Genomic DNA, 43,537 nt, shown 5'->3' on the forward strand with positions numbered 1-43,537 from the left:
AATTAAGGGACACAACCTAGTACTACAGCCGTAATCGTTCCGTAATCATCAGGTTATTCCGCCGACGATAATGACATTGTTGTGCGCGATACTGATGTCGTCGTCGCCAGGTTGACCAAAATAAAACCTGCTTTAGGGTTTCTTCTGTCTTTCTCATCAGTTTTGACAGCAACTTACGCAGTTCCGCAACACTCAGAGCTACCAGTCCCGCTGGCGTTTTTTCTCCTGTATCCGCAAAACAGCCAGCACCGCATGCGCCAATAATGACAACGTAATATGTCGATACCAACTGTGCCACTGCCGGACTTCATCATGATCCAGACCGCACTCGCCCTTCGTTTCCTCAAAACCGCTTTCGATTTCCCAGCGGTGTCCGGCCACCTGAATCAGCGTCTTGAGATCAGCCTGCTCTTTAAGGGCATAGACAACATAATAGGCCAGTTCCTGTTTTTCATCCCGATTACGCCGGAGCAACAGATAATGCCCATAACGCCGTTCGCCTTTGGTGCCCAGCCCAGCTGACTGTTTTTCCCAATCATCAGCGGTCAGACTGGATGCAATAATGTCTGCCCGAGTGTAGTGCGGTTTTCGCCACCAAAGAGGTTCATTTTTGGGGATCGCTAAGACGAACGGTTGATGTTGGGATCCAGCCAGCATCGCAAGCGGCGATCATGCCCATAGACCGCATCAGCAGTGACCCAACGGCAGGGAACACCGGCATCAAGTGCCCGTTCCAGCATGTACTGGGCGAGCTGGGGTTTGGTGGCAAAGTGCACCGGTTCAGGAATACCGGCAGCTTCACAGCGTGGACGATCCTCAGTCCACGATTCTGGCAGGTATAATTCCCGGTCAATAAAGGCATGGCCGCCGTTGCCGGCGTAACACAGGAAAACCCCTATCTGACTGTTTTCTACCCGCCCAGCAGTCCCACTATACTGACGCTGCACGCCGGCAGAATGCGTCCCTTTTTTGATAAAACCCGTTTTATCAATAATCAGGATACCTTGCTCATCCCCCAGATGCTCCATCACATAATTGCGTAAGATATCGCGGGCGGCTTCAGCATCCCACCGGGCACGTTCCAGAAAATATTGAATGTTATCCGGCGAGTGCTCACCCAGCCATTCAGCCAGTTGCCAGCTATTTTTATGTTCAACATCGCTGAGTAACCCACGAAGATACGCCAGACAACGTTGCTGAGAACTTGCAGAGTAAAACAGTGGGATCAGACGGGAATGAGCCAGCAGAAGCGCCTGTTCCCAGAGATTGACAGGTGAGGCCATAGGGCACCCCCCTTAGGATGAGGAAGAAAGAAGATAGCTATCATGACACAATGCGGGCTACGACTGTAGTACTAGTATCATCACTCTGGGCTTTCCTGCGAACTTATACCTAAAACGCCATATAGGGTGCTGATAGTTTCCTCTATAGCATAGATACAGCCCGTTACCGTCCGCTTTCCCTTCGAACCTTTCGCCCGACTTTATCCACGCCCTGATCTCTTTATCTGTGAGCTTAGGCATTGTGCAATCTCCAATGAAAAAAGTAGGGGTGTACCCAAAATGATTTTATAAATGTGCTATGGGTACACCTTTGGGTACACGCTAATCATGCGCTACTGTGATTCGTTCTGCAATGCTCTGATAATAAAAAAGCCAGTTATAACAAAGTATATACTGGCTTGATGATTTGTTGTGAATCGCTAAGAAACCCTATTCAATATTTTGAATCTGTTCCCTCATCTGTTCAATTAACACTTTTAATTCAATCGCAGAATTAGTCACATCCGCATTAATTGATTTTGATGCCAATGTATTCGATTCGCGGTTAAATTCTTGCATCATAAAATCGAGACGGCGGCCGACAGCTTCTTTCTTTTTCAGAATATTACGAGTTTCTTTGACATGTGCATCCAAGCGATCCAGCTCTTCTGCCACATCAATACGTTGAGCCAATAAGATCAACTCTTGCTCAAGACGGTTATTTTCCAACTGGATCTGGGCTTCTTCCAACTTGGTTTGTAGCCGTTCACGTTGCCATTGCAGGATGGCTGGCATCTGTACACGAACCTTGCTGACTTCCTCAGTTACGGCATCCAAACGTTGTTCAATTAGTGCCTTAAGCGCTTGGCCTTCAGTTTCTCGGCTTTGAATAAAGGCATCCAGCGCCATATCGAGTTCTGCAAGCAATTGTGTGCTGATGGCATCCAGATCTTGTTCTTCGGCAGCCATTACACCCGGCCAGCGCAGAATATCTACAGGGTTAATTTCCCCTTCATTGCTCTGTTGTTTAATCCAGCCTGCTGCTTCAACAAGTTGTTTGGCCAGAGTTTCATTAAGAATCAGTGAGCCCTGAGCGCGGATATCCAGCTCAAAACGTAGGTTACATTCCACTTTGCCGCGAGTCAGGCGGGAACGGATACGCTCACGGATGACTGGTTCCAGACTTCTGAATTGCTCTGGCAGACGAATATAAGTTTCCAGGTAACGTTGATTGACAGAGCGCAATTCCCAGGCTGCATTCCCCCAATCTCCCTTGATATCTCGCCGCGCAAAAGCGGTCATGCTACGGATCATAACTCATTCCCAATTTATAAAATGATGAATGATTATAACGCCCCATGCAGATGCAGGATAGGCATTCGCCGCGTTAGGCCGTATAATGCGCCCCCAATAAAGTATTAACAGCGGAGAGAACACTATGAGCCTGGTAGGAATGCGTCCGGCAGGAAGAGCGGCAGGGCAGGTTCGTCCTATTAAAATAACCCGTCATTACACTAAACACGCAGAAGGTTCTGTGTTGGTTGAGTTCGGGGATACCAAAGTGTTATGTAATGCCTCCGTTGAAGAAGGAATTCCACGTTTTTTGAAAGGTCAGGGGCAGGGTTGGATCACGGCAGAATATGGTATGTTGCCACGAGCGACAAATACCCGTAACGCCCGTGAAGCCGCTAAAGGCAAGCAAACTGGCCGTACGATGGAAATTCAGCGTCTGATTGCCCGCTCACTGCGCGCTGCCGTAGATTTGAAAAAACTAGGTGAATATACCATCACGTTAGATTGTGATGTCATTCAGGCAGATGGAGGCACGCGTACCGCCGCTATTTCCGGTGCATGTGTAGCTCTGGTAGATGCGCTGGATAAGCTGGTTGCTAATGGCAAACTGAAAGAAAGCCCATTGAAATCAATGGTAGCCGCAGTTTCTGTTGGTATCGTTGATGGAGAGGGGCGTTGTGATTTAGAGTATGTAGAAGACTCTGCTGCTGAGACTGATATGAATGTCGTCATGATGGATGATGGCCGAATGATTGAAGTTCAGGGCACGGCAGAAGGTGAACCGTTTAGCCATGATGAATTGCTGTCATTACTCTCCCTAGCGAAAGAAGGATTAGCAACTATTTTTGCCGCGCAGCGAGATGCGCTAACGCAATGTTTTCCAAAAGAAGATTCTCTAAAACAAGATGAATTGAAAAAATAAATGGATCAGGCGGCTGAAGAGTCGCCTTTTTTATGTCTGAGATAATGGCGATAAGAATCAAATGATGCACAAGAGGAGAGCCCCATGAAAGCCTATCAGCGCGAATTTATTGAACTGGCACTGGAAAAACAGGTGCTGAAATTTGGCGAATTTACGCTGAAATCCGGTCGCCAGAGTCCGTATTTTTTCAACGCAGGGTTATTTAACACCGGACGTGATTTGGCATTGCTTGGCCGTTTTTATGCTGCGGCATTGCAGGATAGCGGTATTCCATGTGATTTGTTGTTTGGGCCAGCTTATAAAGGTATTCCAATCGCAACTACAACCGCAGTGGCGTTGGCGGAACATCATGATATTGATATGCCTTATTGTTTTAACCGTAAGGAAGTAAAAGATCATGGGGAAGGAGGAACACTGGTTGGCAGCCCATTACAAGGAAGAGTTGTGGTAGTTGATGATGTGATCACAGCAGGAACCGCTATTCGTGAATCCATGGAAATTATCAAACAACATGGTGCAACGTTGTCTGGCGTTATTTTGTGTCTGGATCGTCAGGAGCGTGGACGGGAAACACTTTCGGCTATCCAGGAAGTTGAGCGTGATTATCACTGCAAGGTCTTTTCTATCATTACCTTGAATGATTTGATTACCTATCTGCGTGAAAACCCAGAAATGCAGTCTTATTTAGAGGCGGTGGAAACTTACCGCAGAGAATACGGTATTTGATAGTTCGTTCTGGTTGATTGCTCTGTAGAAATGACAGACTAAAAAAAATCCCTCGCCCAATGGTGGGCGGGGTGAGTAGTAGAAATGACATCCCGCAGATAATGTGGAAGGAATGTCATTACTGAGCGATTGGGTAGTCAACTCAGCTAGCCAAAGCATGTTAACACAAATTCATACAAAAAACGTTAGTGAAAAACGCATGTTATCATTTCCATATTCTATTCTGTTATGAAAAGATCCCCAGAATAAAAAATGTGCGTAACAGGTTTGGGAAATTTATTGTAGTTGGGTCAATATCAAGGGCCAGCGTACTTCAAATTCTTTCGTTGGTCGATAGCGGAACTCAGAGCGAACAAAACGAGAGAGCATGCCTTCACAAAAGGCCAGTAATTGGGATGCTAGTATCGTTTCGTCATAACTGAACCCTTGTCCATCCCGTATTTTTTTCTCTTTTAAGATTTGGCGAAGCTGTACCTCAATACGCTCAAACAGTTGGTTAATACGGTTTTGCAATCTGTCTTGTTCAAACATCAGGGCATGGCCTGTCATGATACGGGTTAAACCGGGATTTTTTTCTGCAAAGCCCAAAATGAGGATCAGGATTAACCGAATTCGAGGAATGGTCTCTTTTTCATCTTGTAAAATCAGGTTGATGCGAGAAATTAAAGAGTCTTCAATAAACTCAATCAGGCTATCAAACATCCGGGTTTTGCTTGGAAAATGACGATAAAGTGCAGCTTCAGAAACTCCAACGTTGGCGGCAAGTTTTGCAGTTGTAATACGCTGACTGCCATCGCTGGATTCAAGCATATGCGCTAGTGCCTGCAAGATTTCTTCACGTCTGTTTTTCTTTTTTGTACATTCTTTTTCTGCCATGTGTGGTAATACCCCTGCTAAGACAGCAAAACAAATCCAGCGATACCCTTTATCTTCCAGGTCTTGACTCGGAATTTATGGGTATACATTTTGCCCATGCTGATGATGGGCAAAAATATAAAAGTTGGTTGACGGTATCAGGCTTTATGGAAAGTTATTGACGACCGGAATGACCAAAACCACCAGCTCCACGTTCTGTGCTCTCAAAATCTTCAACCAAATTAAATTCAGCCTGTACAACGGGCACAAAAACCATTTGAGCAATACGTTCGCCTGGTTCGATGGTGAATGTCTTATCACCGCGGTTCCAAACAGAAATCATCAGTTGCCCTTGATAATCAGAGTCGATGAGCCCTACCAGATTACCAAGCACCACACCATGTTTATGTCCCAAACCAGAGCGGGGAAGAATGACCGCCGCTAATTGTTCATCCGCGATATGGATAGCAATCCCTGTTGGCAGAAGTTCGGTCTGACCAGGTGCCAGTTCCACTGCGTTATCCAGACAAGCACGTAAATCTAAGCCCGCAGAACCAGGGGTAGCGTAGGTCGGTAAAGGAAATTCTTGCCCGATGCGGGAGTCAAGGATTTTAACGTCGATTTTTTTCATCATAGCGTTTGAATATCTCGTCTAATAAGCGGTGGCTGAGTTGTAATTTATCACTGTGCGGTAAATTAATACTGCCATCATGCCAGAACAGATGTAATGCATTAGTATCACTGTTGAAGCCGTGTTCAGCCAGAGATACATTATTCGCGCAAATCAAGTCCAGATTCTTTTGCTTGAGTTTTACGCGGGCGTATTCTTCCACATTCTGGGTTTCGGCTGCAAATCCAACGACAAAGGGACGATGTTTTTCCATTGCTGCAACATTCGCTACGATGTCAGGATTTTTGACTAATGTATAGGTGATTTCATCACCCTGTTTTTTGATTTTTTCATCTGATATCTGCTTGAAACGGTAATCAGAGACGGCAGCACAGCCGATGAAAATATGTTGTGAAGCTGCGATTACCTGCACTTGATCGTGCATTTCCAATGCACTGGTTACGTCAATACGTTTGACATTTTGAGGCGTAGTCAGATTGACAGGGCCAGCAATCAGTGTGACTTTAGCTCCACGTTCTGCGGCTGCCTGTGCGATGGAGAATCCCATTTTACCGGAGCTATGGTTGGTAATAAAACGGACAGGATCTAAGGCTTCACGAGTTGGCCCGGCTGTAATTGTTATTTGCAGGCCCATTAAATCTCGAATAGGGTTCAAATGTTGAGTTGCCAGTTCGACAATCGCCATAGGTTCAATCATTCTTCCTGGCCCTACGTCGCCACAGGCCTGGCTTCCCTCATCAGGCCCCCAAATCAACACATTACGTTCTCTCAGTATATCGAGGTTATGTTGAGTGGCTTGTGCACGGTACATTTGCTGGTTCATCGCAGGAACGACCGCCAGAGGGGCTGCTGAAGCTAAACAGATAGTTGTGACTAGATCGTTTGCCATACCAGTACTTAACCGAGCTAATAGATCTGCCGTCGCAGGAGCGAGAATAATCAAGTCAGCCCATTTTGCCAGCTCAATATGTCCCATCGCCGCTTCTGCTGCCGGGTCTAAAAGATCGTCAGAAACCGGATAACCTGATACAGCCTGTAATGTCAATGGGGTAATAAAAGCCTCTGCTGCCGGAGTCATCACGACGCGTACTTGGGCACCATAATCACGTAAACGCCGTACTAACTCTGCTGTTTTATAAGCGGCGATACCTCCACTGATGCCGAGCACAATATGCTTACCAGAAAGCCCTTTGCCGGAAAGTTCTGCCATTCTGATTGTCCACCTGTAAGTTACAATTACTCAAGATTCTATCATAAGAAAATAGGGTGTTGAGAATATGGCGTTGAGAGTTCTTGTTCTGCCGCTGAGAAATACTAAGTTTGCGAAGCGCTACGCAAACCATACGCACAAGACTGGCGGTGATTTTTTCATCATGGGATATTGATGATGTGGATATCAAAGTAAAGTTATGGGGTGTCATCTTCATGGCTGATTAGCCAGCCAGCAAAAGGTATGTAAGGGAGGAAGTAGAATGGATATCACAATAATGGAAAAAGACGATGAATTGCATTCAGATCTTGCTCCCCGAGAGAAATTGCTGGCGTATGGTGCGGTTGCTCTGACGGATGCTGAGTTGTTGGCCATATTCTTACGCACAGGGACTAGAGGTGTACCTGTTGTAAAAATGGCGGAACATCTGCTGCAATCATTTGGCTCATTATATCACTTGCTTTCTGCTGATTATGCTGATTTTTGTGCGCATAAAGGAATGGGCGTGTGCAAATATGTTCAGTTACAGGCAGTGTCTGAATTAGCAAAGCGTTTTTTCTCCAGCCAATTTATCCATGAAGATGTTATGAGCAGCCCTACCGCGACTCAAAGTTATTTGCAGGATTTATTGTCCTGGCAGGATCGGGAAGTTTTTGTCGTATTGTTTTTGACAAATCAGAATAAAGTGATTTGTCATGATGAGATGTTCAAGGGAACGATAAACAAAGTTGAAGTTCATCCGCGGGAAATTGTAAGGCAGGCGGTTAAGGTTAATGCCGCATCTATTATTCTTGCCCATAATCACCCTTCCGGTAACCCAGAACCTAGTCTGGCAGATAAACTGGTGACAGAAAAAATCATTGATGCGTGTAATTTAGTCGGTGTTAAGGTTTTGGATCATATTGTCATAGGCAAACAATATTGTGTCTCTTTTATGGAAAGAGGTTGGATTTAATCCGGTTTTTTCACGAACCAGTCAGATCTTAGTTGTTCGGGACTTGAGCATCAGCGAATGAGGGCGTATACTACGCCACCTTTGAGGATCTTGGGCTTGGCGAGAAGAGCCTATCTCAGTGAGTTTTTGGCTGAGAAAATGTGATTCTTTTCAGTAACCTTCTTTATCAGTAAAGAAAATTTGCTGAGATGGGCTCCTAAGCCTGACGAGGCGGCCATACCCAATACAAAGCTCGAGCTGATTTGATTTTTGGAGAATAGACATGTCCCGAGTCTGCCAAGTTACTGGCAAGCGTCCTGTGAGTGGTAACAACCGCTCTCACGCATTAAATGCGACCAAGCGTCGTTTTCTGCCTAACCTGCACTCTCACCGTTTCTGGGTTGAGTCTGAGAAGCGTTTTGTAACTCTGCGTGTATCTGCTAAAGGTATGCGTGTGATTGACAAAAAGGGTATCGATACAGTTCTTGCTGAACTGCGTGCCCGCGGTGAGAAATACTAAGGAGCTGAAAAATGGCTAAAGGTATTCGCGATAAAATTAAACTGGTTTCTTCTGCTGGTACTGGTCACTTCTATACCACTACGAAGAACAAGCGTACTATGCCTGAAAAACTGGAAATGAAAAAATTTGATCCAGTTGTTCGTCAGCATGTCATGTACAAAGAAGCTAAAATCAAATAATTTTAGTGGACTTAAAAAAACCCAGCGAAAGCTGGGTTTTTTATACCTGAAATACACCAATCCCTCCTTATCTTAAATCGGGTTATCGGTTACCCGTGAACGTAATATGACGTTCAGTTATACTAACGCTTTTTGATATATGAACTGTCAGGCGTGGCTCATAAAATGACTAGAAAGACCTTGAATATCTTACATACGGAATCGTCGCGTGGTTGGGGAGGGCAAGAGATTCGTATTCTGACGGAATCTCAGGGGATGATGCGTCGTGGGCATCATGTTGTTATCGTTTGTTGCCCAACTTCGACGCTTTACCGTGAAGCTCACCATTATGGTGTTCCTGTCGTTGCGTTGCCAATTGAAAAAAAACGTCTTTCATGCTTTATAGCAATGCGCCGTTGGTTGAAGGCTGAAGGTCATCGATTTGATATCATTAACACTCACAGTTCTACTGATTCTTGGCTGGTAGCTGCGGCATGTTCCACATTAAAGGGGATGCCACCAATAGTTCGAACCCGTCATGTTTCCACTAATGTTTCAACTTCCATAGCGACCCGCTGGCTCTATTTGAAATCCTGCCAGCACATTGTGACAACAGGGGAGAAGTTACGCCAATATCTACATACGAATAATGGCTATCCGCTATCTCATATGACCTCTGTACCGACAGGTATCGACTTGACACGTTTTCAGCCTGAAAACAAACAACAGTGCCGACAGCGTATTGGAATTGCAGATAAACCGACTTTGGGTATTGTGGCGACAATGAGAACCTGGAAAGGGCATCGTTACCTGTTGGATAGCTGGAAAATACTTCATCAACGCTATCCTGATTGGCAGTTATTGTTTGTTGGGGATGGCCCACAACGAAAAAATCTCGAACCCAGGGTTAAACAAGAAGGGTTGACGGATAGTGTCATTTTTCTTGGTAATCGTCAGGATGTTCCAGACTGTTTAAATGCGATGGATATTTTTGCATTGCCTTCGTTTGGAAATGAAGGGGTTCCACAAGGCATCATGCAGGCAATGGCGTGCGGATTACCAGTGGTCTCTACATCAGTGGGCGCTATCTCTGAAGCTGTGATTGACGGTGAAACAGGCTATGTTATTGAACCTAAATGTATTGAGCAGCTAACTGAGAAATTAGATCTGTTAATGAGAAATGCAGATGTCCGTTTGCAGATGGGAAATGCTTCATTTAAACGAGCCACACGTTTGTTCGGTATGGATAATATGTTAGATAAAATGGAGTCTATTTTTGTTGTTAGTGACAATCATTAGTGGGAGATCATATTGTTTTGCTCCCATGTTACCATTTTATCTAATATGGAACTAATATACTATTAAGTGAATATAGAACAAATGAAATAAAATTCTGGTTTGGCTTTTGTATGGAACAATCTATATCAAAATGTCTTAAATAACTTTGATGTATGTTCTCTTGAGTTGGTCTCTGAGTGGATAATTTTATAATTCATTATTATGCAACCTAAAAACATTTTGATTATCAATATTGCACGTTTTGGTGACACGTTACTTGTAACACCGGTAATTCGGGCTTTAAAGTTAAACTGGCCAGAAGCCAATATTGATGTATTGGCGCATAAAAGAACAAAAGAGATCCTTGAGAATATCGATGAAATCAATTCAATAAATGTTTTTTCAAAAGGAAAAGCGAAGTGGGTTAGTTGGTTTTCTCGTCAGAGTTATGATTTGGCATTAGTATATAATCATGATAAACCTTTACTACAATATGCCAGACGAAAAGCAAATCGGGTTGTTTGCTTTTCTGATACATCCCGCAAAACTCCAAATGAATTTTTTGTAAAAAAACCTCAAAAACTTATGCAGGCTCAGCAGGAAAGAGCATTGTTAGCTAATGCGTTAGGGATTGAGATTTATGATTGGCGGTTGCAGTATTGTGTGAGTCAAAATGAAGCAGAATATGCGAGTTCTTTTCTCCGGCATTATGGGTTGCAAAATAAACTAAGGATTGGTTTTCAGCTACAAAGTTTTCCTGCGAAAGCTTACCGTGATTGGCCAGTAGAATCTTTTTACGAGTTAGCTCAGCGTATTTATGCTCGTTATCCTACTGCCCATATTTTACTGTTGGGTAGCCAGGATGGGGCGGCAGCAGCGGAAAGATTATCTGAAATGTTGGGAGTACAGAGATGTACATCTTTGGCGGGTAAAACGACGATGCGCCAAAATGCGGCGATTATGAGCCAACTTAATTTGTATGTTGGTGTTGATACCGGGACGACACATTTGGCAGGAGCATTGGGGATCCCAATGGTTGCTATGTACCATAGTTTTCATCCTGGTCGTTTTCTTGCTCCACAACAGCATGCAAAATTGGCTGTGATTGAACATCCAATAGATTATCAACAGGCAACCCGTCAAGATAACATGTCAGACATATCAGTGGAACAAGTCTGGGATTCAGTAAAAAATATACTAGAAGTTCAATAAAAGGATAATGAAAACGATGAAAATAGGATTTATTGATGTCACCGTTACCATGTCCTATGGTGGTATTCAAACGGCGGTCTGGGAGCTGGCTAAAGTTTTAACAGATGCAGGACATGAGATCCATATTTTCGGCGGAATAGGTGATATCAGACCTGAGTTGAGGAATCGGAATATCCGTGTGCATACTTTCCCATTTATCCCCAGAGAACGAGTAATCAATATTGGCCGTCGTTTTCAACGTATTGTTGAACGCTACTCATTTGCCCGTCATGCCCGTGAAACCGTGATTGCTGAAAATTTCGACTGGGTAATATTAACTAAGCCTTTTGATTTCTTCTGGCCCAGAATGATGCCAACCAATTCCCATACTAAGTTTTGCTATATGAGTGGGGGAACCAGCTTTTTTAAAGGTGACAGAATATTAGGGAAAAAAATATCGGCATGGGTTGCATGCAGCCATTTTAATGCTTGGCAGATCCAGCATCATTTCAAACAATTTCCAAATGTTATCTATAATGGTGTAGATGTTGATAAGTTCAAACCTGCCAATTCTGATGTCCGCAGTCGGCTAGGGATTCATGAAAATACGTTTCTACTGACTTTTGCTGGTAGGTTAGTCGGATGGAAAGGCATGAAAATTGCTGTTGATGCGATGGCCTTGTTACGTGATAAGGATGTGAAACTGTTAATTATTGGAGCAGGTGAAGAACTGAAACGGCTTGAAAAAAAAGCGGCGGAATTAAAGTTAGGACAATCAATTATTTTTCATCCTCCTGTTGGTCATGATCAGTTACCTGAGTTTTATGCTGCCGGGGATGCCGGGATCTTTCCAAGCATTGGTGATGAAGCATTTGGTATTACTATTGCGGAGGCAATGGCATGTGAGCGGCCTGTCATTGCCAGTTATATTGGTGGTATACCTGAAGTGGTAGGAAATGAGAATCAGTCCGGCATTCTGGTGACGCCCGGTGATGCGGAGGCTATTGCCGGAGCTGTTAATCATCTCTTGTCTTTACCAGACAGAGGAAAAGAAATGGGTAAACATGCTCGTCAGAGAATTGAAACGATGTATACCTGGGAGCATTCGGCGGGCCGTTTATTGGATACGATAAAAAAGTCATGAAGATTGCTTATATTGATCCCTATCCTGTACCTGATTTTCGTGTTGCTTCACTGCAAATTTTGCAGAATGTGGATGCTTTTGCCCGTCAGGGTCATCAAGTCAGCCTGATTACACCAGCGGGTCAAAATGGTGTTGAGGAGATCCTGGGTAGAAAGTTACCGCCATCTGTTGCATTGATCGCTTTACGCGACGTGCGCCGTAAGTGGTATTTCCCCATTAATACGCAAAAATTATTTTATTTTCAGGTTTCCCGTTGGTTGCAAGAACATCAGGTCGATGCCATTTTTACTCGTAATATTAAAATGGCAAATTATCTCTTGCATAAGCATCCTGATATTCCACACTTTTTTGAAAGTCATGAAATTTTTTCTCAGTCTTTTAAAGAGTCCCATGACCTGAATAAACGTGCTAATAAGCGCAAATATTTTAGGCTCAGAAAAATTGAACAACAGGTTTATCATCGTGCCCGGACTGTTTTTGTTCTGACTTCATTACTACGTGACGATATTTATACAGAATATGGGGTTAAAACTCCGATTATCGTTGCACCTGACGGTGTTGATTTGTTAGCAGTTGAAGCGACAAAGATGACATCTTTGGGCAAGCAATACCAGAAAGGAGAAACAACGCAGGTATTGTATCTAGGCAGTTTGCATCGCTGGAAAGGCGTACCTACTGCGATGAAGTCTATGTGTCACCTTAATAATGTTGTATTGAACATTGCTGGTGGAAATAGTACGCAGATTGAACAACTCAAATCTGTAGCTCAACAAATTGGTGTAAGTGATCGGGTTAATTTTCTGGGGTTTGTCCATCCTAAAAATCGTTTCCAAGTCATTGCAGATAATGATATTTGCATCCTGCCATTGACAAAAACCAGTATTGGCAGCCGCTATACTTCCCCTCTTAAACTTTTTGAATATATGGCGATGGGTAAACCCGTTGTTATTTCTGATCTTCCTTCCATTCGTGATGTGGTTGATGAAAACGCGGTCAGCTTTGCAGACAGTGAAAATGCGACAAGTTTCGCACAACAGATTCAACTACTGATTGATAACCCGACTGAAATAATAGCTAAAGCAGAACACTCTCAGAGATTAGTCGCGGAGCAATTTAATTGGGATCAACGAGCAAAGTTGATTATGCAAGTGATAGAAAAAAATCTGTTTTGATAAATGAAAGTCAAATAGTGGGACACCAGCCCGTCTCATTTATTGGATATGGGCTGGTGTATCTGAAATTAGTGGTTTTTCTGTGCTATTCCGGTTTTTTTTGGGCGTTATATAGGGCGATCATTAATCCCAATAAGACACCTATTTCATTAATATAAGCATTTTCAAACATCCCCCTGACGATGAAAATACCAATAAAGGCGGCAAGCATAATGACACCCGCTTGTCGGATTATGCCACTATTTCGACGTATGATTTGGCTTCCGGTAAATATTGCTGAGAGTGTCATTAATAGTGTGGTTATTAGACCCAAGACGCCACCGGCAAACCAAAGCGATAAAAATACATTATGTGGTCCAATCGAAGTTCTGTATGTCCATTCCGGATAATCGGCAACACGACTATTATAGACTTGGTGATATACCTTGTTACCGAAACCATAACCTTTGACAGGGTTTTCCATAATCAATTGCCACGCAGAGCCTTGGGTTCCATTACTATAGCGGTGGCTGCTATCAGTTTGGGTAAGCTTAAAAAGCAGTAATTTTGTGGCAGGATTTGATGCTGCCGACCAATGAGTGATCCCGGCCAATAATGCCAGACATATTGCAGCAGCAATGGTGATTTTCCATTCTCTATTAATCACAATAATAAATACTGTGGCTGCCACGATGGCAACCCAAGCACCACGAGAAAGTGTTCCAAGTAATAAGAATAGGCTGATGGCTGAAGCGATAAGCAACAATAACCAACTCAGTAAAGAATGTTTTTTCCATAATGCCCAAGTACATAACAACACAGGAAAATAGAAAATAAATCCGTATGAAAACTCCCGATGATTATAGTTAGTAAATGGTATTTCACCTGTTGAATCGTAATCGATAATGTATTTCGCGAGATCGGTCAGTGAAATAGCTAACATACCAATAATAAAAGCAATCAGGATCATTTTTGCAATGTGTTGCTTACTTTCCTGATAGAGCACAATCGGAAGTGTGAAACTAAACAGCAGCAGGCCATTTAAGATAGGCTTATTCATCTCTTTGAAACTCAATGCGGAATCAATAGAAATTCCAATAGAGTAGAACATTGCCAGTATAAATAGCAAAATGGAGAAAAAGAGAGAATTTCTCAGTGAGTTTACTACCTGACGAAAATCCGTTACCAGATAACACAGTGCTGTTATACAGATAAGGATCATGACAAGATTTTTATATCTTGTTATATCTGGCAGATAAACAAGGCTAATATATAGTCCAATAATAGATAAGTTCCACAGGGACTTTTTATTTTCGATTATGTTTAGCCTATTTCTGATATCAAGAAGCATGGTGTGGCCTATTCTTTCAACGATTTTGACTGGATTTAGCTATAAATAATACATGAAAACGGTATCGTAATCTGCTAAATAGGATGCTGTAGATAGTTTATTCAAGGAGTCAGTATGCCGGAATTACCAGAGGTTGAAACCAGTCGCAGAGGAATTGAGCCACATTTAGCTGGCAATGTGATTCAATATGTTGAGGTAAGGAATTCACGTTTGCGCTGGCCTGTTTCTGAACAGATCATGAAATTATCAGATCAAGCAGTGCTCAGTGTGCAACGTAGAGCAAAGTATTTATTGCTCGAATTGTCTGATGGATGGATTATTGTCCATCTTGGGATGTCCGGTAGCTTACGTATCTTATTGCATGAGTTTCCTCCTGCAAAACATGATCATATCGACCTGGTGATGACAGACGGTAAAATTCTCCGCTATACGGATCCACGGCGTTTCGGAGCCTGGCTATGGAGCGATGATCTTGAGAAATGTTCTGTACTGGCTCATTTGGGCCCTGAGCCCCTGTCTGATGTATTTGATGGCTCATACCTTTACACTCTTTCGCGTAATAAGAAAACGGCTATTAAACCCTGGTTGATGGATAACAAAGTGGTTGTTGGTGTTGGCAATATTTATGCCAATGAAGCTTTATATGTGGCCCATATCTTACCTGAGCGCCCTGCTCATTCTCTGACACAGGAAGAGGCTTATCTATTAGCAGATACGATAAAGCAGATTTTACGTCGTTCTATTGAACAAGGGGGGACTACGCTGAAAGATTTTCTGCAATCTGATGGGAAACCGGGGTATTTTGCGCAGGAATTATTTGTTTATGGCAAAAAAGGCGAGCTTTGCCCAATGTGCGGAGAAAAAATAGAGAGTATAAAATTAGGGCAGCGCAGTGCGTTTTTTTGTCGGCAGTGCCAGCATTAATTGTATCTTTGGGGGCTGAATTGCCCCCGACGACTATGATTTATTTACCTAATATTTATTTGCCTAATTTTTTTAACATAGCCAGAGCAACAGGCTCCGGTAGGAATGATGAAACATCACCGTCATGACGAGCAACGTCTTTGATTAAGGATGATGAGACAAAGGACAGACTTTGAGAGGGCAACAGGAAGACACTTTCCAACTCAGACATAAAATGTCGATTCATATTGGCGAGTTGCCATTCATATTCAAAATCAGAAACTGAACGTACCCCACGAATTAAGATCGTCGCCTGTTGTTTTTTAGCAAAATTAGCCATCAACTCGCTGAATCCTGCAACCTCAACATTATCCAAATGGGCAGTGACTTCTTTTGCTAATGTGACACGTTCTTCAAGGTTGAACATAGGGTTTTTTCTGTCACTACTGGCGATGGCAAGTAAAACATGATCAAACATATTTGCAGCACGGGTCACTATATCGAGATGACCATAGGTAATAGGATCAAAAGTACCGGGATAAATTGCTTTTTTTTTCATTATCTTTGACTCTCTGCTTGGGTCAGCTCCCAGAGTGCTGCATATTTATTGAATGTGTATTGAGCATTGACAATCGCTAACATTAGCCCTTGTTTACCATCAAGGAAACCCGCTCTTAACAGCCACGTTTTGAAAAATGCGCCCAGTGTATGGCTGATAATGGAAGAATAACGAGTTGTTTTACCCTGCTTGTAGCGATATTTGGCCCAATCTTTCGCGTAATTCAATTGCTTTTGCTGGAATTCCATCAGATTGCGGCAAGTTAAATGACGCAAATCACCTTTTAATGTCACGATACGGGCACCTTGGGTATCCAGTGATTCATGAACCTGATTATCGTTATATTGATAACGTTCACGGCAATAGAGACGAACGACCTTATCAGGATACCAGCCGCTGTGCTTCATAAACCGGTGCATGAATAAATTAAGGCGCGCGCAGGCATAGACTTTATTGTCGTCGGGACTTTCCAGAACTTGTTCAATTGAAGCTTTTAACTCAGGAGTGACTCGCTCATCTGTATCAATCATGAAAATGTAATCACCGCTGGCATAGGACTGTGCGAGTTGCCGTTGAAGACCAAAACCAGGCCATTGAGTATTGGTGTAAACTTTGGCGCCCATTTCTTTGGCTATTTGACAGGTTGCATCAGTACTACCAGAATCCAGAACGATAATTTCATCTGCCCAGTCTACAGACAGCAGGCAATCACCAATTAAGTCGGCGGCATTTTTGGCAATCATGACGACGGACAGACGTTTTCTCGTACTCATCAATGGCTCCGTGGTGGGAGATAAGGTTCCAGCAATTTTAACAATCGTTGCAGTGCGCCTTGATTCTCGTGTAAGACTTCCGCGGCATGTCGACCGTAATAAAGGCGATAATCTTCATCCGTCAGCAGGCTATTGACAGCGGTACTCAAAGATTGGCTATCTGTCACAGTAATAAGCCCATCAGCTTTATCCAGTTTGGCACAGATATCCTTAAAATTGAATGTGTGTGGCCCCATAATGACCGGGATCGCATGAGCCGCAGCTTCCAGTGGATTATGACCGCCACGTTCGATTAAGCTGCCTCCGACAAAGGCTAGATCTGCAATACCGTACAGTAGCATCAGTTCACCCATAGTATCACCAATAACAACCTGGACATTGGCATCGGGTATGGTAGCAGAGCTCCTTAATACCGAGCTTAGCCCTGCTTTTTGAGTTAATTCTTCCGCTTTAGCAAAACGTTCAGGATGGCGGGGAACCAAAATCAGCAATAAATTGGGGTGTTGTTTCAATAAATTTCGATGCGCATCCAGTATGATCGTTTCTTCACCATCATGGGTACTGGTTGCAATCCATACAGGCCGATGTGCAGCCCATTGACGACGCAGAGTCACCGCCTTAGCGGCCAATTCAGGTGTAACAGAAATATCGAATTTGAGACTGCCTGTGACAGCCAGTTGGGCGCGTTTCAACCCTAATTCAATAAAACGTTCGCCATCTTCCTGGTTTTGTGCAGCGATCAACGTTATTTTGTTTAAAATAGCTTTAATAAAACTGTTAATTTTCTGATACCCGGCAGCGGAACGGGCTGAAAGCCTTGCATTGGCAATAACCAGCGGTATACCACGTTGGTGTAATTGGGCTATCAAATTAGGCCATAGCTCAGTTTCCATAATAATCATTAACTTGGGATTGACGTTATCAAGGAAACGGCTCATAGAGCCAGGCAAATCATACGGTAGGTAAACGTGGTTAACATCATCTCCTAGTGCGGAAAGTACCCTTTCGGAGCCAGTTGGCGTCATGGTTGTTACAGTAATTGGCAGAAAAGGATAGTGATGCCGTAAAATCCTGACGAGAGGAATGGCAGCTAATGTCTCTCCAACTGAAACCGAATGGAGTAATATCCCTCCTGGCGTAACTTTTTGGGCACAAAAACCATAGCGTTCACTCCAGCGTTTACGGTACGCCGGGGATTTACGGCTGCGCAGTAATAAGCGCAACCAGATAATAGGTTGGATAAGGTAGAGAAGTACCTGATATAAGCGAAGCAACATTCTATCAAATTCACTAAAATAGATTGCGGTTATAGTATCACATTGGCTTGAAGAAAGTGTGCAAAATGCGGATAGGTTGTTCGTATTCCCTTAAAAAGAGTATGCCTACTTTTATGATAAGTATTGGAAATCGAAGGCACGATCTGGTCATTAATTTAGCCTATAAAATGCCTTTTAGCATCCATGACAAGACAATAGGGAAGTGATCTGGGCAGAAAATTACGGTAAATTACCGGACCCTGATAAAATTGATACTAAAACAGATAATCGCTATTTAAGTTTGATCCCGACAGATGTTGTGATTGAAACTGCTCGGAGATATTCATATGAAACCTGTTCGTCTTGCCATAGTTCGGCAAAAATATCGCCCTGATGGTGGTGCTGAACGTTTCATTTCCAGAGCCTTAGAAGCATTGGGTAATGAAAATCTACAATTAAATGTTATTACCCGCTCTTGGCAGGGAAGCATAAATCCAAACTGGCATGTGCACTTGGCCAATCCGTTGAAATGGGGACGCATTAGTCGTGAGAAGGGATTTGCTGATGCATCCAGAGCGCTTTGGCAAAAGGAACAATTCGATATCGTCCAAAGTCATGAACGAATAGCGGGATGTGATATTTATCGGGCTGGTGATGGCGTACATCAGCGGTGGTTGCAGCAAAGGTCAAGAATCCTGCCTGCTTGGAAAAGTAAACTGCTTTTTGCCAGCCGTTACCATCGTTATGTCATGGATGCGGAGAAAAGAATGTATTTGTCTCCAGAGTTGAAGAAAGTTATCTGTAACTCTGAGATGGTCAAACAGGAAGTTATGGAAGATTTTGAGCTACCAGAAGAGAAAATTTCTGTGATTTATAATGCTATTGACCAGTCACAGTTTTTTCCTGCCGGAGAAAGAGAACGAGTTGTCTTGCGACAGCAATATGCCATCCCGGCACGAGCTAAATGTCTCGTATATGTTGGGTCGGGTTTTGAAAGAAAAGGGCTGAAAGCCGCAATTGAAGCAATTAGTAAGACGGAAGCGTATTTATTAGTGATTGGGCAGGACAAGGAAGAAAATAAATATAAACAACTTGCTCATTCTCTTGGTTGCTATACTCGCATTCGGTTTCTGGGCGTACAAAAAAAGACACTGCCATTTTATCAAATGGCTGATGGATTATTACTCCCGACATTATATGATCCTTTCCCGAATGTCATTCTGGAAGCAATGGCATGTGGCTTACCGATTATAACCAGTAAAACCTGTGGCGGAGCTGAGTTCATTGACTCAGGAGTAAATGGCTTTGTCTGTGACGCCTTGGATATAAAGGGATTATCTGAGAGGATTTCTTTAATACCTTCAGATCATTTGACCAATAAGATCGCTATGTCAGCAAAAGAAAAGATAACGGATTATACTCCGGCTTATTTATCTCAGCAGCTTACTGAGCTGTATAGCAAGGTGCTTTCTTTATGAAAGGGCATATCCTGTTTATTATTGATGGATTGCCAGGTGGTGGTGCTGAAAATGTTGTAATACGCCTGTGCCGTGGATTGCAACAGAAAGGCTTTGATATCACATTATTATCATTGTCTGATAAATGCGAATATTCGATTCCTGAACATATTGACTTGGTTATTAATGCTGATAAATATTCAGGCCCTTTTAGAAGACAGACTGAAATTTTTCGCAGAGCAAAATCAATGGATAAGGTTTTGGAAAAAATCTTGCGGCAAAAAGGAATTCCTGCGCTGGTAATATCCAATTTACACAAAACCGATCGTATAGTTGCAAAGTCTAAAGTATTAGAAAATTTGAATGTATGGTTTTGTATTCATGGTGTATTTTCTAAATCTTACCTCGAAAATAAAACAGGTCTGGCTCGTTGGCTTAAGAAGCATAAAATTCAGCGTGTTTATCAGGATCGTAATTTGATTTGTGTTTCTGATGCAGTTGGCTTGGATTTACAGGAAAATCTATCTGTTGCTGCCAGAAGAATGGTCACTATTTACAACCCATTCAACATAACTGAAATTAAATGGAATTCCTTAGAAAACAATCCATATTCAGGTCAAGATTATATTCTCCATCTTGGACGATTTCACGCGGTGAAACGCCATGATCGCTTGTTAGAAGCATTTGCCATGGCTGCTATTCCTTGCAACTTATTAATTGCCGGTCATGGCGATGAAAAAATGACTGATAAAATTAAACAGAAAATTGTGGAACTTGGTTTACAATCCAGAGTTAAACTAATTGGGTTTTTAACAAATCCTTTACCCGTGATATGTGAAGCTAAAGCTGTTGTTCTGAGTTCAGATAGTGAAGGTTTAGGTAATGTATTAATTGAGGCTTTGATCTGCCAGACTCCAGTTGTCAGCACAAATTGCCCTGGTGGAATCAGTGAAATTATGGTCGGGGAATTAGAACAATATAAATCAGAACTTACTTCAGAATCATTGGCAGAAAAAATGCGTTTGGTTTATCAGAATCCTCCTTTAATTACGGAAAATATGTATAAGAGATTTGACTTGGATGTTGTAGTTGGTGAGTATTTATCTTTGATAAAGCAGCAAAATTTTTGATGTTATTCTTTGAGATGTCCTAATGGCTGAAAAAAAATTTAAAAAATTACGTGAAATAAATAGAAGAAAAAATTATTTTTTCAAAAAAATAAGGTTTAATATAGGTAAAATATTTATTGATAAATGGAAAAAAAGAGAATTTTCTCTTATAGGTGTTAAAAAGGTGCTTTTTTTACGAGATGATAACAAAATTGGTGACATGATTGTATCCACACCGATTTTAAAAGCATTGTCTCAGCAAGGTTATGAATTACATGTATTATCAGGTCGAACTAATTATTGTGTGATAGAAAATAATCCACATATAGATAAGGTCTATTTCTATCCTGATAAAAATACAGATATACTTAAGTTAGGATTGAAATTGAAACAGGAAAAGTATGATCTTATTATTGATATGGGGGATCAAATTCCTGTTATCTATCTTTTGTTTATAAGACTCATTAATTCTAATCATGTAATTGGGTTTAATAAAGATAAAATAAATATTTATAACAAAAATATAGCTTATTTGGGTTATGATTTACATATTACAGAAAGATATAAATCTTTGATGAATCATATGGGTATTTATAATTATAATATGCAGTATGACATATATGTTCCTGATGGTATCAAGGATAAAGTGCGTGATTTTTACTCTCATTTGCCAGGGAAAGTAACTGTAGTTATTAATCCCTTTGCTGCTGATGAAAAGAGAGATCTTTCTAAAGAACAATTGATTGGAATAACATCTCATATTGCTTATTCATATCAGTCAGTCAATATTATATTGATTGGTAGTCCTGAAAAAATAAGTATGATTTCATATCTAGATAACGGTATTTTCAACCCATTTTGCAGTTTTCTCAGTGCCGTAGAAATAATAAAACATGCTGATTTGATTATTTCACCGGATACCTCAATTGTACATGTTGCTGCTGCATATGAAAAAAATACAATCGCACTATATGGTAATGATAAGCATGGAAATTATATCAATAATGATGTGTGGGGACCGGGAAATAAAAATGCTATTCAATTAGTTCAGAAAAATATTAATAGCAAAATCAGTGAAATACCTCTAGAGGTCATCTTAGAAAAGATAGATATCTTTTTGTCCTCGTATACTTTCACTGAGTAATAATATTTCATATTTCTGTAATAAGGTATCTTTCTTATGTCCAAACCAGCATTCATCATCACAATTGATACTGAAGGTGATAACCTTTGGCAAAATAGCGATAGAATTTCTACCGAAAATACTCAATATCTGCCCAGGTTTCAAAACCTTTGTGAGCGTTTTGGATTCAAACCCGTCTGGCTAACAAACTATGAAATGGCGATGGATGATAGTTATATCGAATTTGCTAAGGATGTCATTGCCAGAAACACAGGTGAAATCGGTATGCATTTACATGCCTGGAACAATCCCCCTATTGTTCCCCTGACTGATGATGATATGCGCTATAAACCTTATTTGATTGAATACCCTAAAAATCAGATAAAGGCAAAAATTGATTTAATGACAAATCTTCTTGAAGAAAAACTTCAGACTAAGATGCTGAGCCATCGTGCTGGCCGTTGGGCATTTAACGAATATTATGCGCAATTATTGGTCGAGTATGGTTATCAAGTAGATTGTTCTGTTACTCCGAAGGTTAATTGGCGTTTTACCAAGGGAGATCCGAATGGAAATGGCGGAACAGATTATAGTCGTTTTCCATCTCATGCTTATTTTATGGATTTGCAGGATATTGCTAAAGAAGGCAACTCTTCTTTATTACAAGTGCCAATGAGTATTCAGTATAAGCATTCTCCGATCATGAATTTTATTAAACAAAAATATGATCATTTGCGAGGGAAGCAACGCTCTCCATCGGTTAATTGGTTACGCCCAAAAGGTGGGAATTTGAAACAGATGAAAGCTGTCATCCGGCAAACTTTGGCATCTGGTAATGATTATGTTGAATTTATGCTGCATTCATCCGAATTTATGCCGGGAGGAAGCCCGACTTTTCAGACGGAAGAAAAAATTGAGTTGCTTTATCAAGAATTAGAAGAATTGTTTGGATTCTTGAAACCACAGGTTCATGGTATGACATTGTCGGAATTTTATGACTATAAAAATAATGCACTTTTATAATTAACAGTCCAAACTATTATTGGAAATAAAAATATTTTTTTATAAAGTCGTATAAAAATCAGCTTAATATTAAAAAGCCATTTTATGGAATAGGATATGGAAAAAGTAAAATCATTTTTTTGGGGATGGAAAAAATGTAATTTCGAACAATATAAAGAAATTCACGCTCTTTTTGGCGGTTGTGTATTAACACATCCCAACATCGTCTCTTTTTTAAATAGGCATATTGAAGGTAACCCGCTCTCCTTCTATTTTAAAGAAAAAGGAACTGCCGTTGAGGGAGCTTGCTTCTTTGTTAAAAACCAAAAATTAGTAGAAAAAATCCAGGGCACCTATCCACTCCCTCATGATGAAGTGATTTTTCCTATCGCAACAGATGCAAAGTTATTGTTACCTATAAAATCAAAGAGATTATCTCCTATTCATAAAAATAATTTTATCAATGCCAGTTATAAGGCTCCTTTTAGTAAGCGTCAAATCTGCCTGATTAAAGAAAATTTCTCTTACAAAACCCGTCGTAACCGCAAGAATGAGATAAACAAATTCACTCGCGCAGGCGGAGAAATTCGTCTTTCAAGTGAATTCAGCGCTGAAGAATTGGTTGATATTTACATCAATTTATATCAAAAGCGTTGGAATTATTGTCATTCGCCAAAAGAACGTCAGCGTTTGCTTGAGATATACACAGAGCTTCGAGAGCATATATTTGGTTACGTGTTACTTATTAATGGTTCACCTTGTGCGTATGATTTTGTATTACGTGCCGATAGTCCTAAATGGATTTCATTTGATGCTATTAATGGAGGATATGATCCTGAGTATGCACATCTCAGTGTTGGTAGCATTTTGATGTGGGTTAATATCCAGGCGGCAAAAGCATTATGTCAGACAGCAGATAAGACTATGCGTTATTCGTTGGGTAATCCTACTCTTGAATATAAAAGCCGCTGGTGTGAGACCTTCCCACTAGGCAAGGTTCTTATTTAATATCTTTTGCAAGAACAGCATTACTTCTGCCGGAGTAATACTCTGCATCGTATTATCCACTGATTTCAAGGTATGCTGTTCTTTCCCGTACCCGCCAATCAAGCCAGGATCTGTCGGGCCAAACAGAGTAATATTTGGACGATCCAGGGCGGCAGTGAGATGGCTTAATCCTGTATCAACAGATACCACCGCTTTTGTGCCAGCAAGAGCCTGTGCAACTTCTGCTAATGTTAATTTTGGTAATACGTCAACATGAGAAAAACCGTCTGCCAGCCGTAATGCTCTCTGATATTCATGTTCTGCTCCCCAGGGGAGCTTGATGCGCATACCCGTTGGTTGAATCTCTGCGATCAGTTGGCGCCAATGGTTTTCTGGCCAATGTTTCTCATCACGAGTGGTAGCATGCAGGAATACCAGATAATCATTTCCATTTTCTGATTGTTGGTTCAGAAAGTGGCGGGTGATAGAATAATCACCTGTTTCTGTAGGCTTTTGATAACCAAGACTCTCTGCAAACAATGCACGAATTCGTTCTACAGCATGTTGCTGTTTGCCCACAGAATGGTGTTGATCGTAGAAAAAGCTGGCCAATGGTTCACGAATGCTTTTTTTGTCATAGCCATGTTTTGGACCGTGGGCTAGGCGTGTCACTAAAAAAGCACTTTTTAACAGCCCTTGAGCATCAATAATTACATCATATTTTCGTTGCTGTAATTGTTCCCTGAAACGTGCGCGTTCTTCACGGATATCTTTCCTGAACCAATTTTTTCTCCAGCGACGAATGGCAACGGGGATAACATTTTCAACTGCACTATGCCATGTGGGTATTTGGGCGAATCCCTCTTCAACGACCCAATCAAATTGAATACCCGATATGTACCGCATGGCATCTGTCAGTGCAGGCAAAGTATGTAACACATCGCCCATTGAAGACGTTTTTACCAGTAAAACACGCATTAACTCTGGTTCTCCGTCTGTAAAAGTTTTTCCAATGAGGCTAAAACCTGCTCTGGTTGAATATCAATAAGACTCTGATGATAACCACCCGCGCCGTCACCTTTCCTGATTTTATGAAAACCCGTAATTAGACGGATCACTTCGGCTTTGTCCGATAGTGGAGGAGTGAAGTCAGGGCTACTTGGCCCATATAATGCCACCAGAGGGCGGTTCAGAGCTGCTGCGACATGCATCAAACCTGAGTCATTTGTAACAATGGCATCACACGCTGCGATAATATTGACTGCCTGTTCAAGGGAAGTTTGTCCTGCGAGATTAAGACAGTTTTCCCGTGCATCTTCACTTAGAAGCGTCCGGATATCTTCACCAGCTTCATTATCCTTAGCTGAACCAAATAACAATATTTGATAACCCTTTTGAGTAATTAACTGTTCAGCCAATGCGGCGTAATGATAATGTGGCCAACGTTTAGCCGGGCCAAACTCTGCACCGGGGCAAAAACCGATAATCGGGCGATGATCGGCGATATTAAAAGCTGTTGTTGATTCAGCAATGTCTTCGTCACTGACAGCTAACTGAGGCCATAGCAGTGGTTGGGGAAGATCTTCAGCACTGTGTACAGTTTTCCTGTCATAGGCGAGAGCAACATAGCGCTGAACCATGAGTGGAAAGGCACTTTTATTCAGGACGCGGATATCATTCAGGAAACCATAGCGCATTTCACCACGCCAGCCTGTACGCAGAGGGATATTGGCGAAGAAAGGCACCAAAGCAGACTTGAAGGAGTTGGGGAGTACGTGAGCGTGATCATATTCAATTTCACGCAGTGCTATCCCAAGGCGGCGACGTTCACCAAGCGCAAGCGCTCCGTGTCCCAGCGGCATTGCCAGCGCCTGATTAACTTCCGGCATCTTTGCCAGTAGCGGGCGGCACCATGCTGGTGCCATCACATCAATTTCTGCATTTGGGTACAAAGCCTTCAAGGTGCGGTAGAGGCTTTGTGACATCATCATGTCACCCACCCACGATGGGCCGATCACCAATATCTTCATAGAAGTCGATTAATTATCCTGATTGAGCCATTTCATATATTCAGTAACACCTTCAGCAACGGTTTTGAATGCGTTGTCATAACCTGCTGCGCGAAGTTTTGTCAGATCAGCCTGAGTAAAGCTCTGGTAGCGACCTTTTAGCTTTTCTGGAAATTCAATGTATTCTACGGCAGGCGATTTTTCCTTATGGAATTCAATAACGGCGTCAGCAACGGCCTGGAAAGACTCCGCCCGGCCTGTACCGCAGTTAAAAATGCCGGAAACACTATTTTTCCAGAACCACAGGTTTACTGCTGCAACGTCACCAACATAAATAAAATCGCGTTGGAAATGTTCGCTGCCTGCAAATAATTTCGGGTTCTGGCCTTGGTTAATTTGGGTGTTCAAATGGTAGGCGACACTGGCCATACTGTCTTTATGCCCTTCACGTGGTCCGTATACATTGAAATAACGGAAGCCACAAATTTGAGAATCTGCGTGTGGCAAAATATCGCGAACATACTGATCAAAAAGAAATTTTGAGTAGCCGTAAACATTGAGAGGCTTCTCATACTGGCGTTCTTCAATGAAATTATCACTGCGCCCACCATAAGTTGCGGCAGAAGAGGCGTACAGGAATGGGATCTGACGATCGAGGCAGTAATGCAATACATCTTTAGAGTACTGATAATTATTGTCCATCATATACTTGCCATCCCATTCAGTTGTGGATGAACAAGCACCTTCATGGAAAATAGCATCAATATCGCCCAAATCATCACCTGCAACGATACTGGCAATAAAATCTTCCTTATCCATATAATCGCTGATATCTAAATCAACCAGATTAACGAACTTTGTACCATCTTTCAGATTATCAACAACCAGAATATCCTTATAGCCTTCGTCATTCAGTGCTTTGACAATATTGCTGCCAATAAACCCTGCGCCGCCAGTGACAATAATCATTTGGCCCACCTTTAACTAGTCAGTTCACTTTATTTTAATGCGTATCATATCACTTAACCCTACTAACGACAGCAGGTGAAATAGGCGAATATCCTGAAATCCTGCTGCATTGCAGTCTCAAGGCCGTGATCAGCTTTACAAAGTTGATATTATCTTTCTGGCTGTGTCGTCACTGGCAGGATCTATAAGTAAAATACACCATACCTTTCACTTATTCAGGTAATCAGGAGAGAAAAATGTCAGCGTCGTTTTATCAGCAAATTAATGATCAGTTGGAACAAACCCGTGCGGAAGGGCTATTCAAAAGTGAACGTATTATTACTTCTGCGCAAAATGCCGATATTGCTGTTGCGGATGGCAACAATGTCATTAATTTCTGTGCCAATAACTACTTAGGGTTGGCTAATCACCCTGACCTGATCGCTGCCGCAAAAGCAGGAATGGATAGTCATGGCTTTGGTATGGCATCCGTGCGTTTTATTTGTGGTACGCAAGACTCCCATAAAGAATTAGAAAATAAAATAGCTGAATTTTTGGGCATGGAAGATGCCATTTTGTACTCCTCATGTTTTGATGCTAATGGGGGGCTGTTTGAAACATTGTTCGGCCCAGAAGACGCCATTATTTCAGATGCACTGAACCACGCTTCGATTATTGATGGTATTCGCCTATGTAAAGCAAAACGTTATCGTTATGCCAATAATGACATGCAAGAATTAAGAGCACAGTTGGAGAAAGCAAAAGCAGAAGGTGCTCAGAATATCCTGATCGCAACTGATGGTGTGTTCTCAATGGATGGTGTCATTGCGGATCTGAAATCTATCTGCGATTTGGCGGATGAATTTGGGGCGCTGGTCATGGTTGATGATTCTCATGCAGTAGGGTTCGTTGGCAAGCACGGCCGTGGTACTCATGAATATTGTGATGTCATGGGGCGTGTTGATATCATCACTGGCACACTCGGTAAAGCGTTAGGTGGGGCGTCCGGTGGTTATACCGCCGCACGTAGAGAAGTTGTGGAATGGTTGCGTCAGCGTTCACGTCCTTACCTGTTTTCCAATTCCTTGGCTCCGGCTATTGTTGCGGCCTCCATCAAAGTATTGGATATGTTGAAAGATGGAGACGATCTGCGTGAACGTCTCTGGAAAAATGCTAACTTGTTCCGTGAAAAAATGACGGCTGCTGGTTTTACACTGGCGGGTGCAGATCATGCCATTATTCCGGTTATGTTGGGGGATGCGAAGCTGGCGCAGGAATTTGCCTCTGAGCTGCTGAAAGAAGGCATTTATGTGATTGGTTTCTTCTATCCTGTGGTTCCTAAAGGCCAAGCACGTATTCGTACCCAGATCTCTGCTGCTCATACCGAAGAACAAATTGAACGTGTTGTGGCTGCATTTACACGTATCGGTAAGCAGTTGAATATCATTACATAAGGTATCACTATGAAAGCGTTGTCAAAATTAAAGCCAGAAGAAGGTATTTGGATGACGGATGTGCCTACACCGGAACTGGGGCATAATGATGTGATGATTAAAATCCGTAAGACTGCAATTTGTGGAACGGATGTGCACATTTACAACTGGGATGATTGGTCTCAGAAGACTATTCCTGTGCCGATGGTAGTAGGGCATGAATACGTGGGAGAAGTGGTCGCAATTGGTCAGGAAGTCAAAGGATTCAAAATTGGCGATCGTGTATCTGGTGAAGGTCATATTACCTGTGGTTATTGCCGTAACTGTCGTGGTGGACGCACACATTTGTGCCGTAACACAACAGGAATTGGGGTAAACCGGGCTGGCTCATTTGCTGAGTATTTAGTTATTCCGGCATTCAATGCTTTTAAAATTCCAGACAATATTTCGGACGAACTGGCTGCGATTTTTGACCCATTTGGCAACGCTGTTCATACTGCACTCTCCTTTGATTTAGTAGGAGAAGATGTACTGGTATCGGGAGCCGGTCCTATCGGTATCATGGCTGCGGCTGTGTGTAAACATGTTGGGGCACGTCATGTTGTGATCACCGATGTGAATGAATACCGCCTTGATTTAGCAAGTAAAATGGGCGTTACTCGTGCTGTGAATATCAGTAAGGAGAGTCTGACGGATGTTATGTCAGAACTGGGCATGACTGAAGGCTTTGATATTGGTTTGGAGATGTCTGGTGCTCCTCCTGCATTCCGTACCTTATTGAACATTATGAATCATGGCGGGCGTATCGCTTTATTGGGTATACCTCCTTCAGATATGGCGATCGATTGGAGCCAGGTCATTTTTAAAGGACTATTTATCAAAGGCATTTACGGACGTGAAATGTTCGAAACATGGTACAAAATGGCGACACTTATTCAGTCCGGTTTGGATTTAACCCCAATTATTACCCACCAATTCCCGATAGATGATTACCAGAAAGGCTTTGATATCATGCGCTCCGGGCAATCTGGTAAAGTTATCCTGAATTGGGATTAATTGAATTTCTGACAAAATTTTAATCAAGCCGTCAAAATAGATTGCTAAAAATCAGGGCAGACGCTCATCTCTTTATGGGCGTCTGTTTTATTTTCCAGTGTCTTATCTTTTTGTGATCTTAAATGACCCGTGCTATGCAGTTTCTCTTGTTTTGATGTGGAGTTTTGTAATTTTTCAAGACCCTGATTTAAGACATCAACAATGACACTGGGAACCAATGTTTCCCCAACTAGCCTGAAATAATCCAATTTGGATTCTAATACCGTTACAGATTTGGTTTCAGGAGATTTCATACATTTTTGTTTGGTGAGTAGGCTGATTTGTGAGTTGCTTTGTTTACTGGTTAGAGAATGCTTGAGCAGTACACTGGGTGTTACCAGTTCAATATCATCTGGCAACGTTGCTAACCCTTGCTGTAATGCCCGAATAGTAGTTGGATAAGGATGTCCAATGGCGATGGCAGAGCCTTGTTTGCGAGCCAGAGCAATAGCCCGGTTGAGTTGGTGCAGCGCTTCTGCTTCTGTTTGTACATTGTCTAAGAAGATATTCCGGCGGAGCACTTGTACAGGTGTTCCCATGGAGGCCTTAGCGACCTGAGTCTTACCGATAGTTACGCTGTCCAGAAAATAGAGATGATATTGAGATAATGCATTCATCACTTTTTTCATACCAGTGAGATTGGAGGTCATCGCGCTGCCCATATGGTTGTTCACACCAATCGCATGAGGAACTTTTTTTATGGCATCGTGAATAATGTCTTCAATGTCCTCACTGCTCATGGAAGGATGCAGGGTATTTTTCTCTAACGGTTGTTTACTCATTGGCGCCATTGGCAAATGTATCAAGACCTCTCTACCTTGCTTATGGGCTTTTTGCGCCATTTCTCTGCCATATGGAGAATCAGGAAGTACGGCAATGGAAATTGCAGCAGGCATCTGCAATATCTTATTTTCATTGTGAACACGGTAGCCAAAGTCATCAATGACAATGGCTAAGCGTGCGGCATGGGCATTCAGAGTAAATAACAAGATAGTGATCAACAACAGAACCCAAAACTTTGGTAACCGACAGCACAATATTCTAAATAATAGAGTGAATGAGTGAACGCACTTTATTAATAGATATTGCACAATTATTTCCTTCTCTTATTTTCCTAACCACGGTAAAGGATTGACGGTACGCCCCTGACGGCGGATCTCAAAGTATAATGAAGGTTGCTGTTGCCCGCCGCTGCTACCAACCAGAGCTATCGGCTGACCTGCCCGGACTTGCTGGTCAACACTAACCAACAGGCTTTGGTTATAGCCATAAATACTCATATCTCCTTTACCGTGTTCAAGCACGACAACCAGACCATAGCCCTGTAACCAGTCTGCCAGTAATACCCGGCCATCTGAAATTGCTTTAACTTCCGTGCCTTCGGCTGCGGAGATAACCATGCCTTTCCAGCGTAACTCGCCTTGTATTGTTTCCCCGAAGCTGTGAATGACCCGCCCATGTACAGGCCAGATTGCTTGCCCGGCAGGGCGACCAAGCCCACCGGTTCGCGCCATAAGTGCGCGTTCATCTTCTGTTGGTTTATAACTGGAGCCTTTTTGTTGAGCCTGTTTCTGCTTGGCTGCTATTTGCGTACGGACACGTGCGGCTTCACGCGCTTCGCGCTCAGCGCGGGCTTTGGCTTCCCGTTCTGCTTTAGCAATTTTGTTACGCAGACGAGTTTCGTTTTGCCGAAGCTCAGCCAGGCTTTGTTGATCTTTCTTTAATGAAGACTCAAGTACAGTCAGTGTTCTTTTCCGGGCAGAACGGACAACTTCCATTTTTTGTTTTTGTTGCTTTTGGTCGCTGAGTAATGTTTGTTGCTCATTCAGTTTTTCTTGTTGCAGCTTTTTTTGTTGGTTAAGCTTGTCAGTTGTTTTTTGCAATTTAGTGATAGTTTCCTGACGAGCCTGATTCAGATAACTGTAATAAGCGAGTATGCGTTCTTTACGCTGTGTTTCCGGGCCATTAAACAATAATTCTAAACCCTGATGATTCCCTTGCCGGAATGCGGCATCTAATTGGCTGGCAAGTAGCTTACGCTGCTCTTTTTGCTGCATTTGCAGATGGTGAATACCTTTCGTTAATGACGAAATTTCATTTCCCAGTTTGTTCAGGTGGGCTTGTGTACTATGTAAGGAACGCCCGACTTCTGAAATCGTCCCCTCTTGTTCCTTGAGTTGCTTGAGGAGCTCTGTACGTTGTTTTTGTTGTTGTTTGACGCTTTTCTCTTTCTCGGCAATATTCTGTTGAATATCTTTAAGTTGGTTTTTATTTTCTGAAATTTGATTGGCGAAGGTTCCCGTGCAGAAAAAAGCAAACAGTAAGGCACAGAACAGTAAGGCACTGTTTCTTGCTTTCCACTGTTTCTGCTGGTGATGACAGCTTTTTAAATCCTTATTATCAGCCATTTGATTCAATACCTTGCCACGCTCTACTATATTTATAGTGCTTGATTTATAGCGCCTGCCTACATCTGTCTGTCGCGCCCGATTATTTCATGTGAAATTGCCTCTGACCAGAGAATGGCCTATTTTTTTATCTTTTTGAACCACAATATAAATTTTAGTTAACTTAGCTCATTTATTATCGAAGATCCTGTATATGTCCAGTTTGGCATGAAATATTTTAATGATGTATAACAATCAAGTGATTAGTGAGGATTTTTTATTTTTTCTCGAAACTCTCCGCAAAATCTGCATTAGGTTGATGCTAATTGGCTGTAATTGACACAACACACAGGTATACTCTGTTACCTTAGATTTTTGTTATTAACTAATGGGAGTTGTTGCCCTCCATGCTGCAAGAAATCATGCAATTTATTAGCCGGAACACGGTCCTGAGCCTTGTTTGGATTGCCCTGTTGGTGGCTGTCATTGTCCTGACAGTAAAAAGTGTATTCTCCAAGAGTAAAGATATCACTCGCGCACAGGTGATCCATTTAATCAATAAGGAAGATGCTATCGTCGTTGATTTACGCTCTCGTGACGATTTCCGCAGAGGGCATATCATTGGTTCTGTTAACCTGACACCTTCTGAGATTAAAGAGAATAATCTGGGTGAATTGGAAAAACATAAAAAACAGCCTGTGATCATTGTCTCAGCGAATGGACTGGAATCTAAAACACCAGCAGAGAATCTGGTGAAGGCAGGCTTTGAACAAGTTTATACCCTGAAAGAGGGAATTGCCGGGTGGACGGGTGAAAACCTACCATTATCCCGAGGCAAGAAATAACGAATACAGATGTAAGTAGTATATACCCAATAGATTTCCAGATGCAGCACGACGGCAAGGGAGTGAATCGCTGAGAGCATAGATAACGATGTGACTAGGGTGAATGAGCGCAGCCAACAGAGCTACAACTTGAAAAATGAAGGGTATACTTACATTATCAAGGTTTAATAAGGACATATCAAAAGGTAAAAATTATTATGTCAGAACAAAACAACACCGAAATGGCTTTCCAGATCCAACGTGTATATACGAAAGACATTTCTTTCGAATCACCTAAGGCACCTCAAATTTTCCAACAAGAATGGCAGCCAGAGGTTAAATTAGATCTGGATACCGCTTCCAATGAATTAGTTCAGGGAGTCTATGAAGTTGTTCTGCGTGTCACTGTCACGGCGACACTAGGAGAAGAAACCGCATTCTTGTGCGAAGTTCAGCAGGCTGGTATTTTCTCTATTGATGGTATTGAAGGAACTCAACTGGCGCACTGCTTAGGTGCATATTGCCCGAATATTTTGTTCCCATATGCCCGTGAGTGCATTACTAACTTGGTGGGGCGTGGTACTTTCCCACAATTGAACCTGGCACCAGTTAACTTTGATGCTTTGTTCATGAATTACTTGCAACAGCAGGCTGATTCTCAGTCTGATGAGGCAACACAGGAAGCCTAATGAATACTGCTTCTATGACAGTAATCGGTGCCGGTTCATATGGCACCGCTTTAGCCATTACACTGGCTCGTAATGGACATGATGTTGTCCTTTGGGGCCATAACCCCACACATGTTCATGCCTTGCAACAAGCCCGTTGTAATCAGGCATTCTTACCGGATGTTTCTTTCCCTGATAGCTTACAGCTTGAAGCCGATCTAAAAAGTGCTGTTTCAGCCAGCCTTAATATTCTGATTGTGGTTCCTAGCCATGTTTTTGGCGATGTCTTACAGCAGATAAAACCGCATTTACAACCAGACTCTCGTATTGTTTGGGCCACTAAAGGCCTTGAAGCGGAAACGGGTCGTTTATTGCAGGATGTGGCGCGTGAGATATTAGGTCATGAAATCCCATTGGCGGTAGTCTCTGGCCCGACATTTGCGAAAGAACTGGCTGCGGGTTTACCGACAGCGATTGCCGTATCAGCGACAACATCTGAATTTGGTGAAGAACTCCAGCAGCTTTTCCATTGTGGCAAAAGCTTCCGGGTATACAAAAACCCTGATTTTATTGGCGTGCAACTTGGTGGGGCGATCAAGAACGTTATTGCCATTGGTGCAGGGATTTCGGATGGCATGGGGTTCGGTGCTAATGCTCGCACTGCATTGATTACCCGTGGATTAGCGGAAATGAGTCGCCTTGGTGCTGCTTTGGGGGCTGACCCATCCACATTTATGGGAATGGCCGGATTGGGTGATTTAGTGTTGACATGTACTGATAATCAATCCCGTAACCGTCGTTTTGGTATGAGGTTAGGGCAAGGAGTCAATGTTGACGCTGCACAGCGTGAGATTGGACAGGTTGTTGAAGGATATCGTAATACAAAAGAAGTCCGGGCATTAGCTAAGCGGGTTGGAGTTGAAATGCCTATCACGGAGCAAATTTACCAGATATTATATCGCAACAAAAATGTAATCGAAGCAGCTCAGGCATTATTGGGAAGAGCTACAAGGGATGAAGGAGAAAGTTCCCGCGCTTAATTAGATTAAAATCGCCATAAATATTTTTTCCGGCATATGTCCAATAGATTCCAAGAAGAAAGGCATAGTTCTGGGATAAATCAGGTGCGAATCCATTCGCGATGGTGAAAAACAATCACATGAGAATGATTGATATGTCTCAAGAAGAACTGAATGAAGTTTGGAAAAATATAAAAAATGAGGCGAGAGCGCTGGCAGATTGTGAGCCTATGTTGGCCAGTTTTTTTCACGCGACATTACTTAAACATGAAAACCTTGGCAGTGCTTTGAGCTATATGCTCGCAAACAAATTGGCGACCCCGATTATGCCGGCGATTGCGGTCAGGGAAGTTGTTGAAGACGCTTACAGCAGTGAGCCAAAGATGATCGAATCGGCCGCTCGTGATATTAAAGCTGTCCGGTTACGGGACCCTGCTGTCGACAAATATTCCACTCCTCTGCTTTATCTGAAAGGTTTTCATGCGCTACAAGCGTATCGCATCGCACATTGGCTGTGGAAGCAAGATCGCAAAGCATTAGCGATTTATATGCAAAACCAGATTTCTGTTTCTTTTGGCGTAGATATCCATCCTGCGGCGAAAATTGGCTGTGGCATAATGCTTGACCACGCAACAGGAATTGTCATCGGTGAAACCGCAGTAGTTGAGAATGATGTTTCTATTCTGCAATCCGTAACACTCGGTGGTACAGGTAAAGCGTGTGGAGATCGGCACCCGAAAGTGCGTGAAGGAGTAATGATTGGCGCGGGTTCAAAAATTCTCGGCAACATAGAAATTGGCCGTGGTGCAAAAATTGGGGCGGGTTCAGTTGTATTAAGACCTGTTCCGCCGCATACCACTGTGGCAGGAGTACCCGCACGGATTGTTGGTAAACCGGAAAGTGATAAGCCATCTCTGGATATGAACCAGCATTTTAACGGAATGAATAATGGATTCGAGAATGGAGATGGGATTTAAGATTTCTTCTCTATTCGTTAATAAAGAATTAAATACATTCAGCGCGGTTAGGCGCTGAATGCTTGTGTTTTAATCCCGCAACAACGCACCCGGATAACCCAGTTGCCGCCACGCTTCAAACACGACCACTGATACAGAATTCGAAAGATTCATGCTACGACTATCCGGTAGCATAGGAATTCTTATTTTCTGTTCAGATGGCATGTTATCCAGCACATAAGGAGGTAACCCGCGAGTTTCTGGGCCAAACATCAGATAATCCTCATCACGATAACTTACATTACTGTGCGCCGGAGTACCTTTTGTTGTTAGTGCAAATAGGCGTGCTCCAGAAGGGGACTGTGAATTGATTGGATTTAAACCTTCACTTTCCAAAAATGCATTGTAGTCGTGATGTTGTTTGATATTGGCAAACTCATGGTAATCCAACCCTGCACGACGCAGGCGTTTGTCATCCCATGTGAAACCTAATGGTTGGATGAGATGAAGCTGACAACCTGTGTTGGCACAAAGGCGGATGATATTACCCGTATTAGGCGGGATTTCTGGTTCGAATAGGACGATGTTTAGCATGGGTTAATACATTCATTACCGTGTTATTTTTTTGAGCGCTACTTAACACCTGATTGATTAAATTCCCCATTAATTTCATTTCTTCGGTAGTTAATGTTGGGTGTACTAAAAACATTAAACTAGTTTCACCAAGTTCTTTTGCATTCTTTAATCTGTTCTTAGGACGCCAAGCTGTATGATCAAATGCTTTTTCTAAATATACTTCAGAGCAACTTCCCTGATAGCAAGGGACACCTAATTTATTAATCTCTTCAATGATGCGGTCACGCGTCCAACCTTCTGATAATAATTCTGGTTTAACAAATGCGTAATATTTATACCAAGCATGTTGTACGTAATCAGGTACAATAGGGATTCTAATACAATCAAATTTTTCTAATGCGCTAGTGAGTATTTTTGCATTTTCAGAGCGTGTTTTAATCCATTCTGGCAATCTTTTTAATTGAATTCGTCCGATAGCTGCTTGCATTTCTGTAAGACGCCAATTAGTTCCAAAACTTTCATGTAGCCATCTAAAACCTGATTTATGTTCTTGATTATGTACTGCATCAAAACTTTTTCCATGATCTTTATAACTCCACATTTTGGACCAAAGATTGAAATCATTTGTTGTTACCATACCTCCTTCACCACCTGTTGATATAATTTTATCTTGGCAAAAGGACCATGCACTAATATGACCAAAAGTTCCGACTGAATAGCCTTTATATTTTGCGCCATGAGCTTGAGCACAATCTTCAATAATAAAAAGGTTGTGTTCGTTAGCGAAGTTAATGATTTCATCCATATCTGCAGGCATTCCTGCTAAATGTACAACTATTATGGCCTTAGTGTTAGGTGTTAAAGCATCATTAAGAGTATCAGAGGTAACATTTTGGTTATTCAGGTCAACATCAGCAAATATAGGGTTGGCTCCGGCATTGACAATGCATGACACTGAAGCTAAAAATGTTCTAGAAGTGACTAACACATCATCACCAGCACCGATATTTAATGTGTGTAATGCAATATCTAAGGCGACTGTTCCATTAGCAAGAGCAATTGCATATTTTGATTTAGTGAATTCTGCAAATTCTTTCTCAAAAGTCTTGCATTCGTTCCCAGTCCAATAGTTAACTTTATTTGAAAGTAATATCTTTTCAACAGCTTTAGCCTCTTCATCTGTAAAAGATGGCCAAGGAGAAAAGTGGGTATTTAGCATGGTATCACCTTAATGTATGTGCAATATATTTGATGTCTGCAAAGAAGGAGTATTTTAAGTAATATTCTTTATTGATTCTTACCTTATCAGGCCAGATAACTAAATCGTTATATTCTTTGGGATTAGATTTTTCTTTTAGTAATATTTCTTCATTCTTATATTTTATTGATGCAGGGCCAGTTATTCCTGGTTTTAATTTGAGGATAATTCTATCATCACCAATTAGTTTATCTGCATATCCAGGAACATCAGGTCGAGGACCTACAAAACTCATATCTCCAATTAATACATTAATTAATTGAGGTAATTCATCAATTTTATATTTTCTGAAAAAATGACCGCTTTTAGTAATTAACTGGCTGTTTTCTGATGTGATTGAAGATCTGTTTTCATATTTACCAATTGGTTTCATTGTTTTTATTTTAATAATTGAAAACATTCGTCCATTTTGTCCTATTCTTCTTTGCCGGAAAAATCCATTAGATTTTGTTTCAATAGTGGAAATTAACCAACTTATAAATATTATAGGGAAAACCATTAAAATAATTGAAATGGATAGTGTAATGTCAAATGTTCGCTTAAGAAAAATCTGTGATTTTTTCATATTTTTCTCTAATTATATATTGTTTATATATCTATAGTTTTTAAGGTGATTAAATAAAAATTCATAATAACTATGTATTCTCCTTATATTCATATAATAAGCTACCATCTTGATTGTCAAGTTTTGATAATTTAATTTTTCACTCTAGGTTGTTCTAGGATGAAAATATCTTATGAAGTTTTGGACAAATTTAACAATTCATAAATAAATTGAAATGATGATTGTCATTTTAGTAAATCACATATCTCGTCTTTAGGCTGAAATTCCAAAGGAGCATTTATTAATATTTCACGAATAGCTTCTAAATTACGTTCATAGCAAACTAATTGAAGCTGTTGTATTAATTTATTAAGTTCAGTCCATTCAATATATAATTCATTTGCTGTCATAATTCTAGGGTGATTTGTCATCGATACATTATTTCCTATTAGCAATTCTTCATATAATTTTTCACCAGGACGAAGCCCCGTTATTCTTATTTCTATGTCTCCGTTAGGATCGTTCTCATTTTTAACCGTAAAACCAGAAAGGTTTATCATTTTAACTGCTAGATCATATATCTTGACAGATTCACCCATATCCAATACAAAAACATCACCATTTTTTCCCATTGCACCAGCTTGAATAACTAGTTGGGCTGCTTCCGGGATTGTCATAAAATATCGAGTTATTTCTTTATGAGTAAGGGTTATTGGGCCTCCATTAGCTATTTGTTTTTCAAAGAGAGGTACAACTGAACCTGAAGATCCAAGCACATTTCCAAATCTTACCATAGAAAATTGAGTATGGTTACTTTGTTTAGCTAATGCTTGTAATATCAATTCAGCAAATCTTTTTGTTGCTCCCATTATGTTTGTTGGGCGAACTGCTTTATCTGTTGATATTAAAACGAACTTATCAACTTTTTGAGTAATAGCAGCCTGAGCAATAGCTAATGTACCAAAGATATTATTTTGAATACCCTCTATGGCATTCAATTCAACCAGAGGAACATGCTTGTATGCTGCAGCATGATAAATGGTATTAATGTTAAATTTATTAAGTGTTTTATTGATCTTCTCTGAATTCTTTATATCTCCTAATATAGGAATTATATTAACGTTGATTTTTTTATCTCGATTAATTTTTTGCAGCTCTTTTTCTATTGAATAAAGCGCATATTCTGTTAATTCAAGTAGAATCAAAGAGTTTGGTTTTTGTCGAATAATTTGACGGCACAATTCCGAACCAATTGAACCCCCAGCCCCAGATACGAGGACATTTTTATTCAAAATATTTTTAGACAATAATTCTGGTAATGGAGATACTTGTTCCCTACCTAAAAGATCGTCTACAGATACTCTTCTTAGAGTATCAATTTGGGCTGTTCCATCTACCAAATCATTAAAATTTGGGATTGTTAATATTTCACAATGTGTTGGTTGCAATTTTTCTATAATATTTCTTCTTTCAGAAATAGATGCACTTGGAATAGCGAGTAATATTTTTTTTACATTATATTTATCTATTAAATTAATAATAGAGTCTGGTGAGTGAACAATGATTCCATGAATACTTAAATGTTTGAGTTTGGGGTTATCATCAAGAAATGCTACTGGTTCAAATTCACGATGTTCTCTTAATATAGGTAGTAATTGTCTTCCTGATTCTCCAGCGCCATATATAATGACAGGAATTCCTTTATTCATGATGTGATTATGAAGAGTTCTGTAGAAAAGTCTAGTTCCACACAAGAAAATAACTAAAAAAGAAAAATAGATAATTGGAACAGTTCGAGGTAAAAAAGCCTGTTGGTATGACGAAAATGCTATTAGAATTAGAGTTGATAGAAATGAACCAATAATAGTCCATTTTAAAATACTCATATTAACATATCTTAATATCGCCCGATACAATCCCAATCTAATAAATATAAAAAGTGTACAGGGTATTGTTAGGCTAATTACAAACCAATGTAATAAACTGTGAATGGGAACTTCTCTGTCTAAACGTAGCCACATGCTGATCCAATATGAAAAGGTTATCATAAGAATATCAGTAATTATTAATAAAAATGTTTTTAGTAACCTTTCTTTTTTGAAAAAAGGACTCACAATCATGAATGTTACCCGAAAATTATTTTATATGGTTTTAAGAATTATTTAATCTTATATCAAGAAAAATAACTATGGATTAATCTAGCTTAGATAATGATTTGATCTTGATAGGATAGTTAATAACCATATCAATGGTAGATTTGATAAATATATAAGGTTTCTCTATCATTTATATAGGAAATGTCTGCCTTATTGATTTTAATAACAATATCTTTTTTGACCTAGGTAGCTTTTATCAAATGTGATTTGATATTTTTTCGCAATTTAATGTTATATGTCTAGTTTCATGAATATATAGTAGATTTCTATATTGGTCAACCAATACATTTTTGATAATAAAAATGTCCTCTTTTGAATCCATTTTTATCTTTATCCATATTGTGATAATTATTTTTATAAATGTCCTTATAAAGGAAATAAACCATTATTCATAGTTTTTTCATAATTTGTAAAAAATTATCAGCTAATACAGAATAGGTATGGTTCTTTAAAACATAATTTCTACCATTTTTGCCCATTTTTTGTCTCTCTTCTAGAGGGCATTCGCTTAATTTAATCAGACCATCAGCAATAGCCTTAGATGATTCTGTTTCTACAGTTAGCCCACAAGCCGCTTCTGCAATGGGATCATTTCCTGCATTAATAGAACTTAAAATTACATTTCCAGCCATCATATAATCCATTAGTTTATTGGGTGATACACCAAAACGATAAATAGGTGTTTTATGAGCACCTATGTAACTAATATCGAATAGTGACAGTAGATCTGGCATTTGTTTTTTAGTTATAGGCTCAAAGAAAGTAATGTTTTCTAAATTTAATAATTCTGAATACTTTATAAGATTATTTTTCTCTAAACCTGAACCAACCAAAATAAAATGGAATGGCTTTTCTTTTAATAAACTAGCAGCTTCTATTAAAGTGTTTAATGCATTGGGTACTCCATGGGAGCCAGCATAGCCAACTATTGTGCAGCCTTTCTTTTTTATATTTTGTATTTTCGAACTAATATTATTGGGTATTTTATCGTAACTGCCATTTTCCCAGTCAGAGCATACGATACCATTGGGGATAATATGTAATTTCTTTATATCCAATCCATGATCTATAACATGTTGGTGGACGTTCGGTAACATAGATATTACAGCATCTGAATACTTATATGCACTATTTTCAGCATATTGGCATAAAACCATAAAAGGATGTTTTGAAGACATTCCTCCTAACTCTATGGGAGATAAGGGCCACAGGTCATGAATTTCAAATATTAATTTTGCTTTATGTTTTTTGGCTAGATATTTTGCAACCCAAATGTCTAGAGGGTATGTGCTAGAAGCTATTATTACGTCTGGTTTTATTTTGTTAATGATTTTTTTATTAGATTGAATAACTTTCAATAAGAAAGAAAAGATATTTACTAAGCGAAGTATTCCATTTCCTTTGTATTTATTGGTTGGATACCAAATATAATGTATCCCATCAATGTTTTCTTCTTTTATCTTATTTTTTACATCAGGTTGCTTTGAACGTACATGAGAGAATGAAGATGCTAATATGGTTGTTTTGTGCCCATTTCTTGACCATTCTTTTGCTAAATAGTAGGGTCTAAATTCCATTCCATAATCAGGAGTTCCAGCATAGTGATTAATGTACAATATGTTCATAATATAGTTATATCTCTCTAATTTTTTTAGCTGGATTACCAGCAAAAACAGTGGATTCTGGCACATCTTTTGTTAGTACAGCACCAATACCTATAAGTGCATTATCACCAATATTTTTTTTCTGTATGATCGAGGCATTTGGGCCAATCCATGAATTATTTCCAACAGTAACTCCTCCGCTAATTTCTGCACATGCAGTGATGAAAGTTCCTTTGCCTATACGGCAATTGTGAGCTATATGGACTAAATTATCTATTTTTACATGATCTTCTATTACTGTATTCGAGAGTGTTCCTTTTGCGATACAAGTATTAGATCCGATTTCTACATTTTCACCTACAATAACTCCACCTAAGTGAGGAAAACGAATAGGTATACCATTTTGTGTTCTTTCAAACCCAAAACCATCACCTCCAATGGATGAATTTGCCCTTATCCTTGAATTTGCACCTATAATTGTTCCTGAATGTATGACTACATTATGCTCGATTTGTACATTATCATGGATAATACAGCCATCTTCAATTATAGAGTTATGACCTATGGATACAGTTGGGGATATTTTTGATTTGAATGAGAAATGGTTAAATCCAATTTTTTTTTCTAAAAAACTTAATATGCGTATGAAATCTAATCTTGGATTTTTACTAATTATAAACCTTGTTTTTTTATTATTGAATAAGCTTATATCAGACTCATCGCACACTAGAGTAACATTAGGATTTAACAATTTAACCTTTCCTTTAACAAAGGAAAGACTACCATCAGTAATACCACTTATTGGGGATATATTAGTAATATAACTATCATTCCCATGATAAGAAAGATTTAACTCTTTACATATTTTTTCTATAGAAATACCGATATTTAATTGATAACACATCTTATCACCTCGAAACTTTCAGCGTATTTAGTTCCTATTTGAACACCTCGAGTTCTTGCCAAAGAAAATATGAAATCTTCAGACATATAGTCTCTATTCTTTTGTGACTCATATTTGTGTAGAGCTGAGATTTTTTTCTGAATATGAAATTCATCTAGTTTTATAAAACAAGTAGTATCGAAAGATAAATTGTTCCAAATTAATTCATATCCAAGTATGGTTGTGTTTTTGAAAGCTCTAAGCCCTTCTTGGGCTATTGTTGAGTGATCTTGATGTATGTCTTTTAGTGAAGGCATGAGTATAAGATCGAAACTATTATTTTTTCTTATTTCAATTAAATTTTCTAAAATCTCCTGCCTAGCATAATTTAGTTTTCTTACTTGGTAATTAAAAATCATTAAATTTTCACTTCTTATACCTAGAGCCTGTGTTGCTGCTTTTACTTCCGTTTTTAGTATATCTTTTGGCATGCCTTGAGGAACAGACTCTTCTGCCGTTGAAAAAGCAACGTAAGTAACATTAGTACCATGTTCGATTAGCTTTGCTATAGTTCCCCCCGCACCAAGTTCTCCGTCATCTGTGTGAGGTGCAAGGACGAGAGCATGTCTGAAAATTTTGTTTAGGTTATTCATATATGATTTGAAATGTATTTTTTCTAAAATAATAAAATGTTTATTGTCAATTAATATTATTAGTTTTCTATCTATACCAATCTAACTTGAAGATGCAGGTTTTAAAATCTTAAAATTGTCAGTAAGTTAAGTCGTGAGTTCTTCCGCTTTTTCTGGCAAAGCGACATGGAAAAAGTGGCGAAGGGTTTCACGGAACGTCTTCGCATCCGGAAAATAGACATTGTTACGCACTTGTTCATTCATATACTTCCACAATCGCTCTATCGGATTAAGGTTTGGGCTGTAAGGCGGTAGGTAATGCAATTCAATATTCAGGACATACGCAATATCTTTCACCAATTCTGCTCGGTGGTAACCCGCACCATCCAGAATAATATGGATTTTTAGTGGGTAAGTTTCCCGGAGCGCCACGAAGAAATACGCGATGTTTTCGGCATTGATACTCGGATATTCACGGATCACAGTTTCTTCAATTCGTTGTAAATTGAGGGCACCCAGAATATTGAGACGGGTACAGCTGCCGGTGGTTTCGATCACTTTTACCTGATTTTTTCCTGCTTTCATCCAGCCATAGCTGAGCTTTGTGGACTGTGAAGGATGCACAGCATCAATAAATAGGATAGATTCATTCTGACCCGCTCGGTCTTTCAGAGACTGGTAGTCATCAATAAATTGTTGCTGCTTATCCGCATCGAATTTATGAGGTACTCTATATGAACGCATCCCGTT

The 43,537-nt window shown here is 40.5% G+C and carries 43 protein-coding genes and 3 pseudogenes; 22 read left to right on the forward strand and 24 right to left on the reverse strand.

Annotated features, from left to right (window positions below):
* Positions 1-198: 198 nt before the first annotated feature.
* The 4 genes and pseudogenes from ABLA85_RS15270 to ABLA85_RS15285 form a co-directional block, all read right to left on the reverse strand.
* On the reverse strand, positions 199-657 hold the full coding sequence (locus ABLA85_RS15270; RefSeq protein ID WP_367965248.1) for a transposase: 459 nt from the start codon (positions 655-657) through the stop codon (positions 199-201).
* Positions 651-1,199 (reverse strand): annotated as a pseudogene (locus ABLA85_RS15275) (IS701 family transposase); the annotation flags it as partial. The pseudogene ABLA85_RS15275 and the gene ABLA85_RS15270, both read right to left, overlap by 7 nt.
* A gap of 156 nt (positions 1,200-1,355) precedes the next feature.
* Positions 1,356-1,523: pseudogene (locus tag ABLA85_RS15280) on the reverse strand (Arm DNA-binding domain-containing protein); the annotation flags it as partial.
* 189 nt (positions 1,524-1,712) lie between these two features.
* Positions 1,713-2,576, reverse strand: a complete 864-nt coding sequence (locus ABLA85_RS15285; protein ID WP_367965249.1) for a YicC/YloC family endoribonuclease — start codon at positions 2,574-2,576, stop codon at positions 1,713-1,715.
* Between the two features lie 139 nt (positions 2,577-2,715).
* Between ABLA85_RS15285 and rph the strand changes: the two genes are divergently transcribed.
* Complete coding sequence (rph, locus tag ABLA85_RS15290) at positions 2,716-3,477, forward strand: ribonuclease PH (RefSeq protein ID WP_367965286.1); 762 nt, start codon at positions 2,716-2,718, stop codon at positions 3,475-3,477.
* Between the two features lie 84 nt (positions 3,478-3,561).
* On the forward strand, positions 3,562-4,203 hold the full coding sequence (pyrE, locus tag ABLA85_RS15295; protein WP_367965250.1) for an orotate phosphoribosyltransferase: 642 nt from the start codon (positions 3,562-3,564) through the stop codon (positions 4,201-4,203).
* Between the two features lie 276 nt (positions 4,204-4,479).
* Here the strand turns inward: pyrE and slmA are convergent, their stop codons facing one another.
* The 3 genes from slmA to coaBC all read right to left on the reverse strand — a co-directional run bounded on the left by slmA (position 4,480) and on the right by coaBC (position 6,899).
* On the reverse strand, positions 4,480-5,079 hold the full coding sequence (gene slmA, locus ABLA85_RS15300) for a nucleoid occlusion factor SlmA (protein ID WP_367965251.1): 600 nt from the start codon (positions 5,077-5,079) through the stop codon (positions 4,480-4,482).
* Between the two features lie 154 nt (positions 5,080-5,233).
* The gene (dut, locus tag ABLA85_RS15305; RefSeq protein WP_367965252.1) at positions 5,234-5,692 is read right to left on the reverse strand and encodes a dUTP diphosphatase; all 459 of its coding nucleotides are present in this window, start codon (positions 5,690-5,692) and stop codon (positions 5,234-5,236) included.
* A complete protein-coding gene (coaBC, locus tag ABLA85_RS15310) occupies positions 5,670-6,899 on the reverse strand; it encodes a bifunctional phosphopantothenoylcysteine decarboxylase/phosphopantothenate--cysteine ligase CoaBC (protein ID WP_367965253.1) in 1,230 nt (409 codons plus the stop codon). The genes dut and coaBC overlap by 23 nt, the downstream gene beginning before the upstream one ends.
* Before the next feature lie 262 nt (positions 6,900-7,161).
* Here coaBC and radC point away from each other — a divergent pair, with 262 nt between their 5' ends.
* The 7 genes from radC to ABLA85_RS15345 all read left to right on the forward strand — a co-directional run bounded on the left by radC (position 7,162) and on the right by ABLA85_RS15345 (position 13,296).
* Positions 7,162-7,854, forward strand: coding sequence for a DNA repair protein RadC (radC, locus tag ABLA85_RS15315; protein ID WP_367965254.1), 693 nt, complete (start codon positions 7,162-7,164; stop codon positions 7,852-7,854).
* Between the two features lie 262 nt (positions 7,855-8,116).
* Positions 8,117-8,353, forward strand: coding sequence for a 50S ribosomal protein L28 (gene rpmB / locus ABLA85_RS15320; protein ID WP_038239873.1), 237 nt, complete (start codon positions 8,117-8,119; stop codon positions 8,351-8,353).
* 11 nt (positions 8,354-8,364) lie between these two features.
* Entirely contained in the window at positions 8,365-8,532 is a 168-nt protein-coding gene (gene rpmG, locus ABLA85_RS15325; RefSeq protein WP_010847629.1) for a 50S ribosomal protein L33, read from the forward strand.
* Between the two features lie 165 nt (positions 8,533-8,697).
* Entirely contained in the window at positions 8,698-9,810 is a 1,113-nt protein-coding gene (locus ABLA85_RS15330; RefSeq protein WP_367965255.1) for a glycosyltransferase family 4 protein, read from the forward strand.
* Positions 9,811-10,011: 201 nt separating this feature from the next.
* On the forward strand, positions 10,012-11,001 hold the full coding sequence (locus ABLA85_RS15335) for a glycosyltransferase family 9 protein (protein WP_367965256.1): 990 nt from the start codon (positions 10,012-10,014) through the stop codon (positions 10,999-11,001).
* A gap of 16 nt (positions 11,002-11,017) precedes the next feature.
* Positions 11,018-12,124 carry a glycosyltransferase family 4 protein gene (locus ABLA85_RS15340; protein WP_367965257.1) on the forward strand — a complete coding sequence of 369 codons (1,107 nt, stop codon included), beginning with the start codon at positions 11,018-11,020 and terminating at the stop codon, positions 12,122-12,124.
* Positions 12,121-13,296, forward strand: coding sequence for a glycosyltransferase family 4 protein (locus tag ABLA85_RS15345; protein ID WP_367965258.1), 1,176 nt, complete (start codon positions 12,121-12,123; stop codon positions 13,294-13,296). Before ABLA85_RS15340 ends, ABLA85_RS15345 begins: the two co-directional genes overlap by 4 nt.
* Before the next feature lie 85 nt (positions 13,297-13,381).
* Here the strand turns inward: ABLA85_RS15345 and rfaL are convergent, their stop codons facing one another.
* Positions 13,382-14,626, reverse strand: coding sequence for an O-antigen ligase RfaL (gene rfaL / locus ABLA85_RS15350; RefSeq protein WP_367965259.1), 1,245 nt, complete (start codon positions 14,624-14,626; stop codon positions 13,382-13,384).
* Between the two features lie 114 nt (positions 14,627-14,740).
* On the opposite strand from rfaL, the gene mutM reads away from it, so the two are divergent.
* Complete coding sequence (gene mutM / locus ABLA85_RS15355; RefSeq protein ID WP_367965260.1) at positions 14,741-15,550, forward strand: bifunctional DNA-formamidopyrimidine glycosylase/DNA-(apurinic or apyrimidinic site) lyase; 810 nt, start codon at positions 14,741-14,743, stop codon at positions 15,548-15,550.
* A gap of 55 nt (positions 15,551-15,605) precedes the next feature.
* Here mutM and coaD read toward each other — a convergent pair whose 3' ends face one another.
* Genes coaD through waaA form a run of 3 tightly spaced genes read right to left on the reverse strand, consistent with a single transcriptional unit; the run spans position 15,606 to position 18,138 of the window.
* The gene (coaD, locus tag ABLA85_RS15360; protein ID WP_367965261.1) at positions 15,606-16,088 is read right to left on the reverse strand and encodes a pantetheine-phosphate adenylyltransferase; all 483 of its coding nucleotides are present in this window, start codon (positions 16,086-16,088) and stop codon (positions 15,606-15,608) included.
* On the reverse strand, positions 16,088-16,861 hold the full coding sequence (locus ABLA85_RS15365) for a glycosyltransferase family 2 protein (RefSeq protein ID WP_367965262.1): 774 nt from the start codon (positions 16,859-16,861) through the stop codon (positions 16,088-16,090). Before ABLA85_RS15365 ends, coaD begins: the two co-directional genes overlap by 1 nt.
* Entirely contained in the window at positions 16,861-18,138 is a 1,278-nt protein-coding gene (gene waaA, locus ABLA85_RS15370) for a lipid IV(A) 3-deoxy-D-manno-octulosonic acid transferase (RefSeq protein ID WP_367965263.1), read from the reverse strand. Before waaA ends, ABLA85_RS15365 begins: the two co-directional genes overlap by 1 nt.
* Positions 18,139-18,328: 190 nt before the next feature.
* On the opposite strand from waaA, the pseudogene ABLA85_RS15375 reads away from it, so the two are divergent.
* The 6 genes and pseudogenes from ABLA85_RS15375 to ABLA85_RS15400 all read left to right on the forward strand — a co-directional run.
* Positions 18,329-18,511, forward strand: a pseudogene (locus ABLA85_RS15375) (hypothetical protein); the annotation flags it as partial.
* Entirely contained in the window at positions 18,465-19,595 is a 1,131-nt protein-coding gene (locus ABLA85_RS15380) for a glycosyltransferase family 4 protein (RefSeq protein ID WP_367965264.1), read from the forward strand. The pseudogene ABLA85_RS15375 and the gene ABLA85_RS15380, both read left to right, overlap by 47 nt.
* Positions 19,592-20,704 carry a glycosyltransferase gene (locus ABLA85_RS15385; RefSeq protein ID WP_367965265.1) on the forward strand — a complete coding sequence of 371 codons (1,113 nt, stop codon included), beginning with the start codon at positions 19,592-19,594 and terminating at the stop codon, positions 20,702-20,704. The genes ABLA85_RS15380 and ABLA85_RS15385 overlap by 4 nt, the downstream gene beginning before the upstream one ends.
* 22 nt (positions 20,705-20,726) lie before the next feature.
* Positions 20,727-21,827: a glycosyltransferase family 9 protein gene (locus ABLA85_RS15390; protein WP_367965266.1), complete on the forward strand. Its 1,101-nt coding sequence runs from the start codon at positions 20,727-20,729 to the stop codon at positions 21,825-21,827.
* A gap of 36 nt (positions 21,828-21,863) precedes the next feature.
* A complete protein-coding gene (locus tag ABLA85_RS15395; RefSeq protein ID WP_367965267.1) occupies positions 21,864-22,829 on the forward strand; it encodes a polysaccharide deacetylase family protein in 966 nt (321 codons plus the stop codon).
* A gap of 96 nt (positions 22,830-22,925) precedes the next feature.
* Positions 22,926-23,816, forward strand: coding sequence for a GNAT family N-acetyltransferase (locus ABLA85_RS15400; RefSeq protein WP_367965268.1), 891 nt, complete (start codon positions 22,926-22,928; stop codon positions 23,814-23,816).
* Here ABLA85_RS15400 and rfaC read toward each other — a convergent pair.
* Genes rfaC through rfaD form a run of 3 tightly spaced genes read right to left on the reverse strand, consistent with a single transcriptional unit; the run spans position 23,796 to position 26,773 of the window.
* Positions 23,796-24,773, reverse strand: a complete 978-nt coding sequence (gene rfaC / locus ABLA85_RS15405) for a lipopolysaccharide heptosyltransferase RfaC (RefSeq protein ID WP_367965269.1) — start codon at positions 24,771-24,773, stop codon at positions 23,796-23,798. The two genes, ABLA85_RS15400 and rfaC, sit on opposite strands and share 21 nt — an antisense overlap.
* The gene (gene rfaF / locus ABLA85_RS15410; RefSeq protein WP_367965270.1) at positions 24,773-25,825 is read right to left on the reverse strand and encodes an ADP-heptose--LPS heptosyltransferase RfaF; all 1,053 of its coding nucleotides are present in this window, start codon (positions 25,823-25,825) and stop codon (positions 24,773-24,775) included. The genes rfaC and rfaF overlap by 1 nt, the downstream gene beginning before the upstream one ends.
* Before the next feature lie 9 nt (positions 25,826-25,834).
* Complete coding sequence (rfaD, locus tag ABLA85_RS15415; RefSeq protein ID WP_367965271.1) at positions 25,835-26,773, reverse strand: ADP-glyceromanno-heptose 6-epimerase; 939 nt, start codon at positions 26,771-26,773, stop codon at positions 25,835-25,837.
* A 236-nt stretch (positions 26,774-27,009) separates the two neighbouring features.
* On the opposite strand from rfaD, the gene kbl reads away from it, so the two are divergent.
* Positions 27,010-28,206 (forward strand): glycine C-acetyltransferase, encoded by a 1,197-nt coding sequence (gene kbl, locus ABLA85_RS15420; protein ID WP_367965272.1) that lies wholly within the window; start codon positions 27,010-27,012, stop codon positions 28,204-28,206.
* 9 nt (positions 28,207-28,215) lie between these two features.
* Positions 28,216-29,241 (forward strand): L-threonine 3-dehydrogenase, encoded by a 1,026-nt coding sequence (gene tdh, locus ABLA85_RS15425; RefSeq protein WP_367965273.1) that lies wholly within the window; start codon positions 28,216-28,218, stop codon positions 29,239-29,241.
* Between the two features lie 44 nt (positions 29,242-29,285).
* Here the strand turns inward: tdh and ABLA85_RS15430 are convergent, their stop codons facing one another.
* Together ABLA85_RS15430 and envC are read right to left on the reverse strand one after the other, a co-directional pair.
* Positions 29,286-30,287, reverse strand: coding sequence for a divergent polysaccharide deacetylase family protein (locus ABLA85_RS15430; RefSeq protein WP_367965287.1), 1,002 nt, complete (start codon positions 30,285-30,287; stop codon positions 29,286-29,288).
* A gap of 99 nt (positions 30,288-30,386) precedes the next feature.
* Complete coding sequence (envC, locus tag ABLA85_RS15435; protein WP_367965274.1) at positions 30,387-31,688, reverse strand: murein hydrolase activator EnvC; 1,302 nt, start codon at positions 31,686-31,688, stop codon at positions 30,387-30,389.
* Positions 31,689-32,074: 386 nt separating this feature from the next.
* Between envC and ABLA85_RS15440 the strand changes: the two genes are divergently transcribed.
* The 4 genes from ABLA85_RS15440 to cysE all read left to right on the forward strand — a co-directional run bounded on the left by ABLA85_RS15440 (position 32,075) and on the right by cysE (position 35,155).
* A complete protein-coding gene (locus ABLA85_RS15440) occupies positions 32,075-32,512 on the forward strand; it encodes a rhodanese-like domain-containing protein (protein WP_367965275.1) in 438 nt (145 codons plus the stop codon).
* 197 nt (positions 32,513-32,709) lie between these two features.
* A complete protein-coding gene (gene secB / locus ABLA85_RS15445) occupies positions 32,710-33,180 on the forward strand; it encodes a protein-export chaperone SecB (protein WP_367965276.1) in 471 nt (156 codons plus the stop codon).
* Positions 33,180-34,199: an NAD(P)H-dependent glycerol-3-phosphate dehydrogenase gene (gene gpsA, locus ABLA85_RS15450; protein ID WP_367965277.1), complete on the forward strand. Its 1,020-nt coding sequence runs from the start codon at positions 33,180-33,182 to the stop codon at positions 34,197-34,199. The genes secB and gpsA overlap by 1 nt, the downstream gene beginning before the upstream one ends.
* A gap of 134 nt (positions 34,200-34,333) precedes the next feature.
* Positions 34,334-35,155 carry a serine O-acetyltransferase gene (gene cysE, locus ABLA85_RS15455; RefSeq protein WP_099136550.1) on the forward strand — a complete coding sequence of 274 codons (822 nt, stop codon included), beginning with the start codon at positions 34,334-34,336 and terminating at the stop codon, positions 35,153-35,155.
* 69 nt (positions 35,156-35,224) lie between these two features.
* Here the strand turns inward: cysE and trmL are convergent, their stop codons facing one another.
* From trmL to ABLA85_RS15495, 8 genes are all read right to left on the reverse strand, one after another.
* Positions 35,225-35,728 (reverse strand): tRNA (uridine(34)/cytosine(34)/5-carboxymethylaminomethyluridine(34)-2'-O)-methyltransferase TrmL, encoded by a 504-nt coding sequence (gene trmL / locus ABLA85_RS15460; protein ID WP_367965278.1) that lies wholly within the window; start codon positions 35,726-35,728, stop codon positions 35,225-35,227.
* Positions 35,688-36,929, reverse strand: a complete 1,242-nt coding sequence (locus tag ABLA85_RS15465) for a DegT/DnrJ/EryC1/StrS family aminotransferase (RefSeq protein ID WP_367965279.1) — start codon at positions 36,927-36,929, stop codon at positions 35,688-35,690. The genes trmL and ABLA85_RS15465 overlap by 41 nt, the downstream gene beginning before the upstream one ends.
* A gap of 4 nt (positions 36,930-36,933) precedes the next feature.
* Positions 36,934-37,533, reverse strand: coding sequence for a sugar transferase (locus tag ABLA85_RS15470; RefSeq protein ID WP_367965280.1), 600 nt, complete (start codon positions 37,531-37,533; stop codon positions 36,934-36,936).
* A gap of 224 nt (positions 37,534-37,757) precedes the next feature.
* On the reverse strand, positions 37,758-39,398 hold the full coding sequence (locus ABLA85_RS15475; protein WP_367965281.1) for a polysaccharide biosynthesis protein: 1,641 nt from the start codon (positions 39,396-39,398) through the stop codon (positions 37,758-37,760).
* Positions 39,399-40,057: 659 nt separating this feature from the next.
* Positions 40,058-41,293 (reverse strand): glycosyltransferase family 4 protein, encoded by a 1,236-nt coding sequence (locus ABLA85_RS15480; RefSeq protein WP_367965282.1) that lies wholly within the window; start codon positions 41,291-41,293, stop codon positions 40,058-40,060.
* Between the two features lie 7 nt (positions 41,294-41,300).
* Positions 41,301-42,176, reverse strand: a complete 876-nt coding sequence (locus ABLA85_RS15485; protein WP_367965283.1) for a DapH/DapD/GlmU-related protein — start codon at positions 42,174-42,176, stop codon at positions 41,301-41,303.
* The gene (locus tag ABLA85_RS15490) at positions 42,161-42,808 is read right to left on the reverse strand and encodes a PIG-L deacetylase family protein (protein WP_367965284.1); all 648 of its coding nucleotides are present in this window, start codon (positions 42,806-42,808) and stop codon (positions 42,161-42,163) included. The genes ABLA85_RS15485 and ABLA85_RS15490 overlap by 16 nt, the downstream gene beginning before the upstream one ends.
* Positions 42,809-42,934: 126 nt before the next feature.
* On the reverse strand, positions 42,935-43,537 hold a 603-nt coding region (locus tag ABLA85_RS15495), incomplete at its 5' end, for an IS630 family transposase (protein WP_367965285.1).

Source organism: Xenorhabdus sp. SGI246, from assembly GCF_040838225.1.
Taxonomy (GTDB): Bacteria; Pseudomonadota; Gammaproteobacteria; order Enterobacterales; family Enterobacteriaceae; genus Xenorhabdus; species Xenorhabdus indica.

What these genes read in the sequence shown, in the direction of transcription:
- ABLA85_RS15270 (WP_367965248.1), bottom strand. Translation starts at nt 657, where the DNA reads ATGCTGGCTGGATCCCAACATCAACCGTTCGTCTTAGCGATCCCCAAA.
- ABLA85_RS15285 (WP_367965249.1), bottom strand. Translation starts at nt 2,576, where the DNA reads ATGATCCGTAGCATGACCGCTTTTGCGCGGCGAGATATCAAGGGAGAT.
- rph (WP_367965286.1), top strand. Translation starts at nt 2,716, where the DNA reads ATGCGTCCGGCAGGAAGAGCGGCAGGGCAGGTTCGTCCTATTAAAATA.
- pyrE (WP_367965250.1), top strand. Translation starts at nt 3,562, where the DNA reads ATGAAAGCCTATCAGCGCGAATTTATTGAACTGGCACTGGAAAAACAG.
- slmA (WP_367965251.1), bottom strand. Translation starts at nt 5,079, where the DNA reads ATGGCAGAAAAAGAATGTACAAAAAAGAAAAACAGACGTGAAGAAATC.
- dut (WP_367965252.1), bottom strand. Translation starts at nt 5,692, where the DNA reads ATGATGAAAAAAATCGACGTTAAAATCCTTGACTCCCGCATCGGGCAA.
- coaBC (WP_367965253.1), bottom strand. Translation starts at nt 6,899, where the DNA reads ATGGCAGAACTTTCCGGCAAAGGGCTTTCTGGTAAGCATATTGTGCTC.
- radC (WP_367965254.1), top strand. Translation starts at nt 7,162, where the DNA reads ATGGATATCACAATAATGGAAAAAGACGATGAATTGCATTCAGATCTT.
- rpmB (WP_038239873.1), top strand. Translation starts at nt 8,117, where the DNA reads ATGTCCCGAGTCTGCCAAGTTACTGGCAAGCGTCCTGTGAGTGGTAAC.
- rpmG (WP_010847629.1), top strand. Translation starts at nt 8,365, where the DNA reads ATGGCTAAAGGTATTCGCGATAAAATTAAACTGGTTTCTTCTGCTGGT.
- ABLA85_RS15330 (WP_367965255.1), top strand. Translation starts at nt 8,698, where the DNA reads ATGACTAGAAAGACCTTGAATATCTTACATACGGAATCGTCGCGTGGT.
- ABLA85_RS15335 (WP_367965256.1), top strand. Translation starts at nt 10,012, where the DNA reads ATGCAACCTAAAAACATTTTGATTATCAATATTGCACGTTTTGGTGAC.
- ABLA85_RS15340 (WP_367965257.1), top strand. Translation starts at nt 11,018, where the DNA reads ATGAAAATAGGATTTATTGATGTCACCGTTACCATGTCCTATGGTGGT.
- ABLA85_RS15345 (WP_367965258.1), top strand. Translation starts at nt 12,121, where the DNA reads ATGAAGATTGCTTATATTGATCCCTATCCTGTACCTGATTTTCGTGTT.
- rfaL (WP_367965259.1), bottom strand. Translation starts at nt 14,626, where the DNA reads ATGCTTCTTGATATCAGAAATAGGCTAAACATAATCGAAAATAAAAAG.
- mutM (WP_367965260.1), top strand. Translation starts at nt 14,741, where the DNA reads ATGCCGGAATTACCAGAGGTTGAAACCAGTCGCAGAGGAATTGAGCCA.
- coaD (WP_367965261.1), bottom strand. Translation starts at nt 16,088, where the DNA reads ATGAAAAAAAAAGCAATTTATCCCGGTACTTTTGATCCTATTACCTAT.
- ABLA85_RS15365 (WP_367965262.1), bottom strand. Translation starts at nt 16,861, where the DNA reads ATGAGTACGAGAAAACGTCTGTCCGTCGTCATGATTGCCAAAAATGCC.
- waaA (WP_367965263.1), bottom strand. Translation starts at nt 18,138, where the DNA reads ATGTTGCTTCGCTTATATCAGGTACTTCTCTACCTTATCCAACCTATT.
- ABLA85_RS15380 (WP_367965264.1), top strand. Translation starts at nt 18,465, where the DNA reads ATGAAACCTGTTCGTCTTGCCATAGTTCGGCAAAAATATCGCCCTGAT.
- ABLA85_RS15385 (WP_367965265.1), top strand. Translation starts at nt 19,592, where the DNA reads ATGAAAGGGCATATCCTGTTTATTATTGATGGATTGCCAGGTGGTGGT.
- ABLA85_RS15390 (WP_367965266.1), top strand. Translation starts at nt 20,727, where the DNA reads ATGGCTGAAAAAAAATTTAAAAAATTACGTGAAATAAATAGAAGAAAA.
- ABLA85_RS15395 (WP_367965267.1), top strand. Translation starts at nt 21,864, where the DNA reads ATGTCCAAACCAGCATTCATCATCACAATTGATACTGAAGGTGATAAC.
- ABLA85_RS15400 (WP_367965268.1), top strand. Translation starts at nt 22,926, where the DNA reads ATGGAAAAAGTAAAATCATTTTTTTGGGGATGGAAAAAATGTAATTTC.
- rfaC (WP_367965269.1), bottom strand. Translation starts at nt 24,773, where the DNA reads ATGCGTGTTTTACTGGTAAAAACGTCTTCAATGGGCGATGTGTTACAT.
- rfaF (WP_367965270.1), bottom strand. Translation starts at nt 25,825, where the DNA reads ATGAAGATATTGGTGATCGGCCCATCGTGGGTGGGTGACATGATGATG.
- rfaD (WP_367965271.1), bottom strand. Translation starts at nt 26,773, where the DNA reads ATGATTATTGTCACTGGCGGCGCAGGGTTTATTGGCAGCAATATTGTC.
- kbl (WP_367965272.1), top strand. Translation starts at nt 27,010, where the DNA reads ATGTCAGCGTCGTTTTATCAGCAAATTAATGATCAGTTGGAACAAACC.
- tdh (WP_367965273.1), top strand. Translation starts at nt 28,216, where the DNA reads ATGAAAGCGTTGTCAAAATTAAAGCCAGAAGAAGGTATTTGGATGACG.
- envC (WP_367965274.1), bottom strand. Translation starts at nt 31,688, where the DNA reads ATGGCTGATAATAAGGATTTAAAAAGCTGTCATCACCAGCAGAAACAG.
- ABLA85_RS15440 (WP_367965275.1), top strand. Translation starts at nt 32,075, where the DNA reads ATGCTGCAAGAAATCATGCAATTTATTAGCCGGAACACGGTCCTGAGC.
- secB (WP_367965276.1), top strand. Translation starts at nt 32,710, where the DNA reads ATGTCAGAACAAAACAACACCGAAATGGCTTTCCAGATCCAACGTGTA.
- gpsA (WP_367965277.1), top strand. Translation starts at nt 33,180, where the DNA reads ATGAATACTGCTTCTATGACAGTAATCGGTGCCGGTTCATATGGCACC.
- cysE (WP_099136550.1), top strand. Translation starts at nt 34,334, where the DNA reads ATGTCTCAAGAAGAACTGAATGAAGTTTGGAAAAATATAAAAAATGAG.
- trmL (WP_367965278.1), bottom strand. Translation starts at nt 35,728, where the DNA reads ATGCTAAACATCGTCCTATTCGAACCAGAAATCCCGCCTAATACGGGT.
- ABLA85_RS15465 (WP_367965279.1), bottom strand. Translation starts at nt 36,929, where the DNA reads ATGCTAAATACCCACTTTTCTCCTTGGCCATCTTTTACAGATGAAGAG.
- ABLA85_RS15470 (WP_367965280.1), bottom strand. Translation starts at nt 37,533, where the DNA reads ATGAAAAAATCACAGATTTTTCTTAAGCGAACATTTGACATTACACTA.
- ABLA85_RS15475 (WP_367965281.1), bottom strand. Translation starts at nt 39,398, where the DNA reads ATGAGTATTTTAAAATGGACTATTATTGGTTCATTTCTATCAACTCTA.
- ABLA85_RS15480 (WP_367965282.1), bottom strand. Translation starts at nt 41,293, where the DNA reads ATGAACATATTGTACATTAATCACTATGCTGGAACTCCTGATTATGGA.
- ABLA85_RS15485 (WP_367965283.1), bottom strand. Translation starts at nt 42,176, where the DNA reads ATGTGTTATCAATTAAATATCGGTATTTCTATAGAAAAAATATGTAAA.
- ABLA85_RS15490 (WP_367965284.1), bottom strand. Translation starts at nt 42,808, where the DNA reads ATGAATAACCTAAACAAAATTTTCAGACATGCTCTCGTCCTTGCACCT.